The sequence below is a fragment of the Weissella confusa genome, assembly GCA_041871065.1.
GTDB lineage: Bacteria > Bacillota > Bacilli > Lactobacillales > Lactobacillaceae > Weissella > Weissella confusa_A.
In genome coordinates this window covers 1,387,843-1,445,513 of record CP168942.1, presented here as the reverse complement: position 1 = coordinate 1,445,513, position 57,671 = coordinate 1,387,843, and the positions used below count along the sequence as shown (strand labels likewise).

General features: G+C 45.9%; 52 protein-coding genes and 4 tRNA genes (2 of these 56 only partly in view). 48 read left to right on the top strand and 8 right to left on the bottom strand.

What is annotated here, in order from left to right; translation table 11 throughout:
• From ACAW68_06840 to pepF, 11 genes are all read left to right on the top strand, one after another.
• Nucleotides 1-215: the final stretch of a 5-bromo-4-chloroindolyl phosphate hydrolysis family protein gene (locus tag ACAW68_06840; protein XGA15193.1), read on the top strand. Its footprint begins 568 nt before the window's first position; only the last 215 of its 783 coding nucleotides appear in the window; the start codon falls outside the window, past its left edge; it ends in the stop codon at nt 213-215.
• Nucleotides 212-1,321, top strand: coding sequence for a toxic anion resistance protein (locus ACAW68_06835; protein ID XGA15192.1), 1,110 nt, complete (start codon nt 212-214; stop codon nt 1,319-1,321). The genes ACAW68_06840 and ACAW68_06835 overlap by 4 nt, the downstream gene beginning before the upstream one ends.
• 335 nt (nt 1,322-1,656) lie before the next feature.
• Nucleotides 1,657-2,055 (top strand): transcriptional regulator SpxA, encoded by a 399-nt coding sequence (gene spxA, locus ACAW68_06830; protein XGA15191.1) that lies wholly within the window; start codon nt 1,657-1,659, stop codon nt 2,053-2,055.
• A gap of 161 nt (nt 2,056-2,216) precedes the next feature.
• Nucleotides 2,217-2,960: an adaptor protein MecA gene (locus tag ACAW68_06825; GenBank protein XGA15190.1), complete on the top strand. Its 744-nt coding sequence runs from the start codon at nt 2,217-2,219 to the stop codon at nt 2,958-2,960.
• A 1,011-nt stretch (nt 2,961-3,971) separates the two neighbouring features.
• Nucleotides 3,972-5,429 carry a 6-phospho-beta-glucosidase gene (locus ACAW68_06820; protein XGA15189.1) on the top strand — a complete coding sequence of 486 codons (1,458 nt, stop codon included), beginning with the start codon at nt 3,972-3,974 and terminating at the stop codon, nt 5,427-5,429.
• Between the two features lie 48 nt (nt 5,430-5,477).
• A complete protein-coding gene (locus ACAW68_06815; protein XGA15188.1) occupies nt 5,478-5,795 on the top strand; it encodes a PTS sugar transporter subunit IIB in 318 nt (105 codons plus the stop codon).
• An 83-nt stretch (nt 5,796-5,878) separates the two neighbouring features.
• Nucleotides 5,879-6,205, top strand: coding sequence for a PTS lactose/cellobiose transporter subunit IIA (locus ACAW68_06810; GenBank protein ID XGA15187.1), 327 nt, complete (start codon nt 5,879-5,881; stop codon nt 6,203-6,205).
• A complete protein-coding gene (locus ACAW68_06805) occupies nt 6,205-7,656 on the top strand; it encodes a 6-phospho-beta-glucosidase (GenBank protein ID XGA15186.1) in 1,452 nt (483 codons plus the stop codon). Before ACAW68_06810 ends, ACAW68_06805 begins: the two co-directional genes overlap by 1 nt.
• A 74-nt stretch (nt 7,657-7,730) precedes the next feature.
• Nucleotides 7,731-9,092 (top strand): PTS sugar transporter subunit IIC, encoded by a 1,362-nt coding sequence (locus ACAW68_06800; GenBank protein XGA15185.1) that lies wholly within the window; start codon nt 7,731-7,733, stop codon nt 9,090-9,092.
• 118 nt (nt 9,093-9,210) lie between these two features.
• Nucleotides 9,211-10,221 (top strand): competence protein CoiA, encoded by a 1,011-nt coding sequence (locus ACAW68_06795; protein ID XGA15184.1) that lies wholly within the window; start codon nt 9,211-9,213, stop codon nt 10,219-10,221.
• Nucleotides 10,222-10,298: 77 nt separating this feature from the next.
• Nucleotides 10,299-12,107: an oligoendopeptidase F gene (gene pepF / locus ACAW68_06790; protein XGA15183.1), complete on the top strand. Its 1,809-nt coding sequence runs from the start codon at nt 10,299-10,301 to the stop codon at nt 12,105-12,107.
• A 60-nt stretch (nt 12,108-12,167) separates the two neighbouring features.
• Here the strand turns inward: pepF and ACAW68_06785 are convergent, their stop codons facing one another.
• Complete coding sequence (locus ACAW68_06785; protein ID XGA15182.1) at nt 12,168-12,887, bottom strand: MIP/aquaporin family protein; 720 nt, start codon at nt 12,885-12,887, stop codon at nt 12,168-12,170.
• Between the two features lie 310 nt (nt 12,888-13,197).
• On the opposite strand from ACAW68_06785, the gene ACAW68_06780 reads away from it, so the two are divergent.
• Together ACAW68_06780 and ACAW68_06775 are read left to right on the top strand one after the other, a co-directional pair.
• Entirely contained in the window at nt 13,198-13,587 is a 390-nt protein-coding gene (locus tag ACAW68_06780) for a DUF948 domain-containing protein (GenBank protein XGA15181.1), read from the top strand.
• Nucleotides 13,588-13,615: 28 nt separating this feature from the next.
• Nucleotides 13,616-14,245, top strand: a complete 630-nt coding sequence (locus ACAW68_06775; GenBank protein ID XGA15180.1) for a hypothetical protein — start codon at nt 13,616-13,618, stop codon at nt 14,243-14,245.
• A gap of 52 nt (nt 14,246-14,297) precedes the next feature.
• Here the strand turns inward: ACAW68_06775 and ccpA are convergent, their stop codons facing one another.
• Nucleotides 14,298-15,302, bottom strand: coding sequence for a catabolite control protein A (ccpA, locus tag ACAW68_06770; protein XGA15179.1), 1,005 nt, complete (start codon nt 15,300-15,302; stop codon nt 14,298-14,300).
• 244 nt (nt 15,303-15,546) lie between these two features.
• On the opposite strand from ccpA, the gene ACAW68_06765 reads away from it, so the two are divergent.
• A complete protein-coding gene (locus ACAW68_06765) occupies nt 15,547-16,647 on the top strand; it encodes a M24 family metallopeptidase (protein ID XGA15178.1) in 1,101 nt (366 codons plus the stop codon).
• A gap of 47 nt (nt 16,648-16,694) precedes the next feature.
• Here ACAW68_06765 and ACAW68_06760 read toward each other — a convergent pair whose 3' ends face one another.
• Both ACAW68_06760 and ACAW68_06755 read right to left on the bottom strand, forming a co-directional pair.
• Nucleotides 16,695-17,090: a hypothetical protein gene (locus tag ACAW68_06760; GenBank protein XGA15177.1), complete on the bottom strand. Its 396-nt coding sequence runs from the start codon at nt 17,088-17,090 to the stop codon at nt 16,695-16,697.
• A 44-nt stretch (nt 17,091-17,134) separates the two neighbouring features.
• Nucleotides 17,135-17,485 carry a hypothetical protein gene (locus ACAW68_06755; GenBank protein ID XGA15176.1) on the bottom strand — a complete coding sequence of 117 codons (351 nt, stop codon included), beginning with the start codon at nt 17,483-17,485 and terminating at the stop codon, nt 17,135-17,137.
• A 197-nt stretch (nt 17,486-17,682) separates the two neighbouring features.
• Between ACAW68_06755 and ACAW68_06750 the strand changes: the two genes are divergently transcribed.
• Together ACAW68_06750 and ACAW68_06745 are read left to right on the top strand one after the other, a co-directional pair.
• Nucleotides 17,683-18,870 carry an MFS transporter gene (locus ACAW68_06750; GenBank protein ID XGA15175.1) on the top strand — a complete coding sequence of 396 codons (1,188 nt, stop codon included), beginning with the start codon at nt 17,683-17,685 and terminating at the stop codon, nt 18,868-18,870.
• Between the two features lie 261 nt (nt 18,871-19,131).
• Nucleotides 19,132-20,664, top strand: coding sequence for a hypothetical protein (locus ACAW68_06745; GenBank protein XGA15174.1), 1,533 nt, complete (start codon nt 19,132-19,134; stop codon nt 20,662-20,664).
• 65 nt (nt 20,665-20,729) lie between these two features.
• On the opposite strand, the gene ACAW68_06740 is transcribed toward ACAW68_06745, so the two are convergent.
• From ACAW68_06740 to ACAW68_06725, 4 genes are all read right to left on the bottom strand, one after another.
• A tRNA-Ser gene (locus tag ACAW68_06740) sits at nt 20,730-20,818 on the bottom strand.
• A 96-nt stretch (nt 20,819-20,914) separates the two neighbouring features.
• Nucleotides 20,915-20,986, bottom strand: a tRNA-Glu gene (locus ACAW68_06735).
• A gap of 34 nt (nt 20,987-21,020) precedes the next feature.
• A tRNA-Glu gene (locus ACAW68_06730) sits at nt 21,021-21,092 on the bottom strand.
• A gap of 35 nt (nt 21,093-21,127) precedes the next feature.
• Nucleotides 21,128-21,199: transfer RNA gene (locus ACAW68_06725), tRNA-Glu, on the bottom strand.
• Between the two features lie 174 nt (nt 21,200-21,373).
• Between ACAW68_06725 and ACAW68_06720 the strand changes: the two genes are divergently transcribed.
• The 32 genes from ACAW68_06720 to ACAW68_06565 all read left to right on the top strand — a co-directional run.
• Nucleotides 21,374-22,861, top strand: a complete 1,488-nt coding sequence (locus ACAW68_06720) for a helix-turn-helix domain-containing protein (protein ID XGA15173.1) — start codon at nt 21,374-21,376, stop codon at nt 22,859-22,861.
• Nucleotides 22,862-23,015: 154 nt separating this feature from the next.
• Nucleotides 23,016-24,566, top strand: coding sequence for a hypothetical protein (locus ACAW68_06715; GenBank protein XGA15172.1), 1,551 nt, complete (start codon nt 23,016-23,018; stop codon nt 24,564-24,566).
• A gap of 24 nt (nt 24,567-24,590) precedes the next feature.
• Entirely contained in the window at nt 24,591-25,286 is a 696-nt protein-coding gene (locus ACAW68_06710; protein ID XGA15171.1) for a WxL domain-containing protein, read from the top strand.
• Nucleotides 25,287-25,291: 5 nt separating this feature from the next.
• Nucleotides 25,292-26,254 carry a WxL protein peptidoglycan domain-containing protein gene (locus ACAW68_06705; GenBank protein XGA15170.1) on the top strand — a complete coding sequence of 321 codons (963 nt, stop codon included), beginning with the start codon at nt 25,292-25,294 and terminating at the stop codon, nt 26,252-26,254.
• Between the two features lie 242 nt (nt 26,255-26,496).
• Nucleotides 26,497-30,072, top strand: coding sequence for a beta strand repeat-containing protein (locus ACAW68_06700; protein ID XGA15169.1), 3,576 nt, complete (start codon nt 26,497-26,499; stop codon nt 30,070-30,072).
• A 16-nt stretch (nt 30,073-30,088) separates the two neighbouring features.
• Nucleotides 30,089-31,492 (top strand): hypothetical protein, encoded by a 1,404-nt coding sequence (locus tag ACAW68_06695; protein XGA15168.1) that lies wholly within the window; start codon nt 30,089-30,091, stop codon nt 31,490-31,492.
• Nucleotides 31,493-31,506: 14 nt separating this feature from the next.
• Nucleotides 31,507-34,326 (top strand): hypothetical protein, encoded by a 2,820-nt coding sequence (locus ACAW68_06690; protein ID XGA15167.1) that lies wholly within the window; start codon nt 31,507-31,509, stop codon nt 34,324-34,326.
• A 126-nt stretch (nt 34,327-34,452) separates the two neighbouring features.
• Nucleotides 34,453-35,658 (top strand): bifunctional phosphopantothenoylcysteine decarboxylase/phosphopantothenate--cysteine ligase CoaBC, encoded by a 1,206-nt coding sequence (gene coaBC, locus ACAW68_06685; protein XGA15166.1) that lies wholly within the window; start codon nt 34,453-34,455, stop codon nt 35,656-35,658.
• Between the two features lie 3 nt (nt 35,659-35,661).
• Nucleotides 35,662-36,828: a hydroxymethylglutaryl-CoA synthase gene (locus ACAW68_06680; GenBank protein XGA15165.1), complete on the top strand. Its 1,167-nt coding sequence runs from the start codon at nt 35,662-35,664 to the stop codon at nt 36,826-36,828.
• An 87-nt stretch (nt 36,829-36,915) separates the two neighbouring features.
• Complete coding sequence (locus ACAW68_06675) at nt 36,916-37,149, top strand: hypothetical protein (GenBank protein XGA15164.1); 234 nt, start codon at nt 36,916-36,918, stop codon at nt 37,147-37,149.
• Nucleotides 37,150-37,227: 78 nt separating this feature from the next.
• On the top strand, nt 37,228-37,668 hold the full coding sequence (locus tag ACAW68_06670; GenBank protein ID XGA15163.1) for a nucleoside 2-deoxyribosyltransferase: 441 nt from the start codon (nt 37,228-37,230) through the stop codon (nt 37,666-37,668).
• A 121-nt stretch (nt 37,669-37,789) separates the two neighbouring features.
• On the top strand, nt 37,790-38,680 hold the full coding sequence (locus tag ACAW68_06665) for an N-acetylmuramoyl-L-alanine amidase (GenBank protein XGA15162.1): 891 nt from the start codon (nt 37,790-37,792) through the stop codon (nt 38,678-38,680).
• A 93-nt stretch (nt 38,681-38,773) separates the two neighbouring features.
• Nucleotides 38,774-39,142 (top strand): hypothetical protein, encoded by a 369-nt coding sequence (locus ACAW68_06660; GenBank protein ID XGA15161.1) that lies wholly within the window; start codon nt 38,774-38,776, stop codon nt 39,140-39,142.
• Nucleotides 39,143-39,429: 287 nt separating this feature from the next.
• Entirely contained in the window at nt 39,430-40,743 is a 1,314-nt protein-coding gene (hisS, locus tag ACAW68_06655) for a histidine--tRNA ligase (protein ID XGA15160.1), read from the top strand.
• 2 nt (nt 40,744-40,745) lie between these two features.
• The gene (aspS, locus tag ACAW68_06650; protein XGA15159.1) at nt 40,746-42,551 is read left to right on the top strand and encodes an aspartate--tRNA ligase; all 1,806 of its coding nucleotides are present in this window, start codon (nt 40,746-40,748) and stop codon (nt 42,549-42,551) included.
• Between the two features lie 230 nt (nt 42,552-42,781).
• Nucleotides 42,782-44,449 (top strand): hypothetical protein, encoded by a 1,668-nt coding sequence (locus tag ACAW68_06645; GenBank protein ID XGA15158.1) that lies wholly within the window; start codon nt 42,782-42,784, stop codon nt 44,447-44,449.
• A gap of 12 nt (nt 44,450-44,461) precedes the next feature.
• Nucleotides 44,462-44,821, top strand: coding sequence for a hypothetical protein (locus ACAW68_06640; protein ID XGA15157.1), 360 nt, complete (start codon nt 44,462-44,464; stop codon nt 44,819-44,821).
• 103 nt (nt 44,822-44,924) lie between these two features.
• Nucleotides 44,925-45,806 (top strand): YitT family protein, encoded by an 882-nt coding sequence (locus tag ACAW68_06635; GenBank protein XGA15156.1) that lies wholly within the window; start codon nt 44,925-44,927, stop codon nt 45,804-45,806.
• A 195-nt stretch (nt 45,807-46,001) separates the two neighbouring features.
• Complete coding sequence (rpsU, locus tag ACAW68_06630) at nt 46,002-46,187, top strand: 30S ribosomal protein S21 (GenBank protein ID XGA15155.1); 186 nt, start codon at nt 46,002-46,004, stop codon at nt 46,185-46,187.
• Between the two features lie 74 nt (nt 46,188-46,261).
• On the top strand, nt 46,262-46,705 hold the full coding sequence (locus ACAW68_06625) for a GatB/YqeY domain-containing protein (GenBank protein ID XGA15154.1): 444 nt from the start codon (nt 46,262-46,264) through the stop codon (nt 46,703-46,705).
• A gap of 100 nt (nt 46,706-46,805) precedes the next feature.
• Nucleotides 46,806-47,804, top strand: a complete 999-nt coding sequence (locus tag ACAW68_06620; GenBank protein ID XGA15153.1) for a PhoH family protein — start codon at nt 46,806-46,808, stop codon at nt 47,802-47,804.
• 4 nt (nt 47,805-47,808) lie between these two features.
• Nucleotides 47,809-48,291: an rRNA maturation RNase YbeY gene (gene ybeY, locus ACAW68_06615; GenBank protein ID XGA15152.1), complete on the top strand. Its 483-nt coding sequence runs from the start codon at nt 47,809-47,811 to the stop codon at nt 48,289-48,291.
• A complete protein-coding gene (locus tag ACAW68_06610) occupies nt 48,275-48,703 on the top strand; it encodes a diacylglycerol kinase family protein (protein ID XGA15151.1) in 429 nt (142 codons plus the stop codon). Before ybeY ends, ACAW68_06610 begins: the two co-directional genes overlap by 17 nt.
• Nucleotides 48,704-48,755: 52 nt before the next feature.
• Nucleotides 48,756-49,664: a GTPase Era gene (gene era / locus ACAW68_06605; GenBank protein XGA15150.1), complete on the top strand. Its 909-nt coding sequence runs from the start codon at nt 48,756-48,758 to the stop codon at nt 49,662-49,664.
• A gap of 47 nt (nt 49,665-49,711) precedes the next feature.
• The gene (gene recO, locus ACAW68_06600) at nt 49,712-50,512 is read left to right on the top strand and encodes a DNA repair protein RecO (GenBank protein XGA15149.1); all 801 of its coding nucleotides are present in this window, start codon (nt 49,712-49,714) and stop codon (nt 50,510-50,512) included.
• A 52-nt stretch (nt 50,513-50,564) separates the two neighbouring features.
• Nucleotides 50,565-50,741, top strand: a complete 177-nt coding sequence (locus ACAW68_06595) for a hypothetical protein (GenBank protein ID XGA15148.1) — start codon at nt 50,565-50,567, stop codon at nt 50,739-50,741.
• 155 nt (nt 50,742-50,896) lie between these two features.
• Nucleotides 50,897-51,637 carry a nicotinamide riboside transporter PnuC gene (pnuC, locus tag ACAW68_06590; GenBank protein XGA15147.1) on the top strand — a complete coding sequence of 247 codons (741 nt, stop codon included), beginning with the start codon at nt 50,897-50,899 and terminating at the stop codon, nt 51,635-51,637.
• A 111-nt stretch (nt 51,638-51,748) separates the two neighbouring features.
• A complete protein-coding gene (locus tag ACAW68_06585) occupies nt 51,749-52,714 on the top strand; it encodes a TMEM175 family protein (protein XGA15146.1) in 966 nt (321 codons plus the stop codon).
• A gap of 301 nt (nt 52,715-53,015) precedes the next feature.
• The gene (glyQ, locus tag ACAW68_06580; protein ID XGA15145.1) at nt 53,016-53,942 is read left to right on the top strand and encodes a glycine--tRNA ligase subunit alpha; all 927 of its coding nucleotides are present in this window, start codon (nt 53,016-53,018) and stop codon (nt 53,940-53,942) included.
• Between the two features lies 1 nt (nt 53,943).
• A complete protein-coding gene (gene glyS, locus ACAW68_06575; protein XGA15144.1) occupies nt 53,944-56,025 on the top strand; it encodes a glycine--tRNA ligase subunit beta in 2,082 nt (693 codons plus the stop codon).
• Between the two features lie 125 nt (nt 56,026-56,150).
• A complete protein-coding gene (locus tag ACAW68_06570; protein XGA15143.1) occupies nt 56,151-56,855 on the top strand; it encodes a phosphatase PAP2 family protein in 705 nt (234 codons plus the stop codon).
• A gap of 410 nt (nt 56,856-57,265) precedes the next feature.
• Nucleotides 57,266-57,671: the start of a MucBP domain-containing protein gene (locus ACAW68_06565; GenBank protein XGA15142.1), read on the top strand. The gene runs 2,657 nt beyond the window's last position; only the first 406 of its 3,063 coding nucleotides appear in the window; it begins with the start codon at nt 57,266-57,268; its stop codon lies beyond the right edge, outside the window.

Here is a 57,671-nt window from a genome sequence, read left to right as displayed (position 1 = left end):
CAAACATGGAACAAATTCTGGTCACGTATCAAGAAATTGCGAACCATGAAATGATTGACGAGTCGGACAAAGCGCACTTGAAGGCGGCGCGTGAAGTACTGCGCCAACTTGCTGATCAAATTCAACAAGACTACCGTTTAATCACACGTGATGATTTAAACTCACTTCGCGATCAAATTGATGTGGCGAAGCGAACTATGGGGGATAAAAAATGACAGAAGAAGTAATGACAAAAGAGACGGTGGCGACACCGGAGTTAACGGATACGTTGACCTCTGAAGAGAAGTCAAAGGCATTGCAACTCGCACAAACGTTGGACGTTTCAACGAGCGACTCAGTGTTAACATACGGTGCAGATGCACAAAAGAACCTTTCAGCTTTCTCACAAGGTGTATTGGATAAGGTTCAAAATCAAGATGTTGGCCCAATCGGTGACTCACTAACTGAGTTGATGAACACATTGAACCAAGCTAGCCCAGACGATTTACGTCCGGAAAAGCAAGGATTCTTTGCCCGTATCTTTAACCGCGTTCAAAAGTCAGTCTATGAAATGACAGCGAAGTACCAACGAATTGGTGCGCAAGTTGATAACGTGGCTGCCCGCTTGGATCGTCACAAGGATTCCTTGTTGGCTGATAACAAGATGTTGGATGGGTTGTTCCAAGAAAACCTCGACTTCTTCAACCAATTGAATGTTTATATTGGTGGGGCGGAGATGAAGTTAAGCGACGTGCGCCAACGTGAATTGCCAGCTGCCCAAGAAAAGGCGCGTCAAACGAACAACCAACTTGATGTCCAAAAGGTACAAGATTTGGTGCAGTTTGAACAACGTTTGGAAAAGCGTACTAACGATTTGAAGTTGACGCGTCAAATTGCGTTGCAACAAGCACCACAAATTCGATTGATTCAATCAACGAATCAAGTGTTGGCCGAAAAGATTCAAGCGTCTGTTTCAACGGCTATTCCATTGTGGAAGAATCAAGTTGCAATTGCTTTGACGTTGTTGAAGCAAAAGAATGCTGTGATTGCACAGCGTGCTGTGGCTGATACGACCAACGAACTTTTGCGTGCAAATGCCGACATGCTTCACCAAAGTGCGGTTGAAACCGCGAAGGAAAACGAGCGCGGTGTTGTTGATATCGAAACGCTTCAAGAAACGCAAAACAGCTTGATTGCAACGATTCAAGAGACGATGCAAATTCAACGTGAAGGTCGTGCTAAGCGTGCCGATGCTGAGCAACAAATGCAGGCAATGGAGACTGAGTTGAAGGAAAAGTTGTTGGGGATGGCCGAAAACCAAGGTCGTAAAGACATTAATTAAAAAATTTTTTTCGCGGACATTGTTATCAATGTCCGCGTTTTTTATCACGATAAATTCATGTTTTACGCTGAATTTTTCGTGATAAGAATTATATACAAAAGGATGTGATAACCGTTTCATTTCGTGCATGAACCCCATTAAAACAATAGCGAACAAGTAAACTTGGCCTTAATTATTTTTTAATAATTTGTGGTGATAAAGGGCAGTTCGACTGTCATGTTTCTGTAATTTATTCGCAATTTTTCGTAAAAATGGGGGTTACATGTTCACATATTGACGGTTATAATAGGAGCCATAGGTAGCAGTAACACCGTAGAAGCCGGAAGGAGGCACATATGGTCACGTTATATACATCACCTAGTTGCACATCATGCCGCAAAGCGCGTGCATGGCTCGAAGAAAACGCCATTCCCTATACTGAGCGTAATGTCTTCAAAGAGCCATTGAGCCGAGATGAGATTAAGAACATCCTCCGCATGACGGAAGATGGGACTGAAGAAATCATCTCAACACGATCAAAGCTGTTTGCTGAATTAGATGTGAAGCTAGATGACTTGTCATTGAGTCAATTGATTGAAATGATTCAACAGCAACCTGCGCTATTGAAGCGCCCATTAATGATTGATGAAAAGCGTATGCAGGTTGGTTACAATGAAGATGAGATTCGTCGCTTCTTGCCACACGAGGTTCGTCAACAAGAGCTTAAGCGTGCAACGCTTATGGTGGATTTGTAACATCCTAACCCATACATAAAATGAGGCTGCTGGGTGTGGCCTCTTTTTTAGCCCAAATTGGTGGTTAAAACACTAATATATCGACTATTAATCAGTAACTTTGTTATAATGGTTAACAAAGATAAGTTCCCGAATAGCGGGAAGGGAAGGGGTGCCCAATTATGGAAATGGAACGCATTAACGAGGATACAATTCGAGTTGTGGTGACTAACGACGATCTCGCAGAACGCAGTATCTCAGTGATCGATTTGCTGGGCAACCAGGAAGAAATTGAACGTTTCTTCTACAATATCTTGGAAGAAGTTGATGTTGAGCACGATTTTGAAAACAATGAGGCTGTCACTTTCCAAGTATTGCCAAACCGAAATGGCTTGGAGTTGTTTATTTCAAAGAACATTGGTGATAAGGCCATGATGGATGGGGTTATCAACTCAATGTTTGGAAATCGCGATGCGGGCGACGTCAACGATGATGTTTCAGACAGTTTGTTGGAGCAACTACTTGATAATGACGGTACAAGCGATCGTAAGCCAAAGGCTAACAGCCGTGCCCGTGCTGAAGAACAAGCTGCCAACCAAATGGTTAATGCAGCTCGTGAATTGGCACGTGACAAGCAAGGTCGCCGTCAAGTTATCTTGAAGTTCAACGACTTTGAAGCCATCATCCAATTCGCTAAGATGATGCAAGAAGAAGTTGGTGATTCAAAGATTATCGAGTACAACAAGGCTTACTACCTTGAGTTGTCATTCGATGATTCAGTATCACAAACTGGTTTGCAAGACATCACCGCGGTAGCACGTGAGTATGGTGAAGTAACGCCGGTGGCAGCAGAAGTGCTTGCAGAACACGGACGTACGATCTTCGCTGAAAACGCATTGACGCAAGTGTTGTCATACTTTAACTAGAATAAAGCCCAAAAGCACACAATCGATTTTTCGGTTGTGTGCTTTTTTTGTCGTTCACTGGGGGGTTGGGGTTTGTGTCGACGCGTTGCGTCGAGGCATGGTGGATATGGGGGCGGGGGTTCTCCGTCCTGCAATATAAGTTGGTGGCAACGGAGTCCCGCTCTCACTAAGCCTCAGCGTGTTTCTGCGCCTGTCGCCTTGAAATCCACTGCTGCTAAGTGATTGCTGGTGCTCCTGTCCTTGCTTGGTCACCGGCTAATATCGCAGGAGCTCCGAACCCCCGCCCCCATACCCACCATGCCAGCAGCCAGGATGTTCTAGTCAGTTTCGGATTATCATCCACCTGGAAAGAAATGGGGAAACCGTTCACCCTACGGTTTTGTGGTGGATGATCATCCAAAAAACATAGTATTGCTTGGCTGCTGTGCTTGGCCCCGCCACGCGTATAGACACGTGCAGACCTTGACCCGCAGGTGTGGGTTCTTAGCGGTTTTACCGCTTAGAGCCACGGGAGGTAAAGGCGTACGCGCCAACGGCGTGGACTCCGCTCCCTGCAGGTCATGGTCTGGACGTGTTAGCGTGCCCTAGAAGGGGCCAAGCACTCCGGCCGTCAGGACGGACACTTACTACCAAATAAAACACCACAAACCAAAACACTCGACCATATATAAATCTTATAAATTAAAGAAAAAGAATTACGCCAAAAAGCACTGTTTGTTGCAAAAGTTTTACAAATGAAAAGGTGGGCAATGTATCAGATAAGAATGTGCCTCATTTAGTAGTAAACGCTTTCATTGTTGCTATTTTGGGATTGTTCATAAAAAAACTTACAACTTAATCACAGACTATAACCATCAGAATTCATACTTTAGTCTTTTTGTTCGAAACTTTTACAAAATATATCTGTAATATAGTTGTTACAACGAAGCAGTAAATTGTGAATGTAAACGCTTACATTAAATTATTTGCGACGTTGGGTTTTCACTTTACGTAACCGAATAGGGGGATATTATGGGACTAAAGTTGAATGATGATTTCTTGTGGGGTGGTGCGATTGCAGCACACCAAGCCGAGGGTGCTTGGAACGTCGGTGGTAAGGGTGTCTCAATTGCAGATATCTTGACTGCCGGGGCTCACGGGAAGCCACGTGAAATCACAGATGGTGTGATCGAGGGATTGAATTATCCTAACCATCACGGTATCTACTTCTATGATACTTACAAGGCGGACTTGGCTTTGATGGCCGAGATGGGCTTTAAGGCATTCCGTACTTCGATTGCTTGGACGCGTATCTTCCCAAATGGCGATGATGCAACGCCAAATGAAGAAGAATTGCAATTCTACGATGATATGTTCGATGAAATGAATCGTCTTGGAATTGAGCCAGTTATCACATTGAACCACTTTGAAATGCCATACCATTTGGTAACTGAATATGGTGGTTGGTCTGATCGTCGTTTGATTGATTTCTTCGTAAAGTACGCTGAAACAGTTTTCACTCGTTACAAGGACAAGGTGAAGTACTGGATGACGCACAACGAAATTTCAAATCAAGCTAACTTGACTGACGAAACGATGGGCGAATTCATGATCTGGACGAATTCAGGTTTGAAGTTCCCAGAGGGTACGCCAGCCGAAGAAAAGTTAGCAGCGATGGTCCAAGCTGGTCACTATGAATTGGTAGCCAGTGCTAAGGCCGTTGAAATCGGACATGCGATTAACCCTGATTTCGTCATCGGTGGCATGTTGAACGTTGCGCCATTGTACCCAGCTTCATCAAAGCCAGCTGACATGTTGGCGGTACAAAAGGCCCGTCAAGCACGTGGCTGGTTCTCAGATGTTCACGTTCGTGGTGAGTATCCAGCGGAATTTGAAGCCTTCGCAAAGCGTACTGGGATGCGCCCTGATATCACTGAAGAAGATCGCGAAGCACTTCGCGCCGGAACGGTTGATTACTTGGCAATTTCTTATTACAACTCATTCGTGATTAAGGCAACGTCAGATGATGATGCAGAATTCGATAACCTACATGGTTATGAAATCGTGCCAAATCCTGAAGTACAAGTTTCAGATTGGGGTTGGGCAATCGACCCACAAGGTTTGCGTTACACGTTGAACGAATTGAACGACTTGTACCCAGGTTTGCCAATCATGATTGTTGAAAATGGCTTTGGTGCTTACGACGAAGTAGTTGATGGTAAGGTTCATGACCAATACCGTATCGATTACTTGAAGGCGCACGTTGCTGAAGTTGAAAAGGCAGTTGTGATGGATGGTATCCCAGTAATCGGTTACCTATCATGGGGACCAATTGACATTGTGTCAGCTGGTACTGGTGAAATGAGTAAGCGTTACGGTTACATTTATGTTGACTTGGATGACATGGGCGAAGGTTCAGGCGAACGTTTGCGCAAGGATTCATTTGATTGGTATAAGCAAGTAATCGCCTCACACGGTGTGGACTTGTAATTTAATTCTAAAAAATTTTTATTAAAGGTATTTCTGGAGGAAATAATTATGGCAGACAAGACGATTATGTTGGCATGTGCGGCAGGAATGTCAACTTCAATGTTGGTTAAGCGTATGCAAGATGCAGCTAAGGCTGAAGGTAAGGACTACGAGATTTTTGCAAAGTCAACGTCAGATATTGATGCAGAGTTGGCATCAGATCACAAGCCTGACGTATTGTTGCTTGGACCTCAAGTCGGTTACTTGAAGAACGATGTTAAGAAGAAGACTGACGAAGCTGGTATTCCAATGGATGTTATCAACATGATGGACTACGGCATGATGAAGGGTGACAAGGTTTTGGCAGCAGCCGAAGCAATGATGTAACACGATTTGAGCAGTAACAAATGACGGTTTGACTGACTGGTAGCGTAATGACCAGTCAGTCATTAGCATATGGGGGAATAATTATGGATGACGCACGTATGGAAGTCGTAATGGGCTTGATCATGCACGGTGGAAACGCTAAGGGACAAGCATACCAAGCAATTCAATTTGCGAAGGAGCACAAGTACGACGAAGCTGAAGAAGCTTTGAAGGCAGCTAACGAAGAATTGAAGGCTGCCCACGACGTTCAAACTGACATGTTGACTAAGGAAGCACAAGGGGAGCACACCGAAGTTGACTTGTACATGGTTCACGGACAGGACCACTTGATGAACGCAATTACGTTCCGTGACATGGCCGTTGAGTTGATTGAATTGATGAAGCGCGTCGATGCTTTGGAGGGTAAGTAATGGTCAAAGGCTATAAAATGCCTGACGGGTTCCTGTGGGGAGCGGCTGTTGCGGCTCACCAACTTGAAGGTGCCTGGGACGTGGATGATAAAGGAGTCTCAATCGCGGACGTCATGCTAGCTGGTAAGCACGGTGTGGCACGTGAGGTGACGGATGAAGTATTGCCAGATGGTAACTATCCTAACCACCGTGGGATTGATTTCTATCACACTTACCCAGAAGACTTTAAGTTGATGAAGGAACTTGGTCTTAAGGCATTCCGAACTTCAATTGCTTGGACACGTATCTATCCAAATGGTGATGATGTGTTGCCTAGCGAAGAAGGATTGCGTTACTACGACAAGATGATTGATGCGATGATTGAAAATGATATCGTACCTGTCTTGACGTTGAGTCACTTTGAAATGCCGCTTCACTTGGTAACAGAGTACGGTGGTTTCCGTAACCGCCAAGTAATCGACTTCTTTGTGAAGTTTGCGGACACGGTTATTCGTCGTTACGGCGACCGTGTTAAGTACTGGATGACGTTTAACGAAATCAACAACCAAACATCATGGATGGATCCACACCCAATGTTGCAAAACTCAGGGTTGAAGGTTTACAGCGAGGATGAAGCGCAAGAGTTGATGTATCAAGCATCACACTACGAATTGTTGGCATCAGCTTTGGTAACGAAGCGTGCCCACGAAATCGCCCGTGAAAAGGGTTGCAAGTTGTTGGTTGGGGACATGATTGCCATGAACCCGGTTTATCCAGCGTCATCAAAGCCAGAAGATATTTTGATGGCTGAGCGTGCGATGCAAACCCGTTATTTCTGGGGTGATGTGCACGCCAACGGTAAGTATCCAAACTGGTTGAAGAAGTTCTGGGCGCACAAGGGCTTCAAGATTGATATTACGCCGGAAGATGAAAAGATTTTGGCAGAGAATACAGTCGACTATGTCGCATTCTCATACTACATGTCATGGACGGTTTCAGATACCGGTGACGAGTGGTTGGAATACGATGAAGAAGCAAACCACGGCGACAACCCATTCTTGCAAAAGTCAGATTGGGGCTGGCAAATCGATCCAGTTGGTGTCCGTTGGGCTATGAACTGGATGTGGGATCGTTGGCAAAAGCCAATGTTCATCGTTGAAAACGGCTTTGGTGCTTATGACAAGTTGGAAGAAAATGGCGAAGTCCATGACGACTACCGCATTGCATACTTCCAAGGTCACATCGAATCAATGGAACGTGCTGTTGTCTTAGATGGTATTCCGTTGATTGGTTACTTGCCATGGTCAGGAATTGATATCGTGTCAGCCTCAACGGGTGAAATGTTGAAGCGTTATGGCTTCATCTACGTTGATTTGGATGACATGGGTCAAGGATCAGGTAAGCGTTACCGCAAGGATTCATTCAAGTGGTATCAACAAGTGATTGCCTCAAACGGAGAGGATTTGGGGTAATTCTAATAGAGGATTGGTGTTAACTATCGGTTTTAAAAATTTATACTATATATTCATAGAATGAGGATAATAACATGAATACATTTATTAATGAAAAGTTGTTGCCGCCGGTAATGAAATTCGTTAACACGAAGGCGGTTACAGCGATTAAGAATGGTATGCTTTACCCAATTCCATTCATCGTTATTGGAGCTATTTTCTTGATCTTGGGACAATTCCCATACCAACCAATTGCGGATTACTTGGATAAGATTGGCCTAGGACCTATCTTCTTGCAAGCAAATAACGCATCATTTGGAATCATGGCTTTGTTTGCCGTATTCGGAATCGCCTACTCATGGGTTCGCGATGAAGGATACGAAGGTGTATCAGCCGGTTTGTTGGCCGTTGTTGTCGACATCTTGTTGCAACCAGACACAATCAAGTCTGTAACGAACATTGCTGACCCAGACAAGACGTCAACTGCTTGGCAAGTGTCAGGTGTTATCGACAAGGCTTGGCTTGGTGGTAAGGGAATGATCGTTGCCATCATCGTTGGTTTGCTTGTTGGTTGGGGTTACTCATGGTTCATGAAGAAGGGCTTCACAATCAAGTTGCCTGAACAAGTGCCAGCTAACGTTGCAGCATCATTTACGGCTTTGGTGCCAGGTGCTGCTATCGTAACGATTGCAACTGCTGTTTACGGAATCTTCAAGTTGGGATTCAACACGACTTTGGTAGAGTGGATTTACACGACGATCCAAACACCTTTGCAACACGCAACTGACGGACCTTTGGGTGTTGTCGTTGTTGCCTTCTTGCCAGTGTTCTTGTGGTTCTTCGGTGTCCACGGTGCAACCATCGTTGGTGGTATCATGACGCCATTGCTATTGGCTAACAACGCCGACAACTTGGCTTTGTACAAGGCTGGAAAGTTGACGTTGGAGAACGGTGGTCACATCGTTACGCAAGCCTTCATGGACCAATTTATCACGGTTACTGGTTCAGGTATGACGATTGGTTTGGTTGTGTTCATGTTGGTACGCGCCAAGTCAGTTCAAATGAAGACGTTGGGTAAGTTGGAAATCGTTCCTGCTTTGTTCAACATCAACGAGCCAATTTTGTTCGGTTTGCCATTGGTATTGAACCCATTGCTAGCCGTACCATTTATCTTGACGCCACTTATCTCAGGATTCGCTACTTACTTTGCAATTTACTTCGGTATCATCCCACCATTTAACGGAATGTATGTTCCTTGGACGACGCCAGCCATTATTTCTGGTTTGATTGTCGGTGGATGGCAAGGTGCTTTGTGGCAAGCTTTGATGCTTGTGATGACTGGATTCACTTACTTGCCATTTGCTCGTAAGTACGACAAGGTCTTGCTTGCTGAAGAGCAAGTTGATGCAGAGCCATCAGCTGAAGACATTGAAAAGTTGGAAGAAGCAACTAACTAATCAAGTTGATTAAGAATTAAGACTTATAGGTCAGATGACTTATAAGTCTTTTTCTTTTGTCAAAAAGTCGATTGGAAAATATGGCCGGCTGCACCTCTTTATTACTAGGAGGATGCATATGTTTATAGCAAAGAAGCATGGGTCAGTAGAACTGGTGAAAGCCGATGTGGCGGTGAAAACGACTGTTTACGTTTGTCCCGGTTGTGAGGGTGAGGTGCAACTGAAACAAGGGACGATTAAAACACCACATTTTTCACACGTAACCTTACGTGATTGCCAATCGTTGGCTGAGGGAGAATCACGCGATCATTTGTTGGGTAAATTACAATTGGCTGATTTTTTTGAAAATATTGGTGGCACGGTTGAATTGGAAGTTTGGCTACCAGATATTCAGCAACGCCCGGATTTAGTTGTGACCTTCAATAATGTAAAAATCGCGGTTGAGTTTCAATGCGCCCCAATAACGGCCCAACGAATTTCCGAACGGTCACGTGGGTTTGAGTCGTTGGGGATGGATGTCGTTTGGGTATTGGGACCAACTTATCAGCAGAAAAAGTTACAACAAGCCACCTGGGCCAAGTTTGCCCGGATTCGTGGTGACAGTTTACAGGTGGCCTTTTGGCGACCAAAAAACAATCGTGTTGAGTGGCAGTCATGGTGGCGCCTTGATTGTCGTAATCGGGTTGGTCAAAAAGATGTCGGCGATCCGTATCGCCAATTATTGAAATTGCAACAGCTAGCGACGCAACGTGCAGACATTAGTCGACGTTGGCAGAAACGATTATATCGTTTAGGACGTAGTTTAGTGGGGATGCCGTGGATTTGTCATCGTCTGAATGCAATGCCGGGTGGTGGGCGTGCAACGCAATGGGAGTTGTCATTAGCGGTTTTGTTGGCGTTAGAAAAAGGACCGCAGACTATTGAACAACTACAGGAAGTGTTGATTCAGCAGGCTTGGTTTGAATTTGGTGCCACCAAACAAGACGAGGCCGTTAGTTTATGGTTGAATCAATTGTTACAGGAATGGCAGGTGGCGGATGTGATTACACGACAGGGTGACCGGGTTTGGTTGAACCGAGCGCCAGAATGGTACCCGGATTACCAACATAAATTTGCGGTGTTAGATTAGCTCCTCCGTTACTACGTGCAACTTCGTAACCCAAAGTGTAGAATAACAACTATAAAGTTGAAATGAGGTTAGCTATTATGGCAAAAGAATTACCATTGCGCGAAGAGTTGCCTGAGTCAATGACTTGGGATCTATCAACAATCTTTGCCTCTGACGAAGCGTGGGAAGATGCCTTCGCAGATTTGGAAGACCGTCTTGAGTCAGCTGAGTTCTTTGCAGCGAACGTGACGAATTCGGCAACGGATTTGTACAATGCGTTGCAATACGGCTTGGGCTTGATGCAAGATTTGGAAAAGTTGTACGTTTATGCCTCAATGAAGTCTGACCAAGACACGGCGAACACGTACTACCAAGGCTTGAACAACATGGCTGAGTCATTGGCTGCCCGTGTGTCAGCTGCGATTGCCTTCTTTGACCCTGCCGTTTTGAGCTTGTCAGAAGAGGAATTGTCAGAATTCTTCGCGGCTGAACCTAAGTTGCAAGACTACAAGCACTACTTTGACAGTATTTTGACGCAACAAGGTCACGTCTTGCCAACTGAACAAGAGTCACTGTTGGCAGCCGCGGGTGATGTCTTTGGTGCCTCACAACGTACCTTTGGCGTATTGGACAACGCTGATATTGCATTCGATGCTGTTGAAAACGAAAACGGTGAAATGGAGACGTTGTCTAACGGTGTATACTCACGTTTGTTGGAGTCAACGAATCCTGAAATCCGTAAGAACGCGTTCCAAACATTCTACAAGTCATACATGGCTTTGGAAAACACGTTTGCCTCATTGATTGGTAACCACGTAAAGGGGCAGAACTTCATGGCCGCTGCGCACCACTATGACAATGCGCGTGAAGCTGCCTTGGCTGGTAACCACGTGCCTGAAGTCGTTTATGATACCTTGGTGGCTGAGGTTAACAAGGCGTTGCCATTGTTGCACCGTTATGTTGGCTTGCGTAAGAAGTTGTTGGGCTTGGATGAACTACACTCATACGATCTTTACACGCCAATTTTGGGTGAACCAGATTATGACATTGATTATGAGTCAGCCCAAGCTGAAGCGTTGAAGGCTTTGTCACCATTGGGGGATGATTACCTTGATATTGTGAACAAGGCCTTTGACAGTCGTTGGATTGATGTGATTGAAAACAAGGGTAAGCGTTCAGGTGCTTATTCAGGTGGTTCATATGACACGAACCCATTCATTTTGTTGAACTGGGTGGATAATTTGAACAACTTGAGCACGCTTGTTCACGAAATGGGTCACTCAGTGCACTCATACTACACGCGTCAAAACCAACCATACCACTACGGTGACTACCCAATTTTCTTGGCTGAAATTGCCTCAACAACCAACGAAAACTTGTTGACGGATTACTTGTTGAAGACGGTTGATGATAAGAAGCTACGCGCATACATCTTGAATCAATACTTGGATGGCGTGAAGGGAACAGTCTTCCGTCAAACCCAATTTGCTGAATTTGAGCAATGGATGCACGTAACAGATGCTGAAGGAACACCTTTGACAGCTGATGTTTTGGATGAAGCATATGGTGAGATGAACCGTCGTTACTATGGACCAGAATTGACGTTTGATGAGGAAATCGCCCACGAATGGGAGCGTATTCCACACTTCTACTACAACTTCTATGTCTTCCAATATGCAACTGGTTTCGCAGCTGCGACGGCGATGGCTGATAAGATTTTGACTGAAGGTGAGCCTGCAGTCGCTGCTTACAAGGAATACTTGCAAGCTGGATCATCAGCATTCCCAATTGATGTGATGAAGAAGGCTGGTTTGGATATGACCAAGCCAGATTACCTACAAGATACATTCAAGGTCTTCGAGGAACGTTTGAACGAGTTCGAAGCACTTGTTAATGAATTGGCATAAGAACTAAAAAAAGACGCTGACTTCAAATTTCTGAAGTCAGCGTCTTTTAATTAACTGTTCTTACTTAAACAATGTCCACCACAAAGTTGAGGCAAGGATACCACCAGCGATAGGTGCCAAAACGGCAACCCATGCATACTCCCAGTGTGATGATCCCTTAAACTTCAATGGCAACAAGGCGTGAACCAAACGTGGACCGAAGTCACGCGCAGGGTTCAAACCAGGACCGGTTGCACCACCCAATGACGTAACCAACGTTGCAACAAGGACACCCAATGCCAAACCGGCAATACCCTTGTATTCAGTTGATGACGTAATTCCCAAAGCGGCGAATACCAAAACAAATGTTCCAACAAATTCGTTGATGAATCCGTTGAAGCGTGAGTTAGCAGCGTCAGTCGTTGAGAATGGGGCGAAGACCGCGTCAACGTTTGTCGTCAAATCGAAGTATGGCTTGTAGGCAGCGACAACCAAAAGTTGACCGAACATAGCACCCAAAACTTGCGCGATGATGTAAGGCAAAACTTCTGACCATGGGAAGTCACCGACAACGGCCAAGGCCAACGTAAAGGCAGGGTTGATTTGAGCTGAGAAAGCACCGAAAGCCATAGCTGGGATGGCAACACCGGCTCCGTAACCAACGGCGATGTTCAACCAACCAGTTTCAGCTCCCTTTGTATTCTTCAACTCGGTATTGGCAACTGATCCGTTACCCAACAAAACCAAGAACGCTGTTCCGAAGAACTCGGCGAACAAACGTACGACTAATGAGTGGTCCATAATTCCTCCAAATGTGAAAATAATTTTTAACTGTTTAACCAGAACAAATGTTTGCACATTTCTGTGCACAAACGAACGCTTATCAATCTATCAAAAAACTGTGAGCAGTTCAATGTTTTTTAAGGGTTTTTAACCCGTTTGTAACGTTTTTATGCCGTTTGTGACAGAGTCTGTGAAGGAAAACCGAAACATTTTGATAAGATGCGTAATTCATACACAATACAGCCGTATATCATTAAAATCACTTTCATTGAAAGGAAGCGCTTAAACAGTTAGAATAAGACCTATAAAGAAACTTGGAGGAATAACTATGACAGCAGGTCAAATCGCGTTGATTATCATTGCGGTGGCGGTATTGTTGTTGGTCTTGTTTATCGGGCTATTCTTGGTTCGATTGACACGCACTTTGGGGGTCATTACGCGTGATGTGGATATCATTGCACGTGAGGCAAACGACATTTTAGCTAACGCAAACACATTGTTGAACGATGTTAATGGCAAGGTAGCGACAATTGATCCGGCTTTCCAAGCGGTGGCAGATTTGGGGACATCTGTGTCTGAGTTGAATGCGGCAACGCACAACTTGACGGGGAAGGTTAAGTCAACAGCTGCTTCACGTGGGGCTGGTGTTGCTTCAGCGTTCTCAGCGGTTAATGGATTCCGCAAGGCGCGCAAGGCACAATCATCAACGACAAAGTAATCAGATATAAATTAGGAGGGTATTAACCATGTCTAAGGGAAAAGGATTTTTGGCAGGATTGTTGTTTAGTGGTGTAGCAGCTGCGGCTGGATACGCCTACTTCAAGAGCTTGTCACCAGCAGAACAAGAAAAGTTGAAGGCTAAGGTTGACGACATCGTTGTTGACGTTCGCGACAAGGCGGTTGATTACACATATGCAGCAACTGATGCGGTGGCATCTGTTCGTGATCGCGCTGACGATTTTGTTGCCGAGAAGGGCTTGGATGGCAAGGTAGCTGACTTGAAGGCGCAAGCTGATGAGAAGACAGCTGGCTTGCGTGCCAAGGCCGATGAACTTAAGGCGCAAGCTGACGAGAAGACGGCCGGTTTGCGTGCGAAGGCTGATGATTTGAAGGCGCAAGCACAAGATTTGGCTGATCAAGCAAAGTCAAAGGCTAGCGAAGTGAAGGATCAAGTTCGTGCTAAGGTAGCACCTGAGCTTGAAGATGAAGACATTGATATCGTCTTGGATCCAACGGCACCTTCATTGTCAGAAGCATTTGAAGACTTGGAAGAACCAGTTGCGGTTGAAGAAGCAAAGCAAGTAACGGCTGAAGTTTTGGAACCCGAGGGTGGTTTGTCTGAGACGAACAAGAAGGGCTTGTCAGAAGAAGCTTAATGAGACGCAAAAAGAGGAACGACCGCTAAGTCGTTCCTCTTTTTTGTAGTCATTATTGCTTCGTTGAGTCGCGATCAACGTAACCGTGTGGCAAGATAATGTTCTTAACAGCCAATTCTTCACGGTTCATCAACTTCGTCAACATACGCATAGCAACGGCACCAAGGTCGTAGATAGGTTGCGTAATTGAAGACATTTGTGGACGCGTCATAACAGCCAACTTTGAGTTGTTGTTGGTAATCAATTCAAAGTCTTCAGGCATCTTAACACCAGCATCAGTCATCGCGTTCAACAAGCCAGCAGCCATTTCGTCGTTAACAACAACAGCGGCTGTTGCCTTAGCGTCACGGACCATTTCAGCCATTTGGTAGCCTGATTGATAGTCGTAATCACCTTGAATAACAAGTGATTCATCGTAATCAACACCAGCAACAGCCAAAGCATTCATGTAACCCTTAAGCTTGTATTCGCGGTTGATACCGTGATCCAAGCTTCCCGTCACAAAGGCAACACGCTTGTGACCGTTCTTCAACAACTTGGTCGTTGCTTCGCCGATGGCACTTGTGTAGTCAATGTTTACAGAAGGTTGATCAGTTACGTCATCAACTGAGCCAGCCAAAACGATTGGTACATCAGCCTTAGCAAATTCCTTGCGGATATCATCGTCAATCAAATTACCCATGAAGATAATACCGTCAACTTGCTTGCTCAATAGGTTTTCCAAAACTTGCAATTCCTTGGTGTCAGATTCATCTGAGTTAGCCAAGATGATTTGGTAGTGGTACATGGCAGCGACGTCATCGATTCCACGAGCCAATTCAGCGAAGTAGTGGTCGGTCACGTCGGGAATTACGACACCAATTGTCGTCGTACGACGTGAGGCCAAGCCACGGGCAACGGCGTTGGGACGGTAACCAAGTCGTTCGATAACGGCTTCAACCTTTTCTTTCGTTTCTTGCTTAACGTTGGCGTTGCCATTGACAACACGTGAAACGGTCGCCATTGAGACTTTCGCTTCGCGGGCCACGTCATAAATCGTGATGGTCTGCTTTTCCATGCTGATGCTCCTTTAAATATCTCTCATACAGAATTTTTGTCTTTTTCATAACTTTTCAGTCATTTACCGAATTGCATATCTGCAAACGGTTACAAGGTTATTGTATCATGCTTTCATAAAATGTTTTCATGAGAACATTCGATACATCACAAGTTAATAGTTTAGCATAAATAATCGGTCTATTGCGTCATTTTCTGAAAATGAGTGTACAATGATAGAAAAGTGAAACAAGAGGGGATTTCAGATGACTGAAAAACTTACAAAAATCCAATCATGGTTGAACGACAATGAATTGGACGTCGCCTACTTCTCAGATTTTCATTCAATTGCCTATTTGACAGGCTTTGAATCTGACCCAATCGAACGTGTTTTGGCGTTGGTTGTCTTTCCACAAGATGAGCCGTTTATTTTTGCGCCAGCACTCGAAGTCGAGGCGGTAAAGGGTGCCGGTTGGACGCATCCTGTTTACGGTTACCAAGACCACGAGCAACCGTACCAAATGATTGCTAACTATATTAAGCAACACACGACGCACGCAACTAAGTGGGCCGTTGAAAAGGCACAAATGACGTTGGACCGTGCTGCGTTGTTGCAAACGGCTGTACCAGACGCCAAGTTTGTGGCTGACTTGTCACCATTGATGACTGAAATGCACTTGATTAAGACGCCAGACGAAATTGCTAAGATGCACAAGGCTGGTGATGATGCGGATCGTGCCTTTGAATTTGCCTTTGCTGCATTGCAAGAAGGCGTTTCAGAGCTTCAAGTGATGGCCAAGTTGGAATATGACTTGAAGTCAATGGGTGTTGTGGGAATGTCGTTTGAGACGTTGGTTCAATTCGGTGCGCACGCAGCTGAACCACACGGTGACACTGGTTCAACCTTGTTGAAGGCCGGCGATTTGGCTTTGTTTGACTTGGGAACGATTTACGAAGGTTACGTTTCAGACGCAACGCGTACGGTGGCCTACAAGTCAGTTTCTGATCACCAACGCGACGTGTATAACGTTGTCTTGGAAGCCCAATTGGCTGCCCAATCACAAGCGAAGCCTGGTATGACTGCCGGTGAGTTGGATGCAATTGCCCGTGATGTTATTACCAAGGCTGGTTACGGTGAGTACTTCGTGCACCGTCTAGGACACGGTATTGGGTCATCAGTCCACGAGTCAATTCAAATTGCGACTGGCAATGATTTGGTTTTGCAACCAGGTATGGCCTTCTCAATTGAGCCAGGTATCTACATTCCTGGTGACTTGGGAATTCGTATCGAAGACTCAGTTGTCATGACGGAGACAGGTGCTGATTCATTCACGCACTCATCAAAGGATTTGCGTATTATCGATTAAACAAAATAGGATGGTATCTCGATTTTCTCAAGATACCATCCTATTTTTTAGTGCCAGTTATTAATGATTGCTTCGGCGTTTTCTTCCGTATCGCCAACTTCAGAACGCGTCTTTTCAGCCTTCAACAAAGGTAGCAAAGCTTCTTGGCGAGCGCTGTGCTTAATCACCCAAACCAAGAAAAGGGGTTGTTCGAACAGCCAAACGATGTGACGAGCTGAGTAAGTAGTCGTTTGACCAGTTACTGGGTTTGGCTTAACCGGTGCGGCTAGTTCTGGCGTGACGGCTGCTAAAGCATCAGCCTCGGTATCGAATGTTTCCTCAATCTTCTTGCGGAGATCCTTCTTGAACGCGTCGTACTTAACACGGTTCTTTTGCTTGTTTGGGTAATCAACACCCCACAACTTTACGATGTCGAGGATGTCTGTCAAATTATACGTGGCCATGTGTTTGCTCACTCTCTATTAATTAGTAAACTAAGCATACCACATTAGGCAGCGTCTAGTTTGATAATCATCTTATGAATCTTGTGACCAGTAGCGGCCAATTCAATGGTGGCATCGACATTGCCGTCCGGGGCGAATTTGTCAGAAAAATCACCGTGGAAGGTGACGTGAGCTAGGACTTCGTCATTTAAAGGTTCGACGGAGTGAATACTCGTTTGGACGTTATGCGCAAAGAAGTATTGCTTAAAATAGCTTTGAATGTCAGGCAACCCGACACTGATTTGCTTTGAAGCAACATCAGAGACAATGGCGTCTGGCGCAAATAGGGAGACATAGCTCCCGTCCAAATCATTCAGATAACTGATGACTTGGTACATAGGTGTAGATGCTGACATGAATGTGCTTCTTTCTAATTAGACTATAATTCATTATCTGCTTCTGAAAAGGACGCGTCAAACGGAATGGTCACTTAAGTTTGCTACTTCTTAAAAATAAGCGTAAAGTAGATAAGTCGTCTTTCTAAGGCGACGCTTTTTGTTAATCACAACAAAAAAGGGCACTTATTTGTTTAATTTTGAAAGTAGAGGTTTTTATGAATTCCGAAAAAACCAAGATCTTTAACCAGTCATTTCTTGAAATTGCGCTGATTAACTTCCTAGTTTTGATGACGTTTTACAGTTTGATTGTTGCCGTTGGGCCATATGCAGTCGATGTGCTCCATCTATCAACAGCAAGTAGTGGTTTGCTAGTTGGTATCGTGGTTATTGGCTCACTCGTCATGCGTATGATGTCTGGTGCGGTGCTCGCACGCTTTTCAACTAAGACGATGATGATGGTCGGGGCCTTTGTATTGATTCCTAGTATGCTGGCTTATCACGTCGCAACGTCAATGATTTCATTATTGGTACTACGTTTTGTCCAAGGAATGATGATTGGACTAATCGGGACAGTTACAAATACGGCAGTTGTGTTTGTTGTACCGGAAGAGCGTCGCAGTGAAGGAATTTCATATTTCTCATTGAGTACAGTTATTGCCACAGCAATGGGTCCATTCTTGGGATTGGCCTTGAGCAAGATTGGCTATGGCTTCTTGTTTAACGTCGAAACCGTGATTGCTGCGTTGGCCTTTTTGGCAACGATTTTGATTCACAAGCAGGCGGTTGATATTAAGGCTCACACAGCTAAAAAGGTTGAAACGGCTGACAAGCCAACCGGCCTTAAGCAGTTTTTGGAGCCTAAGGCAGTACCATTGGCAATTGCCTTATTCATTGCCACGTTGACTTACTCAGCCATCCAAAGTTACTTGAGTTTCTTTATGAAGGCACAACACATGTCATCAGTGACTGAGTACTTCTTCTTGATTTACGCGGCGGTGATTTTCATTAGTCGACCATTTACAGGTCGTTTGGCTGATGAAAAGAACGAAAACTACATTATTTACCCAGGGTTGATTTTGTTAGCCATTGGTTTTGTGCTATTGAGCCATGTCACAAACGTTTGGGTCTTTGTGTTGGCTGCGATTTTCATCGGGGTTGGGTTTGGAAACTTCCAATCAGCCGCCCAAGCTACAATTGCGAAGATTGTGCCACCTGAGCGTATGTCATATGCCACATCAACGTACTTTATTTTCTTTGATTTGGCATTTGGTGTTGGCCCATACTTGCTTGGTTTGATTGAACCAAGTATTGGTTTTGTAGGATTGTACGAGTTGATGATTGCCTTTGCGATTATTGCCTTGGTTTGGTACTTCTTGGTACACGGTCGCCATGTTAAGCGTTAATCACTATTAAAACATTAGCGAAAAGTTGAAAAATCTGCTACATTAGATAGAGATAAGATTCGAGTTTATAACGACAAAAAAGACGACCTACACAGATCACTTCCGGTCTGCGTGGGTCGTCTTTTTGTATGCTTTCGACTATTTTGTGAATTATGTGAACGTTTTATGAATTTGAGGGTTGTCACGTGAAATATAGAGCAAATGGCCGTATCCTATTGTTACAAATTAGTTACGAAGCAATTTTTAGAAGAGGTGGGGACAATGGAAAAAGTGACTAGGTTGTTTAGAGGGGCAATGTTGGCGACGGTGATTGTACCCTTCGCAGGCCTACTTACATTACCAGCGGCACAAAGTGTTTCAGCAGCAGACTACGGGGTAAAAATTTCAAACGGAACGCAGGTGCTTTCAAATATTGATGGCACGGTGACTTTTGCAGGTGGGACTGTAAAACAAACGAAAACAGCAGATGGTCAGGTCAATCTTTATTTGAACGGCGTGACTTTGAATCCAAATGGCGAGGGGACGTCAATTGCTTCAACTGCCAATCAACAAACGTATCTTTACTTCCAAGGTGAGAAGCCTTCAGTGGTAAAGGGTGCCTTGCAAGGTATTACGACGGTAACTGGAACTGCCAACTTGTTGGGTGGGTCTCGTGATGCATTGGCTGTCTACGCAGAGGACACGCCGGGTATGGCCAGCGAGATGCAACTTGAAGGAGATTTTGCTAAGCCGGTGACCTTGACGCACAAGGATGGCAGCAAGACTGTACCAACTATCACGCTTGGGAAAGATGACGCGACCCGCTTGAATCAATTGATTTTGGCAGGTAAGTCGACGGATGGTGTAGTTGGTGGGGATGCGATTATCTACAATCCAGAACGTGTTTTGTCAGGTAATTTGGATAAGATTGTCGGGGCGACATCATGGCGTGTCGATTATGATCAGAATGATACCGACTGGAGCGATGCTGCAAATTACAGTACACGCCCATTATCTTTGAAGGGGCCAAACGGTGAAACGGCAACGCGAATTGAAGTTTCAAGCCAATCATTGGACTTCAAGGCAAATAATTTGGCGGTTGTGAATGCCACTAAGTTAGCTGCCGAAAAGATCAACCCAACCGATTTGTACATCGCTGGTAATGGTCAACCGGTAACGGTATCACTTAGCCAAAACGATTCAGATTATACGACCTTTAACGGTGGTAAGTTGGCCGCTGGTCAATATAGCGTGAAGGTTAGTCAACCGGCTGACGTAGAAAAGGGTGTGTTTGGTGGTGAAGCTACTGGTCAATTGATTGTCCAAACGACACCTACGCCAGCACCAAATAATGGCGGTGGGTCAACGCCAACACCAACACCAGCGCCAAGCACACCGATCACACCGGCAGCTACGACACCAGCCGCAACAACTGTGACGCCAGCTGTATCAACGGTCGTGTTCGTGCCAACGGCAACAACGCCGGCGACAACGCAAACGGCAACCCAAGCACCAGCTAAGCAAGTGCCGGCAGCTGCTAATGCAACGTTGCATCACGGAGCCGTTAATGATCCGTTGCACGGACCATTGGAAGTGGACATGCCAGTGAAGTCGAAGACGACGGCCAAGGCACCAGCTAAGGAAGTAAAGCATAAGAATGACTTCCTGAAGCGAGCTGCTGGCTTGAGTACGCAAGCAGTAGTGGCTATTTGGTCAGTCGCGGTCTTGGTATTTGTTGGCTTAGTTTATCTTGGTATGCGTTGGGCAAAGCAAGCGCAAGTTGCTGAAGTAAACGACGATACCGAAGAGAAGTAAATAAGCAGAAAAATAGTAAACAAAAAGCACGTTTCGGATTAATTTCGAAACGTGCTTTTTTAGGAAGGAGCCAACGGGATTTGAACCCGTGCGCCGGCTCAACACCGGTTCGGCGGATTTCGAGTCCGCTGCATTACCACTCTGCCATAGCTCCATAACAATATTTAATATTATAAACATGATTTTTGATTGTTTCAAGTTGAATAAATGAAACAAAAAAGACACCCAGTAAACTGGATGTCTATCAAGATAGCCCATCAGGGAGTCGAACCCTGGATGCCGGTGTGAAAAACCGGAGTCTTAACCGCTTGACCAATGGGCCATGAAAATGTTGAATGCCTAATCGACAAAGGCAATAGCTCATCAGGGAGTCGAACCCTGGATGCCGGTGTGAAAAACCGGAGTCTTAACCGCTTGACCAATGAGCCATGAAATTGTTTATTGATTACTTCGTTAAAAGTAATAGCCCATCAGGGAGTCGAACCCTGGATGCCGGTGTGAAAAACCGGAGTCTTAACCGCTTGACCAATGGGCCATGAACTTTGTTAATTGCTTACCGCTCTTAACAACAGATAATAATATACCAGATGGATATTTATCATGCAACACCTAATTTCAAAAAAAGTCGACTTTTCTTCAAAAAGTGTCTCCCCTTGCACTAAATTCGTGTGTTCCGTACACTAAATACAAGGATTGGGGGCGTGTGGGGATGGATGAATTAACGTGGGTGTTAGAAAAGAAAGAGCAAGACAAATTAACGTTACTGACCTATTTAGCGACGCGGTCAGATAGTTTTTTACCAATTAAGCGCATTGTGACATCGCTGGGGTGGTCGCGGTATCGAACGTTATCGACGATTACGATGTTATTCGATGACTTAGTGGTGCATTTTCCAAATGAACGAACTGCGTATATTTATGACGAAAAGCAAAAAGCGGTTATCGTTGATCGATCGGTGTTGGTCGATATTAAAACGGTTGCTTTTGATTACCGACAAAAATCAGTGGTTTGGCAATTGCTCGGCGTTATTTTTACCGGAACGTTCGATTCGTATGAACAGTTCGCCGAAACTTACCACACGAGTGTGCCAATTGCGCGGGCAGCCAAAAGTAAAATTGCCGCCGTTCTGAAAAAAGCAAATATTAAGTTGACGTTGCATAGCGGATTAGTCGGTAACGAAACTACTATCCGCATATTTTTCTTCGGTTTGATGCGGCAAGCCTATGGTAACCATGAGATTCCATTTCCACCAGAAATGCGCGATCGAACTGAGCAAGCCGTACATGCAATTGCAAATCTATTTAATATTCCGTTACGTGAAACGACGAAACAAGCAATGCGAATGCAATTTACCATTTGGTATTATCGCTTAATTAACGATCATCATCTATTATCTGAGGAAATTCCAGCCTTGTTGACGGCTTCAGACAATTGGGATGCTGAACATCAGGCGACACGAGCTGGGTTAATTGAGTTAATGTGCTCGTTTGTGTCTTTACCAACAGCTGTTTTGGAACGTGAAGCTGATTTTGCGATAGCGAGTCTGTACTCAACTGGGTTTGCTTCGAGCGTACCGGTGTCGTTATTGACGGAAGTGGCTCAGAAAAAATTGGCGCGATTTAAAACCATTGTTAAGACGGAGTACCAAGCGTTATTTAACCAGGAACTTTCGGAACGCATCTTGAATCGTGTGACATCACAACTCTCAGCAATCAATATGCGGACAGCGTATTTTAGCGTTTACGGGTACCGACCAACACCTGAATTGGAAATTGCGCAGCGTGACTTTCCGATTCATACAGCATTTGTTTTGCGGGTCCTCCATAATCTGGCGGAGAAAATTGGGTTTGATGAGCAGGTACTGGTTAATTCCTTGTTTGAAGAATATTTAGATGCGATGATTCGGAATTTATCAAAACAGTCCATCTTACCGGCGATTATCGTGGTGATTGATATGACGAATTTGCCGGCACTTGAAGAATTGATTCAAGATCGGTTGAAGCGTTCGCCGATGATTAATGTGATAGTGGCGCATGAATTTCGTCCAGATACCGATTTCTACATATCAGATGTTGAAATTTCGCAATTTGGTGTAACACCAGGCTTCATTTGGACCCGCTATCCCGATGAAACAATGTTTGCTCAATTCATCGAGCAAGCTGTATTACTTACAAAAGACAGATTTAAAGGTCAGTGATTATTTCACTGGCCTTTTTAGTGTTTTCAATACCTTACAAAGAAAAAGTAGATTTTTTTGAAAAAAACAGAAAAAAACGACGTGGTGAAGTTTGTTGCTATCCGATAAAGTTAAGCACGTAAACGATTCCTATTTGTTGAACGGGAGGAGTGAGATGAGAATTGGAAGACTGATATTCGGCGTTATGCTGGGTGTCATAAGTATGTGGTTTAGTCATGATTTGCACGCTGCTGAGCATCAAGTGGAAACGATGCGCGAATTCGAGCAAGCTTGGCATTTGGACGAACCGGATCAAACAATCCGGTTGGAAGCGGATATTGTTGACGACCTTGCGACAGGATTAGAACCTCGGACACAGGATGTCACATTAATAGGCGATGGTTATGAATTAGCTTTTGCACCTGAACAGAACAAGCAACCGGTTAGCCTAACAAGTTTGGGAGAAATTAAGTTAGCTGGGGAATTGTGGTTGTCAGGTGCCGATGAGACACCTTTAATTAACGCACGGCGGGTCCAGGCATTGCCTGACAGTAATGTGTCCATGAGTCCTGGTTATCAGGGTCGCATGGTAGTGGCTGACGAGGTCATTATCAACGGTCAATTAGTATTACACGGATTACACGGTGACATGATTACCGCACCAAATATTCAAATTGCATCAGATGGATTTGTTGAAGCCTTTGGTCAAACGGGCGGTCACGTTTTTGCGACAGATAGTGGTGGGCAGTTAACCGTAGAATCGGGGGCGCATATTTCTGTATCTGTTCTGCAACAAAGTGATGGTCTAAACGTTGGCCCGATTGATATGGGATATGATCAGGTCGTTATTCAAGATGGTGCCCAGGTTGATGTTGCGAGCATCCAGCCAGCATTGCTTTGGCGAAACACGGATGCTGCAATGGTGACGGTAGAATCGGGTGGTCGATTACAATTGACCGGGTTGCAACAACAGGCCGTCGTTTATAAAAATCAAAACGGTGTGAGTGGTGGCGGATTACAGGTGAAAAAGGCCGGACGATTATCTGTCACAGGGTCGAGCGCCACCGCATTGATTGAATTTTGTCAGCCGACGGTGCTAAAAATCGTCGCACCAGCTGAATTGGCTTTCGTTAATACACAGGAGAGGGGACTTGTGTATCAACGGAATCGTGGCACTTTTGAACTACAACAGCTTATCGCACACAGTACAACGACTAATTCAGTCGCAACAGAATTTTCAATCCAATCGCTGCGCGTGAAAGGGCGTGGTAACGGGCAAACCGTAAGTGATTTACCCTATGCTGTTTCGGCATGGGTGGACAGTTTGAATAAACTAACGGCGCGTCCTTTACCGGCTGAAGAACCGATGAAGGTGGTCATGACACCAGTCTCGTTTGGCAACGTGGTTAAACCATATGGTCAATCAGTTCGAACGGCGGCACTGCCTGGCACAGGCGTTTTGACAGTACAGGGGAGTATTTTGAAATCCTGGGCAGTGCAACTTCGACTGGCGCGCCCGTTTACAAATCGGGTAACCGGACAAGTCATTTCACCGCAGTTGATGGCGGATCAACAAAACATAACGGAATCGTTTCAAGAGATATTGAGTGGTCAAGTGGGGCGAACGCATGCAACGCGTTTTGAGATGCAAATCGCTGACCACGACGTTATACCGCTCGGTGACTATGAAGCCGAGCTTGAGATTAAATTGGTCGCAGGACCATAGAGATAGAAGATGGGGGAATTTGACATGATGATGTTTAAGTGCCGGGCGACTTTGGCGGTATTGACGGTTGGCTTAACGATGTTGACTGGTGGCTCGATTTTTTCAGCTGAAAAGGATGAGACAGCCACAGTGCCAGCGACGGTAAGCTTTGCGGGGGTTGAAGAACCAATCGTTATTGATCGGGTAAATCCGACTGATGCAAAAACCAAAGATCCAGCAGCACCAGCGAATATGCGTGAGACGGGGATGCCATTGACGATTGATTACGCGTCACCTTGGCGTTTTGAAACCCAAAAAGTGAGTTTGATGGATCGGTCTTATTCGGCTAAGCGCGATACGTTTGCGGGTCAGGCAGTGGCCAATCACGTTCAGGTGACTGATCAACGTGAAAAGTTAGATGGTTGGGAATTGCAAATCCGGCAAGCAACGCCATTCATGCATGCATCTGGCACTGAGCTAAAGGGGGCTAAGCTACACGTGGGCGAAATGTCGGTTAAGTCAGCAGTTGAAGGCACTTTAGTGATGCCATCAAAGAGTGCAATCACGTTGAATGGGGAGTTTGCCCGGCTGGCCAGTGCTAAAGTTGGCGATGGCTATGGCACATCATCTTTATCGATGGCGGATGTTAAGTTAACGGTACCGGGTCAGGTGAAAAAGTTGGCCGGTAATTATTCAAGTGAGGTAGTTTATAAGCTCCTCGCAGCACCAACAGGAGCGTAAATGAGATGAAATTGGTTTGGGGAGTAGTTGTAATGATTTTGACGGTGATGTTTGGGGGAACACCAGCGTCAGCGAATGAAATGCCGTTTGCAGTTCGTGTCATGGCAGCAGCTGAACAGCGTCCAGAAACGACAGGGTATTTCGATTTAATTTTGGCACCTAATCAAGCGAAGAAAGTTCAAGTTTTATTGACGAACGAAACGGAGAAGCCAATCACGGTTGATATCAAATCAGCCCAGGCGACAACCAATCGTAACGGGGTAGTCGATTATGAAACGGCGCAATCAAAAGCTTGGCGACGACTTGTTGCGGTGCCTAAGAGCATTACACTACCACCGCATGGCCAAGAATTGGTCGCAACGACCATTCATATGCCGGCAAACCAATTTGATGGGATCAAAGCAGGGGGCTTAACATTTGCTGAACGCAAAACACCAAATGATTCGGGGGAATCTGGTGTTCAAATTAAGCAGTCATATGCTTATACAGTTGCGGTCTTAGTTCGTAATCACGAGGGGGATGTACCAGATAAGATGCGTTCTGTGGGGGTGCAAACCAAAACGGTTACTGGTGAGAATGTGTTGCAAACGACGCTTGAGAATCCGATGCCCGCATTTCAACATGACATGCAGGTGCGGACACGCTTGTATCGGGGCGATAAGTTGATTTTGGATAAAACGCAAGCGGGGTTGCGTTTTGCGCCAGATAGCCAGTATCAACACATGACAGTGCTTGATCAGTCATTAGCAGCCGGTCGGTATCTGGTGGTAACGGATGTGAAGACGGATCAAGGTAAATGGCATTTTAATGATGGTCTGACTGTGACAGCTAAGCAACGAGTTGGTGGGGCGGTTGCTGAAGCGACACGGCTGCCAATTTGGCTAAAGATTATGTTGGGCATTATCGGGGTATTGCTCATGATTATTATTTGGCTCATCATATTGATGCGACGACGTCAGCAAAAATAGTAAATCGTAGCGATCGGGACAATCTCTGTCTCGGTCGCAACGACGTCAGCAAAAATAGTAAATCGTAGCGATCGGGACAATCTCTGTCTCGGTCGCTTTTTTGTTCACATAAATGAAATATTTGCCGTATTCTGTTCAGACTTTTCGTGGCATTTTGGCTTTGTTTTTTTGCGGTCACATCATATTCGTTTTTTATACTGGCGGTATAGCAAGAAAATTAGAGTATTGATGAGGAAAATAACATGAAATCTCAAGTTACGGGAGATCTCCAGTTACATAAAATAGCTGAAGATGGTGGCCAGAAAAAATGGCTGGTTAAGGGCGTCGCCACTTTGGCAATGCTTGGGGGAATCGCAGCTGCCCCAGATGTATTGGAACAAATTGAGCCAATTTCAGACAAGTTTGCTAGTGTGCTACACATGAAGGGCGTTTCGGCTGCATCGGTTGCAAAGACGATTAATGAAGTGACTGATGCAAGTGAGGATGCACCGCGTACGACAGCGGCTAATTCGTCAACTGGAACGAAAAACTTTACGGGGTATGGAACATCAGGAGATGCGTCAAATCCTAATAAGGTTGCTCAAAAAGGAACAACGTCTTGGTGGACGATGACTACCGGTGGTAATCAGTCGGGTAAGTTGGTTTATAACACCGCGCTGGATACGGACCAAGATTTTACAGTTACAGGAAGCATTTATGCCAAAGATAATTTCTGGCAAGGTGACTTCGTTGGTATTTTCGTGGCACCGCAATTGCCGGCTACGATTGGTAATAACGGTGGTCCAGGTTCTGGACTAGGAATCTACGGTAACAGTGGTGTCGCGGGAATCAAGAACGCCACGGCGCTTGGTTGGGACATGAATAAATCCGGGGATTCTTATTACGGTGATCCGGATGGTTCGTACCCTGCCATGGTGCTACGTCAAACCGATGCAAACGCTGGAGTTGTTAAACTTAGTACAGCGTATGCTTCGGCATGGCAACCGGGTCAGGGAACTGCCACAAATGCCACTACTCAAGGAACCGGAACGCCATATACGCTTACGTATGATGCCGATGGTGGAGATGGTACTAATGGAAGATTGACGTTGACGATGGCTGGCAAGACTGTTTTCGTTCAAATTAACAAAACCCAAATGCCTTACTTGTCAGTCGGTGTCGACACGACCGGTGGAAGTGGTTCTTGGACATTGTGGGAAGCAACCATGGATGTTAAGGGACAACGTGAAGCAATTCCGGTGAATGTTACCTATAAAGACACGGCAGGTAATCAATTGTTAGACCCGACTAGCATTACAATTGGAGACGGGCAATCATTGGGAATTACCGGTGTGTCAACTGGTACAACTTCGGATACGATTACGTATAATGCACCAGTTATTCCGGGCTATTATGCAAGTACTGCTAATACAGTTTCAGCGCACGTTAACGATGACAATACGTACAACTATTCATTGAATGTTGTTTACACGAAGTCGCCACAACAAGCAACGGTTACTAAGACTGGTTTGAATGCATCAAATGCTGTTAAAAATGAGACAGTGACGGCAGCGACAGGTTCTACCGGTGGCACGATTGCCATTGCAGATACCAGTTTGGCTGTTTCAGGATATAGCTATGTTGTCACGGCGCCGGATGGTAGCCAGTATAGTACGATGAGTGAAGCACTGGCAGCGGGTTCTAATGGTGTGTTTGACAGCACGACGAATAGTTCGGGCGCTTCGGACGCGGCAACCCAAAACTTTGGCGTTTCATACTCGGCTTTGTCACAAAAGGCTAGTTTTAGTTATTCAGGCGGGACACCGCTTTCTGGTGCGCCAACTGTTGTCTCAGGTGTGACAGATGACCGCTTGCCGGGGTCGCTATATGTTTACACGCCATCCGGATACCGTCTGGACAGTGCCAATACATCATTTGCCTCAGGGATTGGTATGACGTACGCCACAACGATGCGTAGCGCAACGATTACCGGTACATTCGATGCTGACACGGCAACGGATCAGAACTCAACAATTGTTTTAAAGGCTGATAAGCAAACAGCGACGTTGAAGCAGGTTATTAATGCAACGACCTCGGATGTGGAATCGGTAACTGGTGGTACTGACAGCAAAATTGCATTTTCAGCAACTGATAGTACCTTGGCTAAGACCGGTTATACGTACAACGTTACCGGTCCTGACGGCGCAACCTATGACACACTAACAGCGGCTTTGGCAGCGACACTGAACTATGACAAAGATAATAATGACGGGGATACTGATGCAAATGCTCAGGTGTTCACGGTTAACTACACGGATACGCAGGCTCCTACCATTTCGACAGGTAAGGATAGCTATCAAGTGACGACTGGCGCCGGTACGACGGCCGATAGTTTCTTGACGGCGATTAATGCACAAGTATCTGATAATCAAGTGGACGGTAGCGCAACGTTGACGTCTGACTATGCCGATGTGGTGAAGGATGAACCGGGGACGTATACAGTTACGTTGACGGCGACGGATGCTACGGGCTTGAAGACAACAAAAACGATTACAGTTGTGGTAACGGAAACATCCCCATACGACCAAGAATCAGCTGTGTCGTCAGCAGCCTCAAACTTGGAAACGATTTCTAATGATCCGACCAAGACGACGGCTGATGTACAAGCAGCGCAACAGGCACTTGATGATGCGATTGCAACGGCTAAGAACGATCGTGAAACTGCTAAGACAAACGCAGAAACAGCTGAGAAGAATGCGACTGATCAAGGTGTTGCTGACGATAGCACTGTTGTCGACGCACAAAAAAACTTGGATGATGCGATTGCGGCAGCCGACAACAATACTGGGACAACCCAGGCAATTGTTGATGCGACAAATGCGTTGGATCGCGCAGTAGCGGTGGCCTCGGCAAATGCGGTGGCAACTAATCCGGTTAGTCAGGAGACGGCCGTTGCGTCAGCCAAGGATAATTTGGACAAGGTGTTGGCGGATTCAGCATCGACAACCGATCAAATTATCGCGGCCCGTGATGCGTTGAAGGACGCGGTAAATGATGCGCTTGAAGCTCGAAACGACGCCTTATCAGGTGCTGATACGGCGTTAGACAAGGCTTCGCAATCAGTGGCGGCGCTTGATCCAGACGTCATCGCCGCACAAAAGGCGTTGCAAGATGCTGTTGCAAATGCGAATGCTGACACAGGCACGACAGCTGCGGTGACGCAGGCGACAGAAGCTTTGAATAAGGCTATTTCTGACGCTGAGTCCGAGCAAGAAACTGCCCGCGCAGCAGCTGCAGCGGCGATTGCAGCGATGACGCCGGTTTCTAACGAAGCAAACATTTTGGCTGCGTATAAGTCGTTGCAAGATATTTTGGATAATCAAAAATCGACAGCTGATGAAATTACCAATGCGACAACTGCTTTGACAAATGCGACGACGACTGAAAAGGGAACTCGTGGTGATGCGGTAACAGCTGCTGACACTGCTATTACGAATGCCCAAGCAGGCGATAATGCGAATGACGAAGGTGTACAGGAAGCAATTGAAAACCTACAAAACATCATTGATAATGCAACGTCTGAGACTGCGGATACCGTTGATGGTAAGGTGCCACTAACAGCTGACATTGAAGCAGCAACGCAAGCACTTGCCCAAGCAATCACTGATGCGGCATCAGCTCGTGAGGATGCAGTGACAGCAGCGCAAGAAGCGATGAGCGACACAGCGCCGGTTTCATTAGAACCAGATACGGCAACGGCTAAGGCTGCACTGCAACAGGTTTTGGATGATCCAAAGGCGACAGCAACCGACATTGAAGAAGCGATGCAAGACTTGTAAGGAGGCTATTGACACTGTGCGCGAAGAGCGAACGGCAATCGATAGCGAAGCGACTTCTGCCATTACAACAGCTCAAAATTCGGATTATGCCGATGAAAAGGGCGTTCAAGATGCGATTGCGGCCTTAAAGGAGGCACAAGAAAACGCAACTGGCGATACAGGAACGACTGCTCAAATTGAAGAAGCAATGACAGCACTACAAGATGCAGTGGATGCGGCTAAGTCTGAGCAACAAAAGGCCATCGATGATGAGCAAGCTGTGGCGACGTCACCAGTTAGTCATGAAGCTGATGTTGTCGATGCGCAAAAGGCATTGGATGACTTGATTGCTTCGGCTGAATCTGGTGGGGATGTGTCAATTGCGGATATTAATGACGCTGCGCAAGCGCTGCAAGATGCGGTTGATGAGGCTTCCGATGCACGTGACGATGCTAATGACGCGGCTGACCAAGCAGTGACTGATGCCGAAGCAACTAACCAAGCTGATGAGCAAAGTGTGCAAGATGCTATCCAAGCTTTGCGTGACCTGCAAGATGCAGCGAGTCAAGATGATGAAAATGCACTTACGGCGGACATTGAGGCAGCAACCCAAGCCATAGCTGATGCTGTACAAAAGGCGGCGGATGCCCAAGAAGCGGCCCGTGATGCTGCCGGTAAGGTAGAAACAGCGCCGGTTTCAAATGAACAAGGTGTTAAGGACGCCCAACAAGCGTTGAATGATGTGCTTGATGATCCGGCATCGACAGTCGCGGAAATTGAAGCGGCCCAACAAGCACTTGAGGATGCCGTGAAAACAGCGCAGGATAATCGTGACACGGCGAATGATACAGCTGATGATGTGATTGCCGATGCGCAATCTGGCGATCAAGCTGGTGAACCAGGCGTACAAGATGCCATCACGGCCTTGCAAGAATTGCAAAACAAAGCGGCAACTGATGACGCTGGTGCATTGACGGCCGATATCGAAGCAGCAACCAAGGCAGTCACGCAAGCGATTGCCGACGCCAAGTCTGCGCAAGATGCCGCCCGTGATGCGGCTGGTCAAGTTGAGACAGCGCCAGTTTCGAATGAATCAGGCGTTAAGGATGCGCAATCTGCCTTGGATAAGGTACTCAACGATCCGAGCGCGACAGTCGAAGAAATTGAAGACGCGACAACGGCACTAGAAAATGCAGTAGATGCGGCAAACACAGCCCGTGACTCTGCAAATAGCAATGCTGACACGGCCATTTCAAAGGCCCAAGGTACGCCACAAATTAATGAACCGTCTGTACAAGAGGCAGTCGAAAAGTTGCAAACGCTACAAAAGAATGCAGCTAACGATTCAGCTTCCGCTTTGACCCAAGACATTTTGACGCCATCCAGAACCTTGCTGACACAGTTGCCGAAGCGGCGGCTGATAAGCAAGAGGCTGTTCTAGCTGCTGAAAATGCGTTGAGTCAAACAAAACCAGTTTCAAATGAATCAGCGACCGCGCAAGCAATCGCTGATTTGCAAGCCCTGCTCGCGGATGAAAATGCAACTGCTGAAGCGGTGCGTGAAGCAACTAAGGCACTGAATGCAGCAACTGCAAGTGACACAACCGAACGTAATGCGACAAATGCTGATGCCGCCGATGCGATTTCTGATGCCCAAACATCAACGGTTGCGACTGACGAATCAGTGTTGACGGCTATCCAAAACTTGAAGGATGCGCAAACTAAGGCTGCCAATGAAACTGTTGACGATGCCGGGCATGCTTGGGTATCACAAGATATCGTTGATGCGATGACGGCTTTGCAAGACGCGGTTACCGCAGCTGAACAGGCCCAAGACACAGCTCGTGACGAAGCCTCGGCGTTGTTACAGGACGACAGCAAGACTAGTCCGGTAACAAATGAACCGGCCATCACGGATGCAAAATCAGGGTTGCAAGCTGTGATTAATGATTCAAACGCGACGGCAGCCGACTTGAACGATGCTATGGCAGCTTACCAAGATGTTATGGATCAAACGAAGACGCAACGTGACAATGCGAAGTCTACGGCAACGGATGCCATTACATCAGCACAGAACAGCGATTTGTCAACTGATCAAGGCATCCAAGACGCGATTACTGCGTTGCAAAATGTTATGAATCAAGCCGATACGGATAGCCCTGATGCGTTGACGAGTGATATTCAAGATGCCATGAACGCGTTGCAAGATGCACAAATTGCGGCGGTGACATCACGTGACCAAGCAGCTGACCTTGCTGATCAGGTTAAGGGGCAAACAGCACCGGTTTCACAAGAACCAGGTGTGCAACAAGCAGTTAGTGATTTGGATGCGTTGCTAAATGATTCAACGGCAAACGCAGCCCAAATTAATGATGCAATCAAAGCGTTACAAGATGCCGTTGCGGAAGCCAACGATGAACGTAACACGGTTAACCAAGCAGCTAACGATGCTGCTACAAGCGCTGCAAATAGTGATCAGAGTCAATCTCAGGCAGTGAAGGATGCGATTGCTGCGTTGCAAGAGGCACAGAAGAATGCCGCGGATGACCAAGGCACAAGCGAAGCGATTGCGACTGCAACGAAGCAATTGCAGGATGCAGTCGCTCAGGAAGCGGCGGACCAAGCAACTGAACGTGATAATGCAACAGCAGCGATGGATGCAACAGCACCGGTTTCAAATGAAACGGCTGTGGCCACAGCCAAGAATGCTTTGGAAGCTGTTTTGGGTGATCCAAAGTCAACGGCTGATGAGATTGCCGATGCAGTGAAGGTACTGACTGATGCAACGACGAGCGAAATGGCGAACCGTGATACAGCTAACACAACAGCGAACGATGCCATTACGAACGTGCCGGCTGAAGTGGCAAACGAGCCACAGGTTGCTGAAGCGGTCGCTAATTTGCAACGTTTGATGACTGAAGCTGCTAATGATTCAAGTGGTGCTTTGACAAAGGATATCGCTGCAGCAACTGAGGCGCTTACTAAGGCGCAAAATGATGTTGTTGGTTACCGTGAACAAGCTCGTGACGCGGCAGCGGATGCGTTGACTAAGACGGCACCGGTCAGTCATGAGCCAGCCACAGCAGCAGCTATCGATGCGTTGAACGCCTTGGTTAATGATCCAAACGCCAATTATGCAGACATTAAGCAAGCAACGGAAGACTTGTTGAAGCAAGTCGCTACGGATACACAAGAACGTGACGCAACGAGTGCTGATGGTAATGCGTTGTTAGACCAAGCTGCGCAGTCAGACTTGGCAAATGATCCATCGGTAGTTGAAGCCATGCACACATTGCGTAATGCGATTGAAAATGCAGCGACCGACAGTAGCGATGACTTGACGGCAGACATTAAGGCAGCGATGCAAGCGTTGACTGATGCGATGACAGCGTTAGTTGATGACGCGCGTGATCAAGCACAACAAGCCATTGCTGATGCTAAGCCAGTTTCGAATGAAAAGGGTGTGGCTGATGCGATTAAGAAGTTACAGACGTTGATTAATGATCCGAACGCCACGCGAACGGCAATTGAAGCAGCGATGGATGCACTTCGAAATACGGTTGAACCAGCCAAGGAAAGCCGTGAGAGTGCGAATAGTCAAGCCGAGCAAGCCATTCAAGCAGCGCAAAATAGTGCGGTTAGTGATGATCCAGCTGTACAAGCAGCGATGCAACGCTTGCAAGATATTCTTGCGGCAGCAGCGGCAGACAATCCGGATAACCTAACGATTGATATTTTGGCAGCGATGCAGGCGTTGCAATCGGCGGTCACACAAGCACAGGCTGCCCAGAATGCGACGAGTGCTACGACAACTCAAGCACCAGTACCAGCGCCAACGACCTCTAGTCAGGCAGATTCAACAGCGCCAACAGCCGCTGTTGTTTCGACGGTAGCGAGTGAGACACCAGCAACGACAACGCAAGCATTGTATGGTACAACGCCGATTTACATGAGCGGTGGTTACCCAATCGTTGTCCCTGGTGTGTTGCCATACACAGGTTATGAGGCGGGTGTTGCATGGGTCCCTAGTGTCGGAACGCCAACAACTGGTGGACTTTTGCCATACCAAGCCGCTGAACCACGTACGTTGGCTGGTGATACTGAAGGACGTCGCATTATTGACCGCGTTCGTCAATTGGACGGTCAACGCGTAAGTCGTGCTGGTCTTGATACAACAATTGCTCATGAAAACAGGTGGTTGCCAATTGGTATCTTCCTATTCTCATCGATCTTGTTGTTGCTTATTGCTAAGCGCCGTAAGCAAGCCGATAAGTAAAGGGTGAACTTTAAGAGAGTGATGTTTCTGAAAAATCAGAGATATCACTCTCTTTTTATTTGTAGTGGTGCTTCATGGTAAACTTAAAACAGATGACTTTTAACTAGATGCAAAAGGAGTGTCGAAATGTTTACTGATAAAAACATTGTGCTCATCGTCAGTGGGGGCGTTGCAGCATATAAGTCAGCCATTTTCGCGCGCTTGTTGATGAAGCAAGGCGCAAATGTAAAGGTCGTGATGACCCAGGCTGCAACTGAATTTGTAACCCCAAAAACATTTGAGGCACTAACACAACACCCGGTTGTGACCGATTTGTTTGATGACCACAACGAAAGTATGATTGCACACGTTAGCTTGGCTGACTGGGCGGATTATATTTTTGTCGTGCCGGCCACTGCAAACATTTTGGCGAAGATAGCTGCGGGTATCGGGGATGATGCGGCAACGTCAGTGTTGTTGGCCCGCCACACGCCAGTGATTGTTGCACCGGCAATGAATGTGAATATGTATGAGAACCCAGCAACGCAACGTAACCTAAAGACGTTGCGTGAAGATGGTGTCATCATTATCGAACCAGCCGAAGGCATGCTTGCTGAAGGTTACGCCGGTAAGGGCCGTTTGCCTGAACCAGATGAGATTTTGGCGCTTGCTGATCTGAAGCTTCGTCAACAGACGGGCCGTTTAGCTGGTAAAAAGGTCGTTGTGTCAGCTGGTGGTACGGTTGAACCGATTGATCCAGTTCGTTTCATTACGAATCGATCATCAGGTAAGATGGGGTACGCGTTGGCGCAAGCAGCTGCTGAACAAGGTGCAGATGTGACACTTGTATCATCATCTGAATTGCCAGCACCAGTTGGCGTTACGATGGTGCCAGTACAATCAGCACGCGACTTGTTGGCAGCGATGACGGAACGTTTTGAGGAAACTGATGTTGCAATCATGGCAGCAGCGGTATCCGACTATCGTGTTGCGACGCCGGCAGATCAAAAGATGAAGAAGAATGCTGACCACGCTGGGTTAACGATTGATCTGGTTGAGAATCCGGATATCTTGGCGACTTTGGGCCAACAAAAGACGACCCAATATTTGGTTGGCTTTGCCGCCGAAACGCAAGATTTGTTGACGTATGCGCAAAACAAGTTGGAAAAGAAGAATGCCGACATGTTGGTTGCGAACGACGTGTCTAAGGCGCAAGTTGGCTTTGGCCACGACACAAATGAAGTGACGTTGTTGCAACGTGATGCGGCACCAGAAAAGCTACCGCTACAATCTAAGTTAGCGTTGGCCCGTGATATTATGAATCGCATTGCAACTCAAGTGGAAGGAAAATAAGACATGGCAGTAATTGGAATTGATAAGATGAGCTTTTTCTCACCACACCAATACATTGATATGGTGGATTTGGCAAATGCGCGCAATGAAGAACCAGATAAGTACTTGATTGGTATCGGTGAGACGGAACAAGCGGTTGTACCACCAACTCAAGATGTGGTCACGATGGCAGCTAATGCAGCTGATCAATTGTTGACGGCTGAAGAACGTGCTGAAATTGATACGATTATTTTTGCCACTGAATCAGGTATTGATAACTCAAAGTCAGCGGCTGTTTATGTACAACGTTTGTTGGGCTTGAATGAATATGCACGCACGATTGAAATGAAGCAAGCTTGCTACGCTGGTACGTACGGTTTGATGCAAGCGCGTGACTACGTTGCTTTGCACCCTGGTTCAAAGGTGTTGGTCATGGCATCTGATATTGCCCGTTACGGTTTGCACACACCAGGTGAAGTCACGCAAGGTGCTGGTGCGGTGGCCATGTTGGTCACTGAAAACCCACGTATTCTTGAATTGAATCGCGACAACCAATTCATGTCACGCGACGTGATGGATTTCTGGCGTCCGGTTTATGCTGAAGAAGCTTTGGTTGATGGTAAGTACTCTGCTGAAGTTTACCGTGAGTTCTTCCGTGATTTGTGGTCACGATACAAGGAGAAGACGGGTCGTTCAATTAACGACTTTAAGGCATACGCATTCCACTTGCCATTCACGAAGATGGGCTTGAAGGCTTTGCGCGACATTTTGCCTGAGGCGGATGAAGCTAAGCAAGCTGACTTGTTGAACGAATTTGAAGCCAGCCGAGTTTACAACAAGCGAATTGGAAACTTGTACACGGGTTCAGTTTACTTGAGCTTGTACTCATTGTTGGCCAACTCTGAAGACTTGGCTGCTGGTGACCGTTTGGGTATCTTCTCATATGGTTCTGGTGCCGAGGGTGAGTTCTACTCAGCTATTTTGCAACCTAATTTCCGCGATGGCTTGATTGCTGGTCAAATGGACGCGTTGTTTGAGAATCGTGAGTATTTGACGATTCCAGCATACGAGGAAGTGTTTATGGCTGGTTTGCACGGTTCAGAAGATCGCGAGTTTGATATCTCAGCTGATCCAGCTAAGTTTGTCTTGGCTGGTTTGAAGGATCAACAACGCCAATACGTGGCACACTAACTCCGAGAAAAAATCAATAATTATGCGTGGCTTCATCAAACGCGCTGGGTACACTAATCGCAAAGACTAGTACAGGGGGAAGTGCCTATGCAAGATTATGAGTTACAAGTTGGCGACTTGGCCCATTGCGATGAAGCAAAGGGCATTGACCGGCCGTTCATCGGGAAAGTCGTACGCTGTGAGGGGCAGACGTACGACATGGAAGTGGTGTATATTCCAGATTTGACGCATGCCAATGCATCGTTGCTACACACGCAAGTTCAGGTGGCTAAAACAGCGTCAGCACCATTTGCCAATAAAGCAGATGCGCCATTTATGTAGATGTTGCTTGTTCACTATTCGTCAGGTAGAATTATTGGGTAAGACTAAATAATAAAAGTTAGATGAAGAGGGAATTTTATGAAGCGCGTCTACCTAGCCGGTCCATTTTTTGATGATGACCAAATTGATCGTATTGAACGTATGGAAAAGGCTCTAGCAGCCAACCCAACGGTATCAGAATTCTTCAGTCCACGTACTGAGCAACACGACGAATTTGAATTCGGTTCAAAGGAATGGGCAAAGGCAATTTACAAGGGTGATAAGGATCACTTGGATCCAGCCGAAGTTGTAATTGCTGTGATTGACTATGAGGGTGAGCACGTTGATCCAGGTACTGCCTGGGAGATAGGTTACTCAGAAGCAACGAAGAAGCCAGTTATCTTGGTGAAGGAAAAGGAAGGTGGCATCAACTTGATGATGTCTGTACCAGCCCACGCCTTTATCACGGATGTTGCCGACGTTGCAACGTATGACTTTGATGCATTGCCATCAAACGAATGGGAAGGTAAGACTTTCTAATTCGGGTTTTACCCAAATAGAAGACTTAAATTAAACGGCACTCACAAAAAGTGGGTGCCGTTTTTTGTTCGAAATAAGGTAAACTGTTTAATGACATTAATTAGAGAAAGGACATGACAACATGCAAAAACTAGGCCGGTTAATGTTGGCATGGATTACGAAGTTTTGGGTGCCGTTGGCAATCACCGTTGGTATGCTGGCGATTGCGGTTTCCGTTACGACGGTGATGCTGTATAATCAGCAAATTACGGTGCAGATTCCGAACCTAACCTTGCGTGAAAAACGCGGGGTGACAAGTACGCCTATTTCGGTTCTGAAACAAGGAGAACACTTACAAATTTTGCAAGAAGACAATGGCTGGTACCAAGTGCGTCGTGAAGATGAATCGACAGGGTGGGTGGCTAGCTGGTTGCTAGAACGCACAACACCCTTGGATAAGGTCACGCCACTTTCTGAAGCAACAATTGTTTTGGACCCTGGTCACGGTGGTACTGATCCTGGTGCCGAGTCAAATAGCGGTAAGTTTGAAAAGACTTATACGTTGCTACTTGCCCAACAAGTTGCTAAAACGTTGCGTGCCACTGGTGCGCGCGTCATCATGACACGTGACAGCGATAAATTGGTTTATCTGTCTCAAATTCCAAAGGTGGCAGAAAACGCGAATGCTGATGCGTTTATTTCGTTCCACTTTGACTCGGTGACCGAGGCGAATGGGGCAAGTGGTTATACTGCTTATTATTACCACAAGGACAACGGGTCAAAGGACTTAGCACAGGCAATTAATGATGCGATGAATCCAAATATGCCTTTGGAGAATCGTGGAATCGATCGTGCTGAATATGTGGTGTTGATTGATAATAAAGTGCCCGCCACTTTGTTGGAAAATGGCTACATCAATTCTGATCGTGATTTCAAGAAAATTAAGAGCCCGGCATATCGCAAATTGATTGCGCAAGATGTTGAACAAGGGTTGGAAACGTATTTTGACAATCGGGTAAAAACCGTTAATTAGTCACAGGTTGTTAGGGGTTATTGATAGAATTATTCGCGGAATTTCGATACCATTTCTTTGATGGGGAATGTGTTTAGAAATGAGGCATTTAATATGACAGCGATTAATACTGATAACGAGGTGGCAATGGAAGTTATGCGTCTAGCTGGCGTTGTAGATGAAATTGCTTACCACTTGACGAATGTGATGTTTGGGGATGACCCAGTCAATTTTGATAAGGCTGCGGTTACAGCAGCTTTAGGTGATTTGGGCATTCAATTGCGTAATTTTGTTGACGCCGAAGTTGGCCAAACACAAGCACACAGTTTGGCCACGTTGAAAAATCAAATTAATGATATGAGTGCTGCCTTCTTGCAATTTGATAATGCAGCCGACTGGCAGGCCGTTCCAGCAGTTTCAAATCGCGTAACTGAAATGGAACGTTTATATGCCCGCTTAATGTGCTATACAGTGGCACCATAGACCTTGACGCAATTTACTTTCTATTGGATAATAAATCCCATAGATAAACCGATGAGAAAGCAAACTTGTGGTTGGTAGAAGAAAGCGAGCAGGGTCTGGTGCAAGCCTGTGGTTACTGAAGCAAGGGGACACTTTTTAGGTCGCAGCAATGCGCGTGTTGCCACGTTACGGCATGAGACCAAATTCAAGGTGGTACCGCGCTAAAAGGCGCCCTTGACGATACATGAAGTGTCGTTGAGGGCGCCTTTTCGTTTTGCACCATCGGAAACATGAGAGGAATTTTAAACATGGCTAAGCAATCATTCCAAAAGCCAAAGGGAACTGCTGATTTGCTCCCTGGTGAATCATTGAAGTGGCACTACGTTGAAGAGACGGCGCGCCTTTTGTTCGGCGACTACCAATACTCAGAAGTACGTACGCCAATTTTTGAAAGCTTTGATGTTTTTGCCCGTTCTGCTGGTGATACATCAGACGTTGTGACGAAGGAAATGTATGACTTCAAGGATAAGGGTGACCGTCACGTCGCTTTGCGTCCAGAAGGTACTGCCGGTGTTGTTCGTGCGTTCGTTGAGAACAAGTTGTTTGGACCTGAGCACCAAAAGCCATACAAGATGTTCTACATCGGACCAATGTTCCGTTACGAGCGTCCACAAGCCGGTCGTATGCGTCAATTCCACCAAATCGGTGTGGAAGCTTTGGGTTCAGACTCACCTGCTTTGGATGCTGAAGTTATTGCAATGGCAGTTGATTTGTTCCAAACATTGGGTGTGACGAACTTGAAGGTTAAGATTAACTCTTTGGGTGACAAGGAATCACGTGAAAACTACCGTAATGCCTTGATCGACTTCTTGAAGCCGCACTTTGATGAGTTGTCTGCTGACTCACAAACGCGTTTGGAGAAGAACCCATTGCGTGTCTTGGACTCTAAGGATGAAAAGGATCAAGCCATCGTTGCAGATGCACCATCAATCTTGGATTACTTGACGGAAGATGCCCAAGCGCACTGGGAAAAGGTTCAAGCCTACCTTGAAGCAATGGGGATTGATTACGAAGTCGACGCTAATGTTGTGCGTGGGTTGGATTACTACAACCACACGATTTTCGAAGTGATGACGCAATCAGCTGCCCTTGGTCGCGGTTGGACGACAATCACTGGTGGTGGTCGTTACAACGGCTTGGTTGAAGAATTTGGCGGACCAGAAATGCCAGGTGTCGGCTTTGGAATCGGTCTTGAGCGTTTGATGTTGTTGCTTGAAGCAGAGGGTGCAACGTTGCCTGAACAAGCACCGTTGGATGTTTACGTTGCCAACATGGGTGAAGGCACTGATGTTGCAGCTATGCAAATGGTTCAAGCAGTGCGTTCATTTGGTTACAGCGCAGAACGCGATTACCAAGACCGTAAGCTAAAGGCACAATTTAAGACAGCCGACAAGCTGGGCGCACGCTTCATCATTACGATCGGTGAACGTGAATTGGCTGAGCAAACGGCAAACTTGAAGAACATGACGACTGGTGAAGAAATCACGGTAAAGTTGGCTGAACTTTACACGGGTCTCCCAGAGTTTATTGAAGTTGAAGAAGACGTAGAAGAGGAAAACTAATTATGAAGCGTACTAACTATGCTGGCTTGATTGATGAAGCCTACCTTGATCAAACTGTCACGCTACAAGGATGGGTGCAAAAGCGCCGTGACTTGGGTGGTTTGATTTTCGTTGATTTGCGTGACCGTGAAGGTATTGTGCAATTGGCCTTCTCAGAAGAATTTGGCGCAGATGCTTTGGCAGTTGCTGAAAAGATGCGTTCAGAATTCGTTATCGAAGTTGAAGGTGTTGTTCGTTCACGTGCTGAAGGTGCGGTTAACGATAACTTGAAGTCAGGTAAGATTGAAGTGCAAGTTGCCAAGGCAACGATTTTGTCAGAAGCTAAGACGACGCCATTCTACATTGAAGACGACATCAACGTTTCAGACGAATTGCGTTTGAAGTACCGTTACTTGGATTTGCGTCGTCCTGAGATGCAAAAGAACTTGCGTATCCGTTCAAAGATTACGGCTGCAACGCACGAATTCTTGGATGCAAACGGCTTTATTGATATTGAGACGCCATACTTGGCTAAGTCAACGCCAGAAGGAGCCCGTGATTACCTAGTGCCATCACGTGTTTACCCTGGTTCATTCTACGCTTTGCCACAATCACCACAATTGTTTAAGCAATTGTTGATGGGTGCCGGCTTTGACCGTTACTACCAAGTTGCCCGTGCCTTCCGTGACGAAGATTTGCGTGGTGACCGTCAACCAGAATTTACGCAACTGGACGTTGAAACGTCATTCATGACGCAAGACGAAATCATGGCATTGGTTAACGAATGGGTTGCCGCTATCATGAAGAAGACAGTTGATGTTGATTTGGATACGGCTCAAATTCCAGTGTTGGATTACGCTGATTCAATCAAGCGTTTCGGAACTGACAAGCCTGACATGCGTTTCGGCATGGAATTGCAAGATTTGTCAGAGTTGATGGCTGATTCAGAATTCGGTGTCTTTGCTAACGCGGTTAATAACGGTGGCCAAGTAAAGGCAATCGTTGTACCTGGTGGTGCTGATCACTACTCACGTAAGGACATTGATAAGATGGCTCAATACATCGAGCGTTTCGGTGCCAAGGGATTGGCTTGGTTGAAGGTGACTGATGAAGGTATCACTGGACCAATCGCTAAGTTCTTGACGACGAAGGGTGACGACTTGTTGGCCCAAACTGAAGCTAAGGCTGGCGACTTGATTCTGTTCGCGGCTGATTCAGAAGGCGTTGTTTCAGCAACGTTGGATGCTTTGCGTCGTATGACGGCTAAGGAAATGGACTTGATTGACAACAGTAAGTGGGCTTTCGCTTGGGTTGTTAACTGGCCATTGTTTGAGCACCAAGCTGAAGAAGATCGTTGGATTGCGGCACACCACCCATTCACAATGCCAAACGAAGAAGATTTGCCATTGTTGGAGACGACGGAAGGTGCTCACCAAGCACACGCCCAATCATACGACCTTGTTTTGAACGGATACGAGTTGGGTTCAGGTTCAATCCGTATTCACCGTATGGACATCCAAGAGAAGATGTTGTCAGCGCTTGGCTTCACTAAGGAAGCAGCGCACGATGCATTCGGCTTCTTGCTTGAAGGTATGGAATACGGCTTCCCTCCAATGGGTGGAATCGCTCTAGGATTGGATCGTTTGGCTATGTTGTTGGCTGGACGTGACAACATCCGTGAAGTGATTGCGTTCCCTAAGAACTCAAAGGCTACTGAGCCAATGACAGAAGCACCAACACCTGTTGCCAAGGCACAAATCGTTGATGACTTGGGCTTGACGGCGCCTGTATACGCCGACATTGAAGCACCAAACATGTCAGAAGAATAATTGTTTTTAATTGAGCGAGTTTGCAGTTTTCTGTAAGCTCGCTCTTTTTTGGTTTGTCAATCGATTTTCCTATTAATAGTAAGTTATTTTGTTGCAAAAATAGCACAGCTGAATTCGTCGTATTTCACATTTTGTTCATAAATCCTCCTTATACTTTTTTGTTAGTGATAAAGATAAGTAAGTATCTTTTGTTAGAGAATTTGGATTAAAGAAATTTGGGGAATTGTGACATGTTGAATTGGCGTAAATTAGCATTATCTTCAGCTGTTGTTCTAGGAATGATGACTGTGGCAGGGACTGCCTACGGTTCTGATGATGTTTATTTGACTGATAATAGTCACACGGCATCAACCACTTTGGACAACGCAACTAAGGTGACATGGAACTCACCGTTGTACACGACAGATATGGATGCTTTGAATGCAAAGCTCGGGGATGCCGATGTTCGCACTGAGATTATTCGTGAAGCGGGCTTCATGATTAATGGACAAAAGGCCATGGATTGGCACCCTGGAAGTATTTCAGTTAACGGCCAACAATTTGATGGCTACTTAACTTTCAAGAGTAGCCGCTTGCTTAGCGTCGGTTCGACTGCGCAAATCGTTGTTAAGTTTAACAGTGTCTACGACATTCAATTCCAAGTGTTGTACCAAGTGAGCGCAAGCGGCGATCAATCAGAATCTTGGTATGGTGCGCAAGGAATGTACGTGGGTATTCAACAAGGCGAGCGCCCAGCTACGCCTGAGGACCCGGAGGCGCCTAAGCCAGAAGATCCAGAAACTGGCTGGACGACGGGACCTATCGATGCCCCTAATTTTTCTGATTGGACGACATTGCCAAGCGTGCCATTGCAAACGCCTGACACTGGGGATGTAACGATTGACGGGAACACAGTAGGCGGCAAGGGCGACACTGGCGACATCAACATTGACGGGAATACTGTTGGTGGTAAGGGTGATACCGGGGATATCAACATCGACGGAAACACAGTAGGTGGAAAGCCAGACCAAGGTGACCAAACGATTGATGGAAACACAGTAGGTGGTAAGGGTGACACTGGTGACATCAACATTGATGGTAATACTGAAGGTGGCAAGGCAGATACGGGGAACATTTCAGCGCCAAGTACACCAGACACCGGCGATATCCTAGCACCAAGCACACCAGACCAAGGTGACCAAACGATTGATGGGAACACAGTAGGTGGTAAGGGCGACACGGGTGACATTAATATTGATGGTAATACTGAAGGTGGCAAGGGAGATACTGGAAATATTTCAGCGCCAAGCGATCCGGACACCGGTGATATCCTAGCGCCAAGCACACCAGACCAAGGTGACCAAACCATCAACGGTGATACTGAAGGTGGCAAAGGTGACACGGGAAACATCAACATTGATGGTAATACCGAGGGTGGTAAGGCCGACACTGGTGACATTTCAGCGCCAAGTAACCCAGACACTGGCGACATTCTAGCACCAAGCACACCAGACCAAGGTGACCAAACAATCAATGGTGATACAGAAGACGGTAAGGGTGACACCGGAAATATCAACATCGATGGTAATACCGAAGGTGGCAAGGGCGATACTGGAAATATTTCAGCACCAAGCACGCCAGATACCGGTGATATCCTAGCACCTACTGAGCCAGGTTATGGGGCTGTTCCAGCACCAAGTACACCCGACAATGGTCAACAAACAATTGATGGGAACACTGAAGGTGGTAAGCCAGATACAGGCGATATCGCAGCGCCAGTTGTGTCAGGTGAAGGTGATACAAACGTCACCAATCCAGATGCACCGGTTGTTGATGATCAAAACAACGCAAACGATTCAAATGAAGTAAATACGTCGGATGATTCAAGCGCGTCAGCCGTTACGACGCCTGATGAGTAACAAACTGGCCTCGTGACTAACGAAACACCAAGATTGGTTTCAGCGGGTGCTAACACAACTGCACGTACAGCGGTATTTGGTGATGATGCAACCACGTTCATCGGTAGCTATGCGTCATCAAATCAACCAACGCTTAGCCAAGCATCATCAAACAGCAACCAAGCACGTCTTGCAAGTTCAAGTGCTGGGCGTGACTTGATTCACGACATGATTGTTTCTGAGGATGCCAAGCGTTCTAATGCATTGAAGTTGGAACAAGCCGGCGTTGGATCTGAATGGTTCACGATGGTGGCGGGAGCAATCCTTGGCTTCTTGTTCGCATTCTTCCGTCGTCGTCGTGAAGAGCGTGACGAAGAAAACGAGACACGATAATTAAAGCATGACAAAAACTTACGGGCGTTGGTCCGTAAGTTTTTTATTTTTATGGGCGTTTTCGTGCTAAAATCATAAAGTACAAATTGAAAGAAGCGAGAAAATGGACCAGATAGAACAGTATTTTAATCGACACCAGTACTCAAGTCGCATCGGTAGTGCGATGGTATACGCAGTTGCTTCAGCGATTGCGTTGAACTTTTTTTGGACACCCGGACACATTTATTCTTCTGGATTTACAGGACTAGCCCAGTTGCTGAACACATTGCTGGAACGCTTTGTGGGATGGCATGTGCCAGTTGGTGTCTTACTGGTGCTGATTAACGTACCACTAATGATTACCGCCTACCGTGCGATTGGTAAGCGATTTGCGATGTTTACGGCGTTGGCTTTGTTGCTGGCCGCAATTGCGATGCGTTTGGTTTCGCAACCGGAGCAATTATGGACGCACGATCCACTTGTCATGGCCATCTTCGGTGGTGCTGTCAACGGATTTGGAACCGGGTTGGCTCTACGAAACGGGCTCTCAACTGGTGGGTTGGATATTATTGGTATTCTGGTTCGTCGCAAGACTGGCATGAAGATGGGAGCGGTGAACTTAACGTTTAACTTCTTTATCTTATTAGCATCAGGATTCTTGTTTGGTCCACAATATGCGTTGTATACCGGTATTGGTCTGGTTATCAACGCCCGCGTCATTGATTTGGTTTATACACGTCAACAAAAGATGCAAGTGATGATTGTGACAGAAAAGCCTGATTTGGTTATCGAGGCCATTCAACGTGATATCCGTCGTGGTATTACGATTGTGCACCACGCTGAGGGTGGGTATAACCACCACCACAAGGAAGTCTTGTTCACCGTTATCTCAATGTATGAACAATATGACCTGCGTGATGCGATTTACGAAGTTGACCCACAGGCTTGGGCATCACTTTGGCGCATCGATCGCACGTTCGGTCGTTTCTACGAGCCAAAGTTGTAATCTAACGGTTTGTTAGGTACAAAAAGCTTAGGGACAAACATTTTAGGTGTGACTAGGTGAAGAGTGATAACAAATCGTCAGCAGTTTTGTATAAAGCGTTGACAACAGGTTCAATTCTGGTAAACTATTAAAGAACAAAAGTGTGCGACATATATAAAAGTTGGAAACTTCACACGGGAAGGGAGGGTAAACATTATGGCAAAGACTGTTGTTCGTAAGAATGAGTCTCTTGATGATGCTCTCCGTCGCTTCAAGCGTGGTGTATCAAAGGATGGTACCTTGCAAGAGTACCGTAAGCGTGAGTTCTACATCAAGCCATCAGTACAACGTAAGTTGAAGGCTGAGGCCGCTCGTAAGCGCAAGAACAAGAAGAGCCGTTAATTCGACTCTTGCCGGGCTACCTGCTGGTGGTCCGGTTTTGTTTTATATTCAAGTAATTAAAGGAGATTATGATTATGAGTTTGTTGGAACAATTGACTAACGACATGAAGGAAGCTATGAAGGCTAAGGACAAGGTTACTTTGGGCGTTGTTCGTATGGTCAAGTCTTCAGTTTCTAACGAGCAAATCAAGTTGGGTCACGACTTGACTGCTGACGAAGAATTGGCTGTTTTGTCACGTGAGATGAAGCAACGTGTCGAAGAGTTGGAATCATACAAGGATGCTGATCGTGAAGATTTGGCAGAAGAAATCCAAGGTCAAATCGACGTTTTGAAGCGTTACATGCCTGAGCAAATGTCTGAAGAAGAAGTCGTTGCCGTTGTTAAGGAAACGATTGCTGAAGTCGGTGCATCATCAAAGGCTGATTTGGGTAAGGTAATGGGCGCTTTGATGCCTAAGGTTAAGGGTAAGGCTGACGGTAAGTTGGTTAACCAAACTGTTCAATCATTGTTGGGCTAATTAAGGTCGAACTATGATACGGGGGATACCCCCGATACATATATATTTGCGGTATAATAGTAACCGTAAGAGAATAATTCGAATTAGAGGGATTACATTTTTGGCAGCACAAGTTGAAAAAGTTTATCGTTTTGAAAATGCTGAGCAAGAAATTGGTTTGGTCGGCGCACAAGACAGTAATTTGAAGTTAATTGAAGAAGGCATGCAGGTTGCATTGTCTGTGTTTGGGGACCAACTAACGATTAAGGGTGAAGCTGAAGCGGTAGATGCTGCTGAAGCGATTGTCGCTGAATTGGCCGCTTTGATTAAAAAGGGTGTGAAGCTAAACGCGACTGATATCGTATCAGCGATGAAGATGTCAGAGCGTGGTACGTTGGAATACTTTGGCGACATGTACACGGAAACGTTGATTCGTGATGCCAAGGGACACCCAGTTCGTGTTAAGAACTACGGTCAACGTCGCTATATCCAAGCCATTCGCAATAATGATATTACGTTTGGCATTGGACCAGCTGGTACTGGAAAGACGTATTTGGCTGTTGTCATGGCCGTGGCTGCTTTGAAGCGCGGTGATGTGGAGAAGATTATCATTACTCGTCCGGCTGTTGAAGCTGGTGAAAGCCTTGGTTTCTTGCCTGGTGATTTGAAGGAAAAGGTCGATCCTTACCTACGACCAATTTATGATGCGTTGCATGCTATTCTAGGTGCCGAGCACACGGAGCGTTTGATGGATCGTGGTACGATTGAAATTGCACCATTGGCCTACATGCGTGGTCGTACGTTGGATAATGCCTTTATCATCTTGGATGAAGCACAAAATACAACACCACAACAAATGAAGATGTTCCTAACCCGTTTGGGATTCGGATCACACATGGTGGTTAACGGTGACGTGTCACAAATTGATTTGCCAAGTAAGGTGCGTTCAGGTTTGATTCAAGCCCGTCGTGTGTTGGTAAATGTGTCACATATCGAATTTATTGAGTTCGCGGCAGATGACGTTGTGCGTCACCCAGTTGTCGGAGCGATTATTAATGCGTATGACGCCTTTGATGCAGCGCAAGAAAAGGCAAAAGAAGCAAAAGAGAAGAAGGATTAAGATTATGGATTTGGCAATTATTGACCAATCAAAGCCCGGCGTTCCCGCTGAGCAAATTGAACTCGTTGAAAAGGTTTTGGACTACGCTGGTGAGTATATGAAGTTGCCAGCTGATACTGAAATGTCAGTAACGTTCGTAAACAATGATGAAATTCAACGTTACAACCGCGAATACCGTGGTTTGGATAAGCCAACTGATGTCATTTCATTTGCCATTGAAGAAGATGGTGATGATTTGCCATTGATGATGGATGAAGAGATGGCCGAAGATTTGGCTAAGAACATTGGTGACATTATCGTTTCTGTCGATAAGATTGGTGAGCAAGCGGAATACCTGGAACACTCATATGAGCGTGAACTAGGCTTCTTGGTTGTCCACGGCTTCTTGCACTTGAATGGTTACGACCACATGCGCAGTGATGAAGACGAAAAGATTATGTTTGATTTGCAACGTGAGATTTTAGATAGTTATGGACTTACACGATAAGAAAAAGGCTGCTACACAAGAGCCACAAATTGAGAAAAATACGCACTTCCTCCAAGCCCTTGGACATGCCTTAGAAGGTATTGGTCAACTTTTGGTTCGTGAACGAAACATGCGTTTTCATATTGTTGCGGCGATTGTAGTCTTACTTGTCGGCATCTATGTTAAACTAGGACGTTCAGATTGGTTGTGGATTTCAGTTGCCGTCTTTACGGTTATCATGGCTGAGTTCGTGAATACCATGGTCGAAGCAATTGTTGATTTGATTGTGGGTGAACAATATCACCTGCTGGCTAAGGTGGCGAAGGACGTGGCGTCTGGTGCCGTTTTGGCGGCGGTGGCGTTTGCCATTGTGATTGGTGTTTTGATTTTCCAACCATACATCTTGCCAAATTTGCAGATGATTATTAAATAAGTTAGTTGTACGCGCGATGCGTGGATTATAGAAAGAATAGAGAATAATATACATGAGTGAACAAGGATTTAAGTCAGGTTTCGTTGCCCTAGTTGGTCGTCCAAACGTTGGTAAGTCAACGCTTTTGAACAAGATGATTGGTGAAAAGATTGCCATCATGTCACCAAAGGCACAAACGACACGTAACAAGATCCAAGGAATTTACACAACTGATGAAGGTCAAATTGTGTTCATGGACACGCCTGGAATTCACAAGCCACACAATTCATTGGGTGACTTCATGGTGAAGACGGCGATGTCAGCTTTGCGTGAAGCTGATATGGTTTGGTTCTTGGTTAACGCCGACGAGCCACGTGGTGCCGGTGATGACTTCATCATCAACCGTTTGAAGGACACAAACACACCAGTTTACTTGATCATCAACAAGATTGATTTGGTGAACCCATCAGACTTGTTGGCTATCATTGCTGATTACAGCCAACAAATGGAATTTGCGGAAATCTTCCCAATTTCAGCTTTGAAGGGTGATGGTGTGCCAGAGTTGTTGGATTTCGCCATGGACAAGATGGAAGAAGGACCACAATACTACCCAGCTGACCAAATTACGGACCACCCAGAGCGTTTCATCATGAGTGAGTTGATTCGTGAGAAGGTACTACAATTGACACGTCAAGAAGTGCCACACTCAGTTGCTGTTGTGATTGATAAGATCGAACGTCAAGATGAGAACCACTTGCACGTGCAAGCCACGATTGTTGTTGAGCGTCCAACGCAAAAGAACATCGTTATCGGTAAGCAAGGTGCGATGATCAAGGAAATCGGTGTTCGTGCCCGTAAGGATATCGAACGCTTGCTTGGAGACAAGATTTTCTTGGAGACGTGGGTTAAGGTTGAAGAACGTTGGCGTGATAAGCCACAAGCCTTGCAAACGTATGGTTACAAGGAAGATTCAGATATTTAATGATGTGAAAAGGAGACTAATTAGTCTCTTTTTTATTAGGAGGCGGCATGGCGGAAGTATTTGAAGCGATTGTCATGTATCAACGTGACCACAAAGAAAAAGATTTGATGGTTAAAATGCTGACTAAAACAGCCGGCAAGCGCATGTTTTATATCAAAAATGGTAAGTCAAAGCGTTACCAGTTTGCTGCTGATGTCCAACCGATGACGATTGCAACCTTCGAAGGCACGCTGAACCAAACCGGGCTAAGTTTCATTAATTCGGTCAAAGAAAGTCATCATTCTCGTGAATTGATGATGGATGTCGAGAAGAATGCTTACATGACATACATCCTTGGCTTGATCGACGCTGCTTTCGTCGACAATCAGCCGATTGAAAAGTGGTTTAATTGGGCAAAGTTGGCGCTTGAAAAGCTGGAGGAAGGTCTCGATCCACAAGGCTTGGCGAACTACTTTGAAGTCCAATTATTGCCAGCATTTGGTCTAAATCCAACTTGGGGTGAATGTGCGGTTTGTGGTCGTCGTGATTTGCCACTTGATTTTTCTGAAAAATTAAATGGGACCATTTGCCAGATACACTGGGACCAAGATGAAAATCGCATGAACGCCAATCCGCGTTCAGTTCGTATTTTGTCACAATTGGCGAAGGTGGATTTGAAGCAACTAGGCACGTTGAGTCTGAAGGATGAAACAAAGCAAGATATGGCGCGTGTGATGGATAAGCTGTATGACGATCAGGTTGGTGTACATTTGCGTGCAAAATCATTTATTCAACAGTTATCAGGCTGGCAAGCACGGCTAGCGACTCGCAATAATTCCGAGGGCCGAAATGAGACTTCTGCGGACTAATCACTTATAATAAATGTGTAGAAGAAAACGTTTTCAGACAGGAGATGATTCTATGGACATTAATTTGGATGATTTGAAGGACAAGGCAGCTGACGCACTAGAAGGGGCTGACTTGAACGAATTGAAGGATAAGGCCGGCGAGTTGCTTGGCGACAAGGCTGACATGCTTGATAATGTTGATTTAGATGACGTTAAGGACAAGCTATCAGGATTGCTTGGAAAAGATTAAATAAACACCTAATGGACGGCATGCTCGAGTGAGTGTGCCGTCTTTTTTCGCATCTCAACCACCAACTAGTTACAGTCCTGTGACATTATGCACAAACGATTAGTTAATGTGGTAATCTATTGCTTAGTGTTTTAGTTTTAGGGAGTAGTAGAAAGATGCAGAATTTGAAGCAAGCTTTGCGCGAGGCGACGTCGCCAACTAACATCAAACGTGACTTAGCGTTGATGAATCGATTCCAACGTGTGTACATGTTTGTCATCATGGCAGTGACAGTGTGGGCGTTTGTTTATACGGGTGACTATTCATCATCAGGTTGGACGAGTTTGATTACTGGCCTTGTGTTGGCGTTCTATTTGATTATGTTGGCCAGCGGTCGTTTGACTAACTTCTTCTGGGGATTGTTGACGAATGGTATTTGGCTGTTGATGTCAATTCATAATCACTTGGTTGGTGATATCTTGAATCAAGGATTCTTCTTCGTGATGCAATTTGTGGGGATGGCGGCTTGGTACAAGCAACTGTCACAACAGGCCGATCACAGTCAAATTCAAGCTAAGCGCATTGGTCCGAAGATGATGGGTTGCCTGGTCGCAGGGGCAGTCGTCGTCTACGGCATTGTCTTGACGGTTGCAAAGACGGCCCACGGTAATCAAGTTTACCTGGACTCATCACAACTACCACTAGGTATGCTGGCCCAAATTTTGGCAACGTACGGTTACCTATCACAATGGATTGTGTGGTTGTTCGTTGACGCTGTGGGCTTGTTGCTCTGGTGGAATCAAATCCAAGCAGGTGGCTCAGGTGCATTGGGGATGTTTGTTCTCATGATTGTGAAAACATTTAATGCTTTCTATGGCATGTACTTGTGGTCAAAGACTACCGAATATAAAGATTAATTTTGATAGACTGGCAACATTTTGTTGTCAGTCTTTTTTTGATTTGGTCGGCGTCTGTTCACATTGACTAGTTATCATTATTTAAAATTAGGGATGCTAGTGGGAAATACGATGACAGAAAAATTTGATTTGAAGAAAGCTGAACAGGCGAAGTTGCAGTTAAGCGATCGCTACTACGCAAAGCCGACGATTAATCGACTGAATGGGTTAATTGATGCTGTCTTGGCAATTGTAGCGACTATCATGGTGTTGGCATTGAAGTTGCCAATTAAAGGGGCACACGATTGGACGACAATCCAGCCTATTTTGATTGGGATTGCGATATTTGTGGTAAGTTTCATCGTGGTGGTGAATCAATACGTGACGAACATGCGTATGTTCAATTTGATTCACAAAATTAATCCGGTGGGGATGTTATTGGTGTTTAGTTGGCTGGCAGTATTAGCACTTTTGCCATTTTTTACCCGCTGGATGTTTGAAGATTGGCATAATCGGTATGCGGTGTTGGGGTACGGGATTATTTATGTCTTAGCGAGCGTGTTACAACAGTCGTTACTACTCAACTTGGTGAAGACGAATTTCAATCCTGATGAGATGGCGGAGGCAGGAAATAATTCATTGGCACAGTTGTATCATTTCGCGTTTAATACTCAGGCACGACTAACGGGAATTAGCGCAATAGTTCTGTTAATCGTGGCGACTATCTGGCCAACGTGGGGATTCTGGTTGTTTATCTTGGTGCCAATTGTTAGTTTCGTCCAAACACTGTTTGAAGGTGAATTGAAGGATCGTATAAATGATCAAGCCGCGCGTTGGCGACCAGAAGAACAAGCACGTGTGCAAGATATGTTAAATGCAGATGATGAATCAATCAGTGAGAAATCGATGGATATGCAAGAAAAAGTGTTACAACGTTTATTCTGGCGTCGCTTGTCACCAGAAAAGCGCGCTGACGCACAAAAACGATTTGATGATTGGCGTGATGAACAACGCCGTGAGCAAGCTGAGGAACAAGCACAAGAAGCAGCTGAGCAAGCCCGTGAGCGAGCTCGAAAAGAAGCACATCGTCGCGCGTAATTAATCAGTCATGCGCGTTGACTTTTAAACGCTGAGTGATAAACTTATTACATGTAATAAGCGATGAAAGCAGAAGAATTGCGTGAACTCAGTCCAGCAAGTCACCGGTGATGTGAGGGTGATCTGAAAACGCGCAAGGGGCACTGCCGGAGCACAATTTAATCCAATGAAGCTGCTAGGAGTTTTCCTAGAAGTAGGGTGGAACCGCGAATTATCGTCCCTACATCAATCATTTTTAAAGGTGATTGGTGTAGGGCTTTTTATTTGCTCGAAGCCAACCACGAGAAAGGAATTTGTCAACATGAGTGCAAAAATGAGTGTGCAAGACATTATTTTGACGTTGCAAAAGTTCTGGGCTGATCAAGGCGCAATGCTAATGGAAGCCTACGATACAGAAAAGGGTGCTGGTACGATGAGCCCTTACACGTTCCTACGTGCCAATGGTCCTGAGCCATGGAACGCAGCTTACGTAGAGCCATCACGTCGTCCAGCCGATGGACGTTACGGGGATAACCCAAACCGTTTGTACCAACACCACCAATTCCAAGTGGTTATGAAGCCATCGCCTGACAACATCCAAGAGTTGTACTTGGATTCTTTGAAGGCCTTGGGAATCGATCCTTTGGAACACGATATCCGTTTCGTTGAAGATAACTGGGAAAACCCTTCAATGGGTGCCGCTGGTATCGGTTGGGAAATCTGGTTGGACGGTATGGAAGTGACGCAATTTACGTACTTCCAACAAGTTGGTGGAATCCAAGTTGATGCCGTAACATCAGAAATCACGTATGGTTTGGAGCGTTTGGCTTCATACATCCAAGACGTGCCAACAGTTTACGATTTGGAATGGGGTAACGGTGTTTTGTACGGTGACATCTTCAAGGAGCCTGAGTACGAGCACTCAGTATACTCATTCGAAGAGTCAGACCAAGAAATGTTGTTGCGTCACTTTAACGAGTACGAAGCTGAAGCCAAGAAGGCCTTGGAAAAGGGCTTGGTTCACCCAGCTTACGACTACATTTTGAAGTCATCACACACGTTTAACTTGTTGGACGCGCGTGGAACGGTTTCAGTTACTGAGCGTGCAAAGTACCTTTCACGTATCCGTAACATGGCCCGTTCAGTTGCGCGTGCCTTCATTGATGAGCGTAAGAAGCTTGGTTTCCCATTGTTGAAGGACGAAGCTTTGCGTGCGAAGTACTTGCCTGCAGATGAGGAGGAGAACTAAGATGGCTAACTTTTTGCTAGAAATTGGTTTGGAAGAAGTTCCTGCCCACTTGGTTACGCCCGCAATTAACCAATTGGTTGAGCGTGCCGAAAACTTTATGAAGGATGAGCGTTTGGCTTACGAGTCAATCAAGCCATTCTCAACGCCACGTCGTTTGGCAGTTTTGATTTCAGGTGTGGCTGAAAAGGCTGAAGACTTTACTGAAGAAGTAAAAGGACCTGCTAAGAAGGCCGCTTTGGACGCTGAAGGTAACTACTCAAAGGCTGCCCAAGGATTCGTACGTGGTCAAGATATGACGATAGACGACATCACGTTCAAGGAATTTAACGGTAACGAATACGTTTACGTAACGAAGTTTGAAGCTGGGCAACCAGCTGCTGCTGTTTTGGCAGGCTTTAAGTCAGTTGTTGAGGCAATGACGTTCTCAACGACGATGAAGTGGGGCCGTCACACGTTCGAATACGTTCGTCCAATTCGTTGGATGGTTGCGTTGTTGGATGATCAAGTTGTGCCATTCGATATTTTGGGTGTTGCAACAGGTCGTTCATCACGTGGACACCGCTTCTTGGGTCACGATGTTGAAATCGCATCTGCTGACAAGTACGAAGAAGCTTTGACATCTGTTTTCGTGCAAGCTGATGCTGAAGCACGTAAGGAAAACATCCGTGCACAAGTGCGCCAAATTGCAGCTGATAACAACTGGCAAGTGGTTGTTGACGATGATTTGCTTGAAGAAGTTAACAACATCGTTGAATACCCAACGGCCTTTGCTGGTGGCTTCGACGAAGGTTACTTGGAAGTTCCTGACGAAGTATTGATTACGTCAATGAAGGAGCACCAACGTTTCTTCCACGTGGTTGATGCTAATGGTGCTTTGTTGCCACACTTCATCTCAGTTCGTAACGGAAACGCTGAATACATCGACAACGTGATTGCCGGTAACGAGAAGGTGTTGGTTGCCCGTTTGGAAGACGCTAAGTTCTTCTACCACGAGGACCAAAAGCACGACATCGACTTCTACAACAACAAGTTGGAAGTTGTTTCATTCCACGCTAAGTTGGGATCAGTTGCTGCACACACGCGTCGTGCCAAGGCATTGGCTGCTATCATTGCTGGTCGCTTGAACTTCTCAGCTGACCAACAAACGAAGTTGGCCCGTGCAGGTGAGATCTACAAGTTCGACTTGATGACTGGTATGGTTGGTGAGTTCGACGAATTGCAAGGTATCATGGGTGAGAAGTACGCCAACTTGTTTGGTGAAGACGCCGCTGTGGCCCAAGCAATCCGTGAACACTACATGCCAATCTCAGCTGATGGTGAATTGCCAGCGTCAGATTTGGGTAAGGTTTTGGCTTTGGCTGACAAGTTGGATAGCTTGTTGTCATTCTTCGCTGGTGGCATGGTACCATCAGGTTCAAACGACCCATATGCTTTGCGTCGTGCCGCTTCAGGTGTTGTAAACATCTTGGCCGACAACAAGTGGGAGTTGGACATTGACGGTATTTTGTCAGACTTGATCGATGATATCAACGCTGATGCTGCTAAGTTCGGTTTGCCAGAAGACGTTATGGCTGAGTTGCAAAACAATGTGGCTGCCGTTGTGAACTTCTTGACGGACCGTGTTGTGAAGGCGTTGCAAGATGATGGTGTTCGTCGTGACATCATCAACGCGGTAACGAAGAATGACTTTGCTGATACGACTCAAATGTTCGAATCAGCACAAGTTTTGGCAGCTCACGTGGCTGACGATAACTTCCGTGAAGGTGTTGAAGCTTTGACGCGTGTCATGCGCTTGACGACGAAGAACGCTACTGACGCGGTTGTTGATGTGACGTTGTTCGAGAACGATGCTGAAAAGGCTTTGTTCGAAGCTGTTTCACCAGTTGCTGAAGTTTCAGAAACGGATGCCAAGTTGGTTGCTTTGTTGAACTTGCAACCAGCAGTTGCAGCTTACTTCGATGAGACGATGGTCATGGTCGAAGACGAAGCTGTTAAGAACAACCGTTTGGCTACGTTGCACGCGGTTGCTAATGAAGCAACTAAGGTAGCTAACTTCTTGGAGCTTGACGTCAAGTCAAACTAATCATTAATTAATACGAAGGCCAGGCAATTTTTGCCTGGCCTTTTTTTGTGTCTCGAGCACCATTCGAAAATTGTTCACAACGCCGTGATAACCTGTGTTTGATGAAGATGATAGGGGGGAATATCATGACAAGTTTTAAACAGGTTTGGCACGCAAAATGGCCAATGATTGTGGGACTGTTTTTGTTTGTATGGGCGATTGAATCGTTCAGTTATTTTGTTGTGGCAACTTGGGCTGGTGGCGTGCATGGCGGTGTCGCTTCAGCGGTTAATTTGCAGTTGGGCATTGATCGCGTGATACCATGGTTTACGCCGATTTTTGCACTGTATATGACGTTGCCATTTATTTGGATTATTTTATGGCCGGTCATGGCTTGGTTTGCTGGCCGGGAGCGTTTGTTTTGGCAATACTTCACGGTAAGTTCGCTGGTTTACGTGATTTCGACGGTGATTTACGCTGTTATGCCAACAGTGACGATTCCGCATGACTTTTTGGTGGGCCCGATTCAAGTTTTGTCAAAGGACAGTGCATTCTATAGTCAGATTGCGGTGCTAGATTCGTCATCTGTGAACGTGTTCGGATCATTCCCAAGTTATCACAATACTTGGGCGGCCTTAGCTGTCTTTTTCGGCGTTGTAGCCCTTCGTGAGCGCCGTTCTGTCCTTGGTGTTATCTGTGTTGTCTTCGGCTTGTTGATTACGTTAAGTACGTTTTTGTTGCACCAACACGCGGTTTTGGATGCGGTCTTCACATACGCCTTAGTTGGCTTGTGCTGGTGGTTGGACGCCAAGTTAGGATGGTCAAAAAAGTTGTTGCAGGCAAAGAAATAACGGAATTTGAAAAAGAGAAAAACATTGTATTGGGCGTTCGTTTTATACAACGAAATTTTCGGCTGAAAAAATATTTTGGTGATTTTATACTTGTTTTCAGGACGGTACAGTTGGTATGCGTTTAGAAATCGTTCTGACGAGTTGATTTATTAAAATGGATTATTATGAAGCCGTCACAAAACCTAGTTGTGATGCCGGTTAGACCAGATAATACCTGATGTTTTTACTGATAGAATGCGATTTTTCGTCGCATTCTATTTTTTTATGCATTCGATAATGTGTTCATTTCGACCCCAAAAGACTGTGCTCAAATCAGCCTATTCGAACCTAACATATACCTCTATGTTGCGGGTTTTAACCCGTCGAGTGAAGGAAGAGGTAATGGGTTTATGAAACGAGTAGTTGTAAATATGTCAACGAGTCGAAAGGAACGCTTCAAGCTTTATAAGGCAAAGAAGCGTTGGTTGATCGCCGGATTGGCATTTGCTGGGGCAGCAATGATGACTGGTGGACAAGTGAGCGCGGACCAAGTGTCAGATGCACACACTGCACCAGTTGAAGCAGCTGTATCAACGCAACCAGATGCTAGCTCAGCAACTGGGGCGGTTGTGACGGCTACTTCTGCTACGTTGACGACGGATGCTACGACAAATAGCACGAAGCAAGAGGCAGTTGAACCAGCTTCAACGCCAGCACCTGTAACGGACACGACGACTCCAGCGCCTGTTGCACCAACAACTGAAGTTACTGCTGATCAAGCGGTTGTTGATACACCTGCAGTACAACAAGCTTCAACGCCAGCATCAACAACGGCGG

What these genes read in the sequence shown, in the direction of transcription:
- ACAW68_06765 (XGA15178.1), top strand. Translation starts at nt 15,547, where the DNA reads ATGACTGAAAAACTTACAAAAATCCAATCATGGTTGAACGACAATGAA.
- ACAW68_06665 (XGA15162.1), top strand. Translation starts at nt 37,790, where the DNA reads ATGCAAAAACTAGGCCGGTTAATGTTGGCATGGATTACGAAGTTTTGG.
- ACAW68_06750 (XGA15175.1), top strand. Translation starts at nt 17,683, where the DNA reads ATGAATTCCGAAAAAACCAAGATCTTTAACCAGTCATTTCTTGAAATT.
- coaBC (XGA15166.1), top strand. Translation starts at nt 34,453, where the DNA reads ATGTTTACTGATAAAAACATTGTGCTCATCGTCAGTGGGGGCGTTGCA.
- ACAW68_06825 (XGA15190.1), top strand. Translation starts at nt 2,217, where the DNA reads ATGGAAATGGAACGCATTAACGAGGATACAATTCGAGTTGTGGTGACT.
- era (XGA15150.1), top strand. Translation starts at nt 48,756, where the DNA reads ATGAGTGAACAAGGATTTAAGTCAGGTTTCGTTGCCCTAGTTGGTCGT.
- ACAW68_06760 (XGA15177.1), bottom strand. Translation starts at nt 17,090, where the DNA reads ATGGCCACGTATAATTTGACAGACATCCTCGACATCGTAAAGTTGTGG.
- ACAW68_06745 (XGA15174.1), top strand. Translation starts at nt 19,132, where the DNA reads ATGGAAAAAGTGACTAGGTTGTTTAGAGGGGCAATGTTGGCGACGGTG.
- ACAW68_06715 (XGA15172.1), top strand. Translation starts at nt 23,016, where the DNA reads ATGAGAATTGGAAGACTGATATTCGGCGTTATGCTGGGTGTCATAAGT.
- ACAW68_06795 (XGA15184.1), top strand. Translation starts at nt 9,211, where the DNA reads ATGTTTATAGCAAAGAAGCATGGGTCAGTAGAACTGGTGAAAGCCGAT.
- ACAW68_06610 (XGA15151.1), top strand. Translation starts at nt 48,275, where the DNA reads ATGGACTTACACGATAAGAAAAAGGCTGCTACACAAGAGCCACAAATT.
- ACAW68_06705 (XGA15170.1), top strand. Translation starts at nt 25,292, where the DNA reads ATGAAATTGGTTTGGGGAGTAGTTGTAATGATTTTGACGGTGATGTTT.
- ACAW68_06625 (XGA15154.1), top strand. Translation starts at nt 46,262, where the DNA reads ATGAGTTTGTTGGAACAATTGACTAACGACATGAAGGAAGCTATGAAG.
- ACAW68_06805 (XGA15186.1), top strand. Translation starts at nt 6,205, where the DNA reads ATGGTCAAAGGCTATAAAATGCCTGACGGGTTCCTGTGGGGAGCGGCT.
- glyS (XGA15144.1), top strand. Translation starts at nt 53,944, where the DNA reads ATGGCTAACTTTTTGCTAGAAATTGGTTTGGAAGAAGTTCCTGCCCAC.
- pepF (XGA15183.1), top strand. Translation starts at nt 10,299, where the DNA reads ATGGCAAAAGAATTACCATTGCGCGAAGAGTTGCCTGAGTCAATGACT.
- ccpA (XGA15179.1), bottom strand. Translation starts at nt 15,302, where the DNA reads ATGGAAAAGCAGACCATCACGATTTATGACGTGGCCCGCGAAGCGAAA.
- ACAW68_06800 (XGA15185.1), top strand. Translation starts at nt 7,731, where the DNA reads ATGAATACATTTATTAATGAAAAGTTGTTGCCGCCGGTAATGAAATTC.
- ACAW68_06835 (XGA15192.1), top strand. Translation starts at nt 212, where the DNA reads ATGACAGAAGAAGTAATGACAAAAGAGACGGTGGCGACACCGGAGTTA.
- aspS (XGA15159.1), top strand. Translation starts at nt 40,746, where the DNA reads ATGAAGCGTACTAACTATGCTGGCTTGATTGATGAAGCCTACCTTGAT.
- pnuC (XGA15147.1), top strand. Translation starts at nt 50,897, where the DNA reads ATGCAGAATTTGAAGCAAGCTTTGCGCGAGGCGACGTCGCCAACTAAC.
- ACAW68_06710 (XGA15171.1), top strand. Translation starts at nt 24,591, where the DNA reads ATGATGATGTTTAAGTGCCGGGCGACTTTGGCGGTATTGACGGTTGGC.
- hisS (XGA15160.1), top strand. Translation starts at nt 39,430, where the DNA reads ATGGCTAAGCAATCATTCCAAAAGCCAAAGGGAACTGCTGATTTGCTC.
- ACAW68_06595 (XGA15148.1), top strand. Translation starts at nt 50,565, where the DNA reads ATGGACATTAATTTGGATGATTTGAAGGACAAGGCAGCTGACGCACTA.
- glyQ (XGA15145.1), top strand. Translation starts at nt 53,016, where the DNA reads ATGAGTGCAAAAATGAGTGTGCAAGACATTATTTTGACGTTGCAAAAG.
- ACAW68_06675 (XGA15164.1), top strand. Translation starts at nt 36,916, where the DNA reads ATGCAAGATTATGAGTTACAAGTTGGCGACTTGGCCCATTGCGATGAA.
- ACAW68_06700 (XGA15169.1), top strand. Translation starts at nt 26,497, where the DNA reads ATGAAATCTCAAGTTACGGGAGATCTCCAGTTACATAAAATAGCTGAA.
- ACAW68_06785 (XGA15182.1), bottom strand. Translation starts at nt 12,887, where the DNA reads ATGGACCACTCATTAGTCGTACGTTTGTTCGCCGAGTTCTTCGGAACA.
- ACAW68_06660 (XGA15161.1), top strand. Translation starts at nt 38,774, where the DNA reads ATGACAGCGATTAATACTGATAACGAGGTGGCAATGGAAGTTATGCGT.
- ACAW68_06570 (XGA15143.1), top strand. Translation starts at nt 56,151, where the DNA reads ATGACAAGTTTTAAACAGGTTTGGCACGCAAAATGGCCAATGATTGTG.
- ACAW68_06775 (XGA15180.1), top strand. Translation starts at nt 13,616, where the DNA reads ATGTCTAAGGGAAAAGGATTTTTGGCAGGATTGTTGTTTAGTGGTGTA.
- ACAW68_06780 (XGA15181.1), top strand. Translation starts at nt 13,198, where the DNA reads ATGACAGCAGGTCAAATCGCGTTGATTATCATTGCGGTGGCGGTATTG.
- ACAW68_06670 (XGA15163.1), top strand. Translation starts at nt 37,228, where the DNA reads ATGAAGCGCGTCTACCTAGCCGGTCCATTTTTTGATGATGACCAAATT.
- ACAW68_06635 (XGA15156.1), top strand. Translation starts at nt 44,925, where the DNA reads ATGGACCAGATAGAACAGTATTTTAATCGACACCAGTACTCAAGTCGC.
- ACAW68_06755 (XGA15176.1), bottom strand. Translation starts at nt 17,485, where the DNA reads ATGTCAGCATCTACACCTATGTACCAAGTCATCAGTTATCTGAATGAT.
- spxA (XGA15191.1), top strand. Translation starts at nt 1,657, where the DNA reads ATGGTCACGTTATATACATCACCTAGTTGCACATCATGCCGCAAAGCG.
- rpsU (XGA15155.1), top strand. Translation starts at nt 46,002, where the DNA reads ATGGCAAAGACTGTTGTTCGTAAGAATGAGTCTCTTGATGATGCTCTC.
- recO (XGA15149.1), top strand. Translation starts at nt 49,712, where the DNA reads ATGGCGGAAGTATTTGAAGCGATTGTCATGTATCAACGTGACCACAAA.
- ACAW68_06815 (XGA15188.1), top strand. Translation starts at nt 5,478, where the DNA reads ATGGCAGACAAGACGATTATGTTGGCATGTGCGGCAGGAATGTCAACT.
- ACAW68_06820 (XGA15189.1), top strand. Translation starts at nt 3,972, where the DNA reads ATGGGACTAAAGTTGAATGATGATTTCTTGTGGGGTGGTGCGATTGCA.
- ACAW68_06720 (XGA15173.1), top strand. Translation starts at nt 21,374, where the DNA reads ATGGATGAATTAACGTGGGTGTTAGAAAAGAAAGAGCAAGACAAATTA.
- ACAW68_06810 (XGA15187.1), top strand. Translation starts at nt 5,879, where the DNA reads ATGGATGACGCACGTATGGAAGTCGTAATGGGCTTGATCATGCACGGT.
- ACAW68_06585 (XGA15146.1), top strand. Translation starts at nt 51,749, where the DNA reads ATGACAGAAAAATTTGATTTGAAGAAAGCTGAACAGGCGAAGTTGCAG.
- ACAW68_06680 (XGA15165.1), top strand. Translation starts at nt 35,662, where the DNA reads ATGGCAGTAATTGGAATTGATAAGATGAGCTTTTTCTCACCACACCAA.
- ACAW68_06645 (XGA15158.1), top strand. Translation starts at nt 42,782, where the DNA reads ATGTTGAATTGGCGTAAATTAGCATTATCTTCAGCTGTTGTTCTAGGA.
- ybeY (XGA15152.1), top strand. Translation starts at nt 47,809, where the DNA reads ATGGATTTGGCAATTATTGACCAATCAAAGCCCGGCGTTCCCGCTGAG.